The sequence below is a fragment of the Thermaerobacillus caldiproteolyticus genome, assembly GCF_015326725.1.
Lineage (GTDB): Bacteria > Bacillota > Bacilli > Bacillales > Anoxybacillaceae > Thermaerobacillus > Thermaerobacillus caldiproteolyticus.
The window spans coordinates 3,165,001-3,220,000 of sequence record NZ_CP064060.1 but is presented as its reverse complement, the minus strand read 5'-3'; the positions used below and the strand labels follow the sequence as shown (position 1 = coordinate 3,220,000).

57 protein-coding genes, 2 tRNA genes and 2 rRNA genes (2 of these 61 running past the window's edge) are annotated in these 55,000 nt (G+C 40.4%); 1 reads left to right on the top strand and 60 read right to left on the bottom strand.

Going from position 1 to position 55,000, the window contains the following annotated elements:
• The 46 genes from lysS to metG all read right to left on the bottom strand — a co-directional run.
• A protein-coding gene (gene lysS / locus ISX45_RS16085; protein ID WP_181557406.1) for a lysine--tRNA ligase crosses the window boundary here: on the bottom strand, window positions 1-988 show its 5' portion. It extends 497 nt beyond the left edge of the window; only the first 988 of its 1,485 coding nucleotides appear in the window; the start codon lies at window positions 986-988; its stop codon lies off the left edge, out of view.
• Window positions 989-1,073: 85 nt separating this feature from the next.
• Complete coding sequence (gene dusB / locus ISX45_RS16080) at window positions 1,074-2,075, bottom strand: tRNA dihydrouridine synthase DusB (protein WP_194519411.1); 1,002 nt, start codon at window positions 2,073-2,075, stop codon at window positions 1,074-1,076.
• Window positions 2,076-2,091: 16 nt separating this feature from the next.
• Window positions 2,092-2,313, bottom strand: coding sequence for a helix-turn-helix domain-containing protein (locus tag ISX45_RS16075; RefSeq protein ID WP_181557404.1), 222 nt, complete (start codon window positions 2,311-2,313; stop codon window positions 2,092-2,094).
• Window positions 2,265-2,792 (bottom strand): 2-amino-4-hydroxy-6-hydroxymethyldihydropteridine diphosphokinase, encoded by a 528-nt coding sequence (gene folK, locus ISX45_RS16070; protein WP_194519410.1) that lies wholly within the window; start codon window positions 2,790-2,792, stop codon window positions 2,265-2,267. The genes ISX45_RS16075 and folK overlap by 49 nt, the downstream gene beginning before the upstream one ends.
• Entirely contained in the window at window positions 2,793-3,182 is a 390-nt protein-coding gene (folB, locus tag ISX45_RS16065; RefSeq protein ID WP_181557402.1) for a dihydroneopterin aldolase, read from the bottom strand.
• Window positions 3,145-4,002 (bottom strand): dihydropteroate synthase, encoded by an 858-nt coding sequence (gene folP / locus ISX45_RS16060; RefSeq protein WP_407649656.1) that lies wholly within the window; start codon window positions 4,000-4,002, stop codon window positions 3,145-3,147. Before folP ends, folB begins: the two co-directional genes overlap by 38 nt.
• A complete protein-coding gene (pabC, locus tag ISX45_RS16055) occupies window positions 3,999-4,874 on the bottom strand; it encodes an aminodeoxychorismate lyase (protein ID WP_194519409.1) in 876 nt (291 codons plus the stop codon). Before pabC ends, folP begins: the two co-directional genes overlap by 4 nt.
• A gap of 3 nt (window positions 4,875-4,877) precedes the next feature.
• A complete protein-coding gene (pabA, locus tag ISX45_RS16050; RefSeq protein ID WP_181557400.1) occupies window positions 4,878-5,456 on the bottom strand; it encodes an aminodeoxychorismate/anthranilate synthase component II in 579 nt (192 codons plus the stop codon).
• A 5-nt stretch (window positions 5,457-5,461) separates the two neighbouring features.
• A complete protein-coding gene (gene trpE, locus ISX45_RS16045) occupies window positions 5,462-6,880 on the bottom strand; it encodes an anthranilate synthase component I (protein ID WP_194520735.1) in 1,419 nt (472 codons plus the stop codon).
• Window positions 6,881-7,007: 127 nt separating this feature from the next.
• Entirely contained in the window at window positions 7,008-7,934 is a 927-nt protein-coding gene (cysK, locus tag ISX45_RS16040; RefSeq protein WP_181557399.1) for a cysteine synthase A, read from the bottom strand.
• A 95-nt stretch (window positions 7,935-8,029) separates the two neighbouring features.
• Window positions 8,030-8,932, bottom strand: a complete 903-nt coding sequence (gene hslO / locus ISX45_RS16035; protein WP_181557398.1) for an Hsp33 family molecular chaperone HslO — start codon at window positions 8,930-8,932, stop codon at window positions 8,030-8,032.
• 16 nt (window positions 8,933-8,948) lie between these two features.
• Window positions 8,949-9,722 (bottom strand): type III pantothenate kinase, encoded by a 774-nt coding sequence (locus tag ISX45_RS16030; RefSeq protein ID WP_181557397.1) that lies wholly within the window; start codon window positions 9,720-9,722, stop codon window positions 8,949-8,951.
• 98 nt (window positions 9,723-9,820) lie between these two features.
• Window positions 9,821-11,704 carry an ATP-dependent zinc metalloprotease FtsH gene (ftsH, locus tag ISX45_RS16025; protein WP_194519408.1) on the bottom strand — a complete coding sequence of 628 codons (1,884 nt, stop codon included), beginning with the start codon at window positions 11,702-11,704 and terminating at the stop codon, window positions 9,821-9,823.
• A gap of 91 nt (window positions 11,705-11,795) precedes the next feature.
• Window positions 11,796-12,341 (bottom strand): hypoxanthine phosphoribosyltransferase, encoded by a 546-nt coding sequence (gene hpt / locus ISX45_RS16020; RefSeq protein WP_181557395.1) that lies wholly within the window; start codon window positions 12,339-12,341, stop codon window positions 11,796-11,798.
• 20 nt (window positions 12,342-12,361) lie between these two features.
• Entirely contained in the window at window positions 12,362-13,747 is a 1,386-nt protein-coding gene (gene tilS, locus ISX45_RS16015) for a tRNA lysidine(34) synthetase TilS (RefSeq protein WP_181557394.1), read from the bottom strand.
• Window positions 13,748-13,825: 78 nt separating this feature from the next.
• Window positions 13,826-14,791 (bottom strand): serine/threonine protein kinase, encoded by a 966-nt coding sequence (locus tag ISX45_RS16010; protein WP_323744677.1) that lies wholly within the window; start codon window positions 14,789-14,791, stop codon window positions 13,826-13,828.
• Window positions 14,760-15,497: a vWA domain-containing protein gene (locus ISX45_RS16005; protein ID WP_181557392.1), complete on the bottom strand. Its 738-nt coding sequence runs from the start codon at window positions 15,495-15,497 to the stop codon at window positions 14,760-14,762. Before ISX45_RS16005 ends, ISX45_RS16010 begins: the two co-directional genes overlap by 32 nt.
• Before the next feature lie 64 nt (window positions 15,498-15,561).
• On the bottom strand, window positions 15,562-18,036 hold the full coding sequence (gene spoIIE, locus ISX45_RS16000) for a stage II sporulation protein E (RefSeq protein WP_181557391.1): 2,475 nt from the start codon (window positions 18,034-18,036) through the stop codon (window positions 15,562-15,564).
• Window positions 18,037-18,315: 279 nt separating this feature from the next.
• Window positions 18,316-18,387: transfer RNA gene (locus ISX45_RS15995), tRNA-Glu, on the bottom strand.
• 13 nt (window positions 18,388-18,400) lie between these two features.
• Window positions 18,401-18,474: transfer RNA gene (locus ISX45_RS15990), tRNA-Met, on the bottom strand.
• A 243-nt stretch (window positions 18,475-18,717) separates the two neighbouring features.
• Window positions 18,718-19,116, bottom strand: coding sequence for a S1 domain-containing RNA-binding protein (locus tag ISX45_RS15985; protein WP_181557390.1), 399 nt, complete (start codon window positions 19,114-19,116; stop codon window positions 18,718-18,720).
• A 109-nt stretch (window positions 19,117-19,225) separates the two neighbouring features.
• Entirely contained in the window at window positions 19,226-19,597 is a 372-nt protein-coding gene (locus tag ISX45_RS15980) for an FtsB family cell division protein (RefSeq protein ID WP_181557389.1), read from the bottom strand.
• An 18-nt stretch (window positions 19,598-19,615) separates the two neighbouring features.
• Window positions 19,616-20,227: a spore cortex biosynthesis protein YabQ gene (yabQ, locus tag ISX45_RS15975; protein WP_194519406.1), complete on the bottom strand. Its 612-nt coding sequence runs from the start codon at window positions 20,225-20,227 to the stop codon at window positions 19,616-19,618.
• Window positions 20,224-20,529, bottom strand: coding sequence for a sporulation protein YabP (gene yabP, locus ISX45_RS15970; RefSeq protein WP_181557387.1), 306 nt, complete (start codon window positions 20,527-20,529; stop codon window positions 20,224-20,226). The genes yabQ and yabP overlap by 4 nt, the downstream gene beginning before the upstream one ends.
• A 109-nt stretch (window positions 20,530-20,638) precedes the next feature.
• Window positions 20,639-20,914 (bottom strand): RNA-binding S4 domain-containing protein, encoded by a 276-nt coding sequence (locus ISX45_RS15965; RefSeq protein WP_194519405.1) that lies wholly within the window; start codon window positions 20,912-20,914, stop codon window positions 20,639-20,641.
• Between the two features lie 12 nt (window positions 20,915-20,926).
• Window positions 20,927-22,390, bottom strand: coding sequence for a bifunctional methyltransferase/pyrophosphohydrolase YabN (gene yabN, locus ISX45_RS15960; protein WP_181557385.1), 1,464 nt, complete (start codon window positions 22,388-22,390; stop codon window positions 20,927-20,929).
• Window positions 22,391-22,396: 6 nt separating this feature from the next.
• Window positions 22,397-23,995 (bottom strand): putative polysaccharide biosynthesis protein, encoded by a 1,599-nt coding sequence (locus ISX45_RS15955; RefSeq protein WP_194519404.1) that lies wholly within the window; start codon window positions 23,993-23,995, stop codon window positions 22,397-22,399.
• A gap of 274 nt (window positions 23,996-24,269) precedes the next feature.
• Window positions 24,270-24,806, bottom strand: coding sequence for a stage V sporulation protein T (gene spoVT, locus ISX45_RS15950; RefSeq protein ID WP_181557383.1), 537 nt, complete (start codon window positions 24,804-24,806; stop codon window positions 24,270-24,272).
• Window positions 24,807-25,004: 198 nt separating this feature from the next.
• Entirely contained in the window at window positions 25,005-28,538 is a 3,534-nt protein-coding gene (mfd, locus tag ISX45_RS15945; RefSeq protein ID WP_194519403.1) for a transcription-repair coupling factor, read from the bottom strand.
• Between the two features lie 60 nt (window positions 28,539-28,598).
• The gene (locus ISX45_RS15940; protein WP_181557381.1) at window positions 28,599-28,829 is read right to left on the bottom strand and encodes an anti-sigma-F factor Fin; all 231 of its coding nucleotides are present in this window, start codon (window positions 28,827-28,829) and stop codon (window positions 28,599-28,601) included.
• A 62-nt stretch (window positions 28,830-28,891) separates the two neighbouring features.
• The gene (gene pth / locus ISX45_RS15935; RefSeq protein ID WP_181557380.1) at window positions 28,892-29,452 is read right to left on the bottom strand and encodes an aminoacyl-tRNA hydrolase; all 561 of its coding nucleotides are present in this window, start codon (window positions 29,450-29,452) and stop codon (window positions 28,892-28,894) included.
• Window positions 29,453-29,521: 69 nt separating this feature from the next.
• A complete protein-coding gene (locus tag ISX45_RS15930; RefSeq protein ID WP_194519402.1) occupies window positions 29,522-30,151 on the bottom strand; it encodes a 50S ribosomal protein L25/general stress protein Ctc in 630 nt (209 codons plus the stop codon).
• 75 nt (window positions 30,152-30,226) lie between these two features.
• Window positions 30,227-31,180 carry a ribose-phosphate diphosphokinase gene (locus ISX45_RS15925; RefSeq protein ID WP_181557410.1) on the bottom strand — a complete coding sequence of 318 codons (954 nt, stop codon included), beginning with the start codon at window positions 31,178-31,180 and terminating at the stop codon, window positions 30,227-30,229.
• A 16-nt stretch (window positions 31,181-31,196) separates the two neighbouring features.
• Window positions 31,197-32,576, bottom strand: a complete 1,380-nt coding sequence (gene glmU / locus ISX45_RS15920; protein ID WP_194519401.1) for a bifunctional UDP-N-acetylglucosamine diphosphorylase/glucosamine-1-phosphate N-acetyltransferase GlmU — start codon at window positions 32,574-32,576, stop codon at window positions 31,197-31,199.
• A gap of 442 nt (window positions 32,577-33,018) precedes the next feature.
• On the bottom strand, window positions 33,019-33,309 hold the full coding sequence (gene spoVG, locus ISX45_RS15915; RefSeq protein ID WP_181557377.1) for a septation regulator SpoVG: 291 nt from the start codon (window positions 33,307-33,309) through the stop codon (window positions 33,019-33,021).
• 190 nt (window positions 33,310-33,499) lie between these two features.
• Entirely contained in the window at window positions 33,500-33,874 is a 375-nt protein-coding gene (ridA, locus tag ISX45_RS15910) for a 2-iminobutanoate/2-iminopropanoate deaminase (protein WP_181557376.1), read from the bottom strand.
• A 32-nt stretch (window positions 33,875-33,906) separates the two neighbouring features.
• Complete coding sequence (purR, locus tag ISX45_RS15905; protein ID WP_181557375.1) at window positions 33,907-34,731, bottom strand: pur operon repressor; 825 nt, start codon at window positions 34,729-34,731, stop codon at window positions 33,907-33,909.
• A gap of 58 nt (window positions 34,732-34,789) precedes the next feature.
• Window positions 34,790-35,659, bottom strand: a complete 870-nt coding sequence (gene ispE, locus ISX45_RS15900; RefSeq protein WP_194519400.1) for a 4-(cytidine 5'-diphospho)-2-C-methyl-D-erythritol kinase — start codon at window positions 35,657-35,659, stop codon at window positions 34,790-34,792.
• A 142-nt stretch (window positions 35,660-35,801) separates the two neighbouring features.
• A complete protein-coding gene (locus ISX45_RS15895; protein WP_181557409.1) occupies window positions 35,802-35,981 on the bottom strand; it encodes a small, acid-soluble spore protein, alpha/beta type in 180 nt (59 codons plus the stop codon).
• Window positions 35,982-36,110: 129 nt separating this feature from the next.
• Window positions 36,111-36,374, bottom strand: a complete 264-nt coding sequence (veg, locus tag ISX45_RS15890; protein ID WP_181557373.1) for a biofilm formation stimulator Veg — start codon at window positions 36,372-36,374, stop codon at window positions 36,111-36,113.
• Between the two features lie 238 nt (window positions 36,375-36,612).
• Window positions 36,613-37,494 carry a sporulation peptidase YabG gene (gene yabG / locus ISX45_RS15885; protein ID WP_181557372.1) on the bottom strand — a complete coding sequence of 294 codons (882 nt, stop codon included), beginning with the start codon at window positions 37,492-37,494 and terminating at the stop codon, window positions 36,613-36,615.
• 109 nt (window positions 37,495-37,603) lie between these two features.
• A complete protein-coding gene (gene rsmA, locus ISX45_RS15880; RefSeq protein ID WP_181557371.1) occupies window positions 37,604-38,491 on the bottom strand; it encodes a 16S rRNA (adenine(1518)-N(6)/adenine(1519)-N(6))-dimethyltransferase RsmA in 888 nt (295 codons plus the stop codon).
• Complete coding sequence (rnmV, locus tag ISX45_RS15875; RefSeq protein WP_194519399.1) at window positions 38,484-39,050, bottom strand: ribonuclease M5; 567 nt, start codon at window positions 39,048-39,050, stop codon at window positions 38,484-38,486. The genes rsmA and rnmV overlap by 8 nt, the downstream gene beginning before the upstream one ends.
• Before the next feature lie 241 nt (window positions 39,051-39,291).
• Window positions 39,292-40,494, bottom strand: a complete 1,203-nt coding sequence (locus tag ISX45_RS15870; RefSeq protein ID WP_194519398.1) for a G5 and 3D domain-containing protein — start codon at window positions 40,492-40,494, stop codon at window positions 39,292-39,294.
• A gap of 205 nt (window positions 40,495-40,699) precedes the next feature.
• The gene (locus tag ISX45_RS15865) at window positions 40,700-41,470 is read right to left on the bottom strand and encodes a TatD family hydrolase (protein WP_181557369.1); all 771 of its coding nucleotides are present in this window, start codon (window positions 41,468-41,470) and stop codon (window positions 40,700-40,702) included.
• A 146-nt stretch (window positions 41,471-41,616) separates the two neighbouring features.
• A complete protein-coding gene (metG, locus tag ISX45_RS15860; RefSeq protein ID WP_181557368.1) occupies window positions 41,617-43,554 on the bottom strand; it encodes a methionine--tRNA ligase in 1,938 nt (645 codons plus the stop codon).
• A 417-nt stretch (window positions 43,555-43,971) separates the two neighbouring features.
• Between metG and ISX45_RS15855 the strand changes: the two genes are divergently transcribed.
• Complete coding sequence (locus ISX45_RS15855; protein WP_181557367.1) at window positions 43,972-44,256, top strand: transition state genes transcriptional regulator AbrB; 285 nt, start codon at window positions 43,972-43,974, stop codon at window positions 44,254-44,256.
• A 37-nt stretch (window positions 44,257-44,293) separates the two neighbouring features.
• Here the strand turns inward: ISX45_RS15855 and rsmI are convergent, their stop codons facing one another.
• The 14 genes from rsmI to ISX45_RS15785 form a co-directional block, all read right to left on the bottom strand.
• Window positions 44,294-45,163, bottom strand: a complete 870-nt coding sequence (rsmI, locus tag ISX45_RS15850) for a 16S rRNA (cytidine(1402)-2'-O)-methyltransferase (protein ID WP_194519397.1) — start codon at window positions 45,161-45,163, stop codon at window positions 44,294-44,296.
• 17 nt (window positions 45,164-45,180) lie between these two features.
• Window positions 45,181-45,927 carry a tRNA1(Val) (adenine(37)-N6)-methyltransferase gene (locus tag ISX45_RS15845; RefSeq protein ID WP_181557365.1) on the bottom strand — a complete coding sequence of 249 codons (747 nt, stop codon included), beginning with the start codon at window positions 45,925-45,927 and terminating at the stop codon, window positions 45,181-45,183.
• 69 nt (window positions 45,928-45,996) lie between these two features.
• A complete protein-coding gene (yabA, locus tag ISX45_RS15840) occupies window positions 45,997-46,359 on the bottom strand; it encodes a DNA replication initiation control protein YabA (RefSeq protein ID WP_181557364.1) in 363 nt (120 codons plus the stop codon).
• A 14-nt stretch (window positions 46,360-46,373) separates the two neighbouring features.
• Complete coding sequence (locus ISX45_RS15835; RefSeq protein ID WP_181557363.1) at window positions 46,374-47,201, bottom strand: PSP1 domain-containing protein; 828 nt, start codon at window positions 47,199-47,201, stop codon at window positions 46,374-46,376.
• A complete protein-coding gene (gene holB, locus ISX45_RS15830) occupies window positions 47,194-48,198 on the bottom strand; it encodes a DNA polymerase III subunit delta' (RefSeq protein WP_194519396.1) in 1,005 nt (334 codons plus the stop codon). The genes ISX45_RS15835 and holB overlap by 8 nt, the downstream gene beginning before the upstream one ends.
• 83 nt (window positions 48,199-48,281) lie before the next feature.
• Window positions 48,282-48,914 carry a dTMP kinase gene (gene tmk / locus ISX45_RS15825; RefSeq protein ID WP_181557361.1) on the bottom strand — a complete coding sequence of 211 codons (633 nt, stop codon included), beginning with the start codon at window positions 48,912-48,914 and terminating at the stop codon, window positions 48,282-48,284.
• A gap of 28 nt (window positions 48,915-48,942) precedes the next feature.
• Window positions 48,943-50,370 carry an aminotransferase class I/II-fold pyridoxal phosphate-dependent enzyme gene (locus tag ISX45_RS15820; protein ID WP_194519395.1) on the bottom strand — a complete coding sequence of 476 codons (1,428 nt, stop codon included), beginning with the start codon at window positions 50,368-50,370 and terminating at the stop codon, window positions 48,943-48,945.
• Between the two features lie 68 nt (window positions 50,371-50,438).
• Window positions 50,439-50,648, bottom strand: coding sequence for a sigma factor G inhibitor Gin (locus ISX45_RS19725; RefSeq protein ID WP_373367419.1), 210 nt, complete (start codon window positions 50,646-50,648; stop codon window positions 50,439-50,441).
• A gap of 157 nt (window positions 50,649-50,805) precedes the next feature.
• A complete protein-coding gene (locus ISX45_RS15810) occupies window positions 50,806-51,483 on the bottom strand; it encodes an amino acid ABC transporter permease (RefSeq protein ID WP_194519394.1) in 678 nt (225 codons plus the stop codon).
• A 13-nt stretch (window positions 51,484-51,496) separates the two neighbouring features.
• Window positions 51,497-52,150 carry an amino acid ABC transporter permease gene (locus tag ISX45_RS15805; protein WP_194519393.1) on the bottom strand — a complete coding sequence of 218 codons (654 nt, stop codon included), beginning with the start codon at window positions 52,148-52,150 and terminating at the stop codon, window positions 51,497-51,499.
• A gap of 58 nt (window positions 52,151-52,208) precedes the next feature.
• Complete coding sequence (locus tag ISX45_RS15800) at window positions 52,209-53,012, bottom strand: glutamate ABC transporter substrate-binding protein (RefSeq protein WP_194519392.1); 804 nt, start codon at window positions 53,010-53,012, stop codon at window positions 52,209-52,211.
• A 21-nt stretch (window positions 53,013-53,033) separates the two neighbouring features.
• A complete protein-coding gene (locus tag ISX45_RS15795; protein WP_181557356.1) occupies window positions 53,034-53,762 on the bottom strand; it encodes an amino acid ABC transporter ATP-binding protein in 729 nt (242 codons plus the stop codon).
• A gap of 349 nt (window positions 53,763-54,111) precedes the next feature.
• Window positions 54,112-54,228: ribosomal RNA gene (gene rrf / locus ISX45_RS15790) — 5S ribosomal RNA — on the bottom strand.
• A gap of 127 nt (window positions 54,229-54,355) precedes the next feature.
• Window positions 54,356-55,000, bottom strand: a 23S ribosomal RNA gene (locus ISX45_RS15785); it runs 2,282 nt beyond the window's last position.

The following is a 55,000-nucleotide window of genomic DNA, read 5'->3' as shown; positions in this document are numbered from 1 at the left end:
CCCCTACGTATTCTTTAATTGCATCAACCATGTGAAGTCGTTTCCATTGAGGTGTTAAGTCGACCGTATGTTCACCGTATTGGATTTTCGTTGTTCCTAGCACTTCTTGAGCGATATGCGCAATCATATTTTCCGTTAAGCTCATAATATCTTTATAGTCCGCATATGCTTCATATAACTCAAGCATTGTAAATTCAGGATTATGCCGCGTTGAGATTCCTTCATTACGGAAGACACGGCCAATTTCATACACCTTTTCCAATCCACCAACAATGAGGCGTTTTAAGTGTAATTCAATGGCAATACGCATATATAACGGAATATCTAACGCGTTATGATGAGTAATAAACGGACGAGCAGCGGCCCCGCCGGCAATCGAATGCATCATTGGTGTCTCTACCTCTAAATAACCATGGCTATCTAAATAACGGCGCATCGATTGAATAATTAAACTGCGTGTAATAAATGTGTTTTTACTTTCTGGATTCATGATTAAATCAAGGTAGCGTTGTCGATACCGTTGCTCGATATCTTTTAAACCATGGTATTTCTCAGGAAGAGGGCGTAATGACTTCGTTAAAAGTTCATAAGATGAAACTTTAATAGATAACTCGCCGACTTTTGTTTTAAACACTGTACCGTGAACGCCAACAATATCTCCTAAATCAGAAGTGTCAAACAGCTCGTATTGTTCTTCACCAACATCATCTTTACGGACATAGATTTGAATTTGCCCTGTTACATCTTGAATATGAGCAAATCCTGCTTTTCCCTTTCCGCGCTTTGTCATAATGCGCCCAGCAATTGCTACTTTGATTTGTTTCTCTTCTAATTCTTCTTTTGACAAATCTCCGTATAAGTCAAAAAGTTCTTGCGCTTTATTCGTACGTTCAAAACGCTTTCCAAATGGATCGATTCCTTTTTCTCTTAATTTATGTAATTTTTCTCGACGAACTCGCAATTGGTCATTTAATTCTTCATGACTCATATCATTCACTCCATTATTAAAGTTTTATGAAAAATACTGCCAGCCAAGGCTGGCAGTAAATAATACATACATTTATTTTCCTTATTTACACAGCCTGTGCATTGCTTTGTTGTTTGTTTTCGACTTCTTCTACAAAGTTCATTAACAGGGTAACAAGTTCTTCTCGTGTGTTACATTCGTTAATCTCATTGCGAATTTTTGCATTTCCGCGAATACCTTTTAAATACCAAGCAGCGTGTTTGCGCATTTCTTTTATGGCAATATGCTCGTTTTTCAAAGCAATTAAACGGTCTAAATGTAAAATACATACTTCGATCTTTTCTCTTACAGAAGGCTCCGGGATAAGCTCTCCTGTTTCCAAATAACGAACAGTACGATAAATCATCCATGGGTTTCCGAGAGCAGCTCTACCGATCATAACACCGTCTACGCCCGTTTCCTCTAACATTCTCTTCGCATCTTGAGGTGTTTGTACATCACCATTTCCAATGACAGGGATGTTGACCGCTTCTTTTACCTGCTTAATGATATTCCAATCCGCTTTTCCTTCATACATTTGCACTCTCGTTCTCCCATGAACAGCAACCGCCTTGCCACCAGCCCGCTCCACCGCTTGAGCGTTTTCGACTGCGTAAATATGGTTCTCATCCCAGCCGATTCGCATTTTTACTGTTACAGGCTTTTCTACTGCATCGACGATCGCAGCGACCACATCATAAATTTTGCTCGGGTCTAATAACCATTTTGCACCTGCATCACATTTTGTGATTTTTGGAACAGGACAACCCATATTAATATCAATAATATCCGCATTGGTATTTTTATCAACGAATTTAGCTGCTTCTACTAGCGTTTCCTTCTCTCCGCCAAAAATCTGTAGGCTTAATGGCTTTTCGCGCTCATCAATGTACAACATTCCTAGTGTCTTTTCATTATTAAACAAAATTCCTTTATCGCTGACCATCTCCGCACAAACAAGTCCCGCACCAAACTCTTTCACGGTTAGACGAAACGCAGAGTTACATACACCTGCCATCGGGGCAAGCACAACGGGATTTTTTATTTCAATATCACCAATTTTCAGCATCTCTCTACCTCCTTTTTCAATGATCGGAATCGGTCTTCGGTGGAGCAAGCTCATCTACCGTTATATTTAATAGCTTCGCCACCTTGTCTAAAAATTGCTCCGTTGGCAAACGATTCCCGCGCTCAATTTCACCTAAAACGGATACAGAGACTCCTAGATCTTTTGCTAAACTTTCTTGTGTATATCCTTTTAGTTTTCGAAAAGCGCGAATACGTCTTCCCCACTTTTCTGCTTCCATATGCGGACCCCTTCTCTATCTGGTAATTCATCTATGATTAATGCTATATGCTGCTTTACGTTCGGAATACGTATATGAGCATCAAGTTCAAATAACGGAACTAATACGAATGCTCGCTCTACCATTCGTGGATGTGGAATGGTAAGTTGCTCTGTTTCAATATTTTCACGATTATATAATAAAATGTCAAGGTCTAACGTACGTGGTCCCCAACGAATTCCCCTTTTTCTACCAAGTTCCTGTTCAATTTTTCGCGTCACTTCTAGCAAAGCAAATGGTGAAAGGGTGGTTTGAATTTTAATAACCATATTTAAAAATTTATCTTGCTCCACATAACCAACCGGGTCTGTTTCATAAATGGATGACGTGTCGATAACAGAAATTTGTTCATGTTCATCCAGCTTTCTTACAGCTTCCCGCAAATAGTAAAGACGGTTTCCTACATTAGAGCCAAGGGCAATATATGCATAACTTTCCATTTATCGACTCCTTACAATCTCTACCGCTACAGATTCATAGTGCCCCTTAATAGGCGGGTTAGGTTTGATTACTTTCACTGTACAACGATCAATGGTTGGAAAAGAGGATAAAATATTATGAGCGATGTTTTCTGCAACCGCCTCAATGAGGGCAAACTGTCTCTCTTCAACAACTTCCTTACAAATTTCATACAGCTTGGCGTAATTGACAGTGTCGTCTAGGCGATCACTGTTCCCTGCCTTTTGTAAATCTGTTTCGACAATGAGATCAACGAAAAAACGTTGCCCAAGCACATGCTCTTCAGGGAGTGCCCCATGGTACCCATAAAACTCCATCCGATTGACATAAATTTTATCGATGACGATCGCCCCCTTTTCCAAGCATGGCATCCATCATCTTAGCCATTCGCGCTATCGGTAACACATCATGAACACGAACAATATGAACTCCTTTTGCAATTCCAAGACAAATTGTTGCCCCTGTTCCTTCTACACGCTCGTCTACAGGTAGATCAAGAACGTGACCAATAAACGATTTCCGCGATGTTCCTAACAACACAGGGTAACCTAGCTTTGTAAATTCGTCTAAATGTCTCATCACTTCCAAATTATGTTCAAATGTTTTTGCAAAGCCAATGCCCGGGTCTAGAATGATATTTTCATCCTTTACCCCGGCATTTTTCACGAGTTTCACACTTTCAAATAAATCCGCGATCATATCGGAAATTAAATATTCATACTGAAGGTCATGCCGATTGTGCATTAAAATAATGGGAACATCATAATGAGCAGCGACTTCTGCCATTTTCTTATCCGCTTTCGCTCCCCATACATCGTTAATAATATGTGCTCCCGCTTCAATCGCTTGTCTAGCGACTTCCGCCTTATACGTATCAATAGAAATCGGAACATCGACTTCTTCGGCTACCGCTTTAATGACAGGAATGACTCGTCTCAACTCTTCTTCTAATGATACTTTTTCGGCACCAGGTCGTGTCGATTCTCCCCCGATATCAATGATATCCGCTCCATCAGCGACTAGTTTTTTCGCATGCTCGACCGCTTGATCTATAGCGTTAAATCGACCGCCATCAGAAAAAGAATCCGGTGTTACGTTTAAAATTCCCATCACCATAGTTTTACGTTGTAAATCTAATTCATAAGAGCCACAACGAATGACAAAAGATGTTAAGTTCGTTTCTATCATCATTTCATGTCGATCCTTTCCGTTAGTTCGTGTCTTGTCCATAGAAAAGAGGTAAAACGTTCATAATGCTTTTTCAGTAACTTAGTCAATGGACCGCTAGCTCCAAGATAAAAACAGTCATCTACTTGGCCAACAGGAACAATTTCTTGAATCGAATTCGTTACAAATACTTCGTCTGCCTCTTTTAACTCATCAAGAGAGTAGAATCCTTCTTGACAATCAATTTGCAACGCTGTAAGCATAGCGATCACAAATTGTCTTGTCACACCATTCAAAATTCCTGTACCAACAGCTGGGGTATACACCGTTCTATTTTTAACCCAAAAGATGTTAGAAACAATTCCTTCAGCAATGAACCCTTTTTCGTTCAGGAAAATGCCTTCCAATTTAGGGTCGTTCCCAATTTCCCATTTACCTAATACATTGTTAAGATAATGATGAGATTTTAACCGTTCTTTTCCCTCAGGGCTATTTCTTCTTGTTTTTAGAATTCTACATACCTTTTCAATGGAAGAAGACAACATAAGCGGCTTCATATAGACAATAACAGTTGGCTGGTTATATTCGCCTGTCTGCAAGCCGATGTCACCTACACCTGCTGACACATTTAAGCGAACATAGGCATTTTTTAATTGATTCGCCTCCAGCAGCTGATAAATAATTTGGGTAACCTCATTCCGATGAAGGGTTAAGGCAATATTCATTTCCCGTAAGCTGTCATGGAGTCGCGCAAGATGATCGTCTAAAAGAAACGGATGTCCATCATACGTGCGAAACGTCTCAAACACACCAAGCCCGTACATAAAGCCATGATCAAACGGTGAAATGCTCGCTTCGTCCTTATGAACAATATCACCATTTACATATAAATACATCGATTATCGAACCCTTTTATATGTTTCAATAAAGTTTTTTAATAGCTGCATGCCATGGCTTGTCATAATCGATTCTGGGTGAAATTGTACCCCTTCAATCGGCAATGTTTTATGACGAATCGCCATAATCTCGCCTTCTTCCGTCCATGCCGAGATGTCAAAACAACTTGGTAGCGTTTCTTTTTTGACAATCAGCGAATGATAACGCGTCGCCGTAAATGGATTAGGAACATTCGTAAAAATCGTCTTTCCGTCATGAAAGATTTGTGATGTTTTCCCATGCATTAACCGTTCTGCTCGAACAACCTCTCCACCAAATACTTGCGCGATTGACTGATGGCCTAAACACACGCCGAAAATCGGAATTTTCCCGGCAAAATGTTCGATGGCGCTCATACTTATTCCCGCTTCATCCGGGCTGCACGGACCAGGCGAAATCATTAGAAAATCAGGGTTCAGTTTCTCGATCTCTTCGATCGTAATTTCATCATTTCGCTTTACAATTAATTCTTCCCCTAATGCCCCTAAATATTGAACTAAGTTGTACGTAAATGAATCGTAATTATCAATCATAAAAATCATCTTTCTCACCTCATGCTCAAAAATGGTTGCTCTGCTTCGCTCAACTCTTTTGCTTTCCAAAGCGCTGCCGCTTTTTTCAAACATTCTTGATACTCATATTCAGGACGTGAGTCAATGACAATGCCTGCTCCTGCTTGTACGTGAGCCATCCCGTCTTTTGCGATCATCGTTCGAATTGCAATATTCAGTTCCATATCCCCATTAAAGCCTATCCAGCCAATGGAACCTGTGTATACACTGCGCCGTACTGGTTCGAGCTCCTCAATAATTTCCATCGTCCGCACTTTTGGTGCTCCCGTAATCGTTCCTCCTGGAAAGACCGCTTGAATGACGTCAAACGCATCTTTTCCATCCTGCAACTGTCCTGATACGTGGGAAACAATGTGCATGACATGAGAATACGCTTCAATCGTCATCCATTCGTCTACTTTTACTGTACCATATTGACATACTCTTCCTAAATCATTACGTTCTAAATCAACGAGCATCACATGCTCAGCTCTCTCTTTTTCATTTGCTAGTAGCTTTGCTGCAATTTGTTCATCTTCCCCTTTTGTTTTCCCGCGTGAACGCGTTCCAGCAATAGGTCTTGTACTAACTTTACTCCCCTTTTTCTTCACAAGCAGCTCCGGCGAACCGCTGACAATTTGAAACTCTGGAAAGTGAAGGTACGCCATGTACGGAGAAGGATTAAGCAAACGCAGCTGTTCATAAATATGAAACGGATACGTTAAAAGCGGCTTCGATTGACGGACAGATAAATTGACTTGAAATACGTCACCTTGAGCAATATATTGCCGTACTTTTTCGACTGCTTCCATAAATTCCACTTCTGTCATTGAGACAGTTTCTTTTTCCGCTGTTGGTACAAACGGCATCAGCTCTACTTCCGCACGCTCTTTTAACCATAATGCCTCATATTGAGCAAGTCTTTGCTCAGCCTCTTGCTGCTCCCCTTCTATATAATTTGTAATGAGATATAATGTTTGTTCATCATGATCGTAAACAAATACATCATCAAAAATAAGAAAATATAACTCAGGAAGCTGAAGATCATCTTTCGCTTTGGAAGGAAGGCGTTCAATATAACGAGCACAGTCATAACTAACGTATCCAATCGCTCCCCCCTGGAATTGCGGTCCCTCACTAAAAGAAACGGTTCCTGCTTGCACAAACCATTGCTTCATTAACAACAATGGATTACCGTGCCACCGCTCTTCTTGCCCTTTATACCGAACAACTAGCTCTGTTCCCTTTCCTTGTATAGTTCCAGCTGGATATAATCCGATAATGCTATAGCGTCCCGCCCGGCCGCTTTCTAACAAAACATGATATGGTTCGTTTTTCGCTAACGTTTTATATTGTTGAAACCAATCTCGTTGTTTATAAGGGATCTTTCGCTTCAGGATTTTTCGTGCTTGCATAAACGGTCGTTCCAACTCCCTCCTTACATTCGATACGTTTATTGTACAATGAATTGCAGCACATATCATTATGAAAAAAATTTCGACAGGGACTTGTCCCTGTCGAAAAAATGTTTTGAATGATTTCTTATTCTTCAAATTGGTACAATGCCGTGCTTAAATAACGTTCACCATTACTTGGAATAATCGCCAATACTTTTTTCCCTTTTCCAAGTTCTTTCGCCACTTTTAATGCCGCATGAATTGCAGCACCTGATGAAATACCGCCAAGTATCCCTTCTTCACGAGCGGCACGTCGAGCTGCTGCAAACGCTTCTTCTGTTGTTACGGCAATCACTTCATCATAAATGTTTGTATCTAAAATGTCTGGCACAAATCCTGCGCCGATGCCTTGAATTTTATGAGGCCCTGGTTTTCCTCCTGACAATACTGGGGAATCTGCCGGTTCCACCGCGTAAATTTTAATGTTTGGATATGCTTCGCGAAGCACTTGGCCAGCCCCTGTAATCGTTCCGCCAGTACCGATTCCTGCAACAAACGCATCCAATTGGTCGCCCATTTGTTCAACGATTTCTTTTCCTGTCGTTAAACGATGGATTTCTGGATTTGCTTCGTTTTTAAATTGTTGTGGCATAAAATAACCATGTTCACTCGCTAGCTCTTCCGCCTTGCGAATCGCTCCACGCATTCCTTCACTTCCTGGTGTTAACACTAGCTCTGCCCCGTAAGCACGCAATAAATTACGACGTTCTAAGCTCATTGTATCTGGCATGACAAGAATCGCCTTATATCCTTTTGCAGCTGCGACCATCGCTAAGCCGATTCCTGTGTTTCCGCTTGTTGGTTCGATAATCGTGTCACCAGGTTTTAATTTTCCTTCTTTTTCTGCCGCTTCGATCATCGCTAAGGCAATACGGTCTTTCACGCTGCTTCCAGGGTTCATAAATTCCAATTTCACATACACGTCTGCACTGTCTTCGTCAACGATGCGATTTAATTTCACCGCTGGAGTGTCACCGATTAATTCTGTAATGGAGTTTACTGCACGAGCCATTTTTCTTCACCCCTAATCCCGATTAATTTTATCGAATTTGTTTCAAATGTATCAGCTATTGTCTCAATTGTCAATCATTTAAATTTTTTAACTTTTTATTCAGATGAAGTTTGGGATGAAGTTTGGGCAAGATGTTTTAGCTCTTCTAACTCCTCTTTTGTAAAATGATAAGTTTCATTACAAAAATGACAGGATGCTTCCGCATGACCTTCTTCATCTATAATTTCTTGAATTTCTTCAGGCCCTAAGCTCATAATAGCATCGGCAATCCGCTCCCTCGAACATCTGCATACGAACGCAACAGGAAGCGTTTCAAGAATGTTAACATTTCCTTTTCCTAATACCTCTTCTAACACTTCTTCTGGCGTTAATCCTTTTTCAATCATTCTCGAAACAGGTGGAATGGATTGAAGTCGCTGTTCGATCTCCTCGATCGTTTTCTCGTTTGTACCAGGCATTAGCTGAAGAATAAACCCTCCAGCTGCTAATATCGTGTTATCTGGATTGACTAAGACACCTACGCCAACAGATGAAGGAATTTGCTCGGAAGACGCAAAATAGTAGGTAAAATCTTCTCCTAATTCTCCAGAAACAATCGGTACTTGTCCAGTAAAGAAGTCTCGCAGTCCTAAATCTTTGACCACGGTTAACGTTCCGTTTGTTCCTACGGCTCGTGCCACATCTAATTTGCCGTATTGGTTTAAGTCAAAATGAACATGGGGATTCGTCACATATCCGCGTACTTCTCCTTTTGCATTACTGTCTACGAGAATTGTACCAACGGGTCCGCCACCTTCAATTTTAATCGTTAATTTACTATCCCCTTTTAGCATTGCTCCCATCATAACTCCTGCTGTCATAGCGCGCCCAAGCGCAGCCGAGGCGGTAGGCCATGTCTGATGACGTCGTTGCGCCTCGCTCACCGTTTCTGTGGTACGTACCGCATACGCCCTTACTTGTCCATCATATGCTAATGCCTTTACTAAGTAGTCTGACATAAAACTCAACCTTTCGTTATTTTTTATCGACGTTTTTCTCGTATAAAAGTTGCAGTCCTTTTAGAGTTAAAAATGGATCAACAATATCAATGACGTTCGATTCATTCGCAATCAGAGAAGCGAGCCCGCCTGTTGCAATGACTTTAGGTGGAAGAGCACTTTTTTCTTTCATTCGTGATACGATTCCTTCCACTTGTCCAACATATCCATATAAAATCCCCGCTTGCATCGCGCTTACGGTATTTTTACCAATAATGTCATCCGGACGGGCGATTTCAATGCGAGGTAATTTCGCTGCCCGAGAGTAAAGCGCCTCCGTAGAAATGGTAATTCCGGGCGCAATCGCTCCCCCCATATATTGTTTATGTTCATTGATATAACAATACGTCGTTGCCGTACCAAAATCGACAATAATCAGCGGACTTCCATACAAATGAATGCCGGCTACCGCATTAACAATTCGGTCTGCCCCTACTTCCCTTGGGTTATCATATTTAATATTTAATCCTGTTTTAATACCAGGACCAACGATTAAAGGTTTTATATGGAAATATTTGAAACACATCCGTTCAAGGGCAAACATAATCGGTGGCACAACAGAAGAAATAATAATACCGTCAATATCAGAAAAATCGAGACCGACATGATTCAGTAGTGCCTTAATCGTCATGCCGTATTCATCTTCTGTTTTTCCACGGCTTGTTTCGATGCGCCAATGATGTTTTAATTCCTCTCCGTCATACACCCCGAGAACCGTATTTGTATTGCCAACATCTAACACAAAAATCATCGCTTCATCCCCACTTTTCACAAGTTCTTACTTTTTTCATCATATCATAACTCCTTGTTCTTACGGTAAAAAAAGATGTCCCTGTAAAAAGAGACATCTTATTCTTCCTTCTTCGTATGAATGTTCACTTTGACATCATCGTTTTGATTCTCATTGCGATTCGGAAGCGTTCCATGCTCAAACAAATGTTTAATTTGTTCAGCATCCAATGTTTCCACTTCAAGCAATGTTTTTGCAATCAATTCCAGCTTATCACGGTTTTCCGTTAAAATTTTCTTCGCTTTTTCGTAACATTCTTTAATGATTCTTTGAATTTCAAGGTCGATTTCATAAGCGATTTGGTCACTATAATTTTGTTCATTATGCAAGTCACGACCTAAAAACACTTGCCCATGAGATTGGCCAAACTGCATTGGCCCTAACTTATCACTCATTCCAAACTCAGTGACCATTCGACGAGCAATGTTCGTTGCACGTTGGAAGTCGTTGTGCGCTCCTGTGCTTACCTCGTTAAAGACAATTTCTTCAGCGACTCTACCGCCTAATAAGCCAGTGATTCTATCTAATAATTCTGGTTTTGTCATAAAATAACGATCTTCCTTCGGCAACATGACAGCATAACCACCAGCTTGACCACGCGGAACAATCGTAACTTTATGAACCATCTCAGCATCGGCTAATACCATACCAATGACCGTATGGCCTGCCTCATGGTAAGCGACAATGTTTCGCTCTTTTTCAGAGATGACGCGACTTTTTTTCGCCGGTCCAGCAATGACACGGTCTGTCGCTTCGTCGATGTCGCTCATATCAATTTTCTTTTTGTTTTGTCGGGCTGCTACAAGTGCTGCCTCGTTCAGCAAGTTTTCTAAATCGGCACCAGAGAACCCCGGTGTGCGCATTGCAATCGTCTTCAAGTCCACTGATTCATCCAACGGCTTATTGCGAGCATGCACTCTTAACACTGCTTCACGGCCTTTCACATCCGGACGATCCACTGTAATTTGACGGTCAAAACGACCCGGACGCAATAAAGCTGGGTCCAAAATATCCGGACGGTTCGTTGCCGCAATGATAATAATTCCTTCGTTACCGCTAAATCCATCCATCTCAACAAGCAACTGGTTAAGCGTCTGTTCACGCTCGTCATGTCCGCCGCCAAGACCTGCACCGCGTTGACGACCAACTGCATCAATTTCGTCGATAAAAATAATGCATGGCGCGTTCTTTTTCGCTGTTTCAAATAAGTCACGCACACGTGAAGCACCGACACCGACGAACATCTCCACGAAATCAGAACCACTTATGGAGAAAAATGGTACACCAGCTTCACCAGCAACAGCGCGCGCTAATAATGTTTTCCCGGTTCCCGGCGGGCCAACGAGAAGCACTCCTTTTGGAATGCGGGCACCAAGCTCCACGAACTTTCTTGGATCCTTTAAAAACTCAACGATTTCGACAAGCTCTTGCTTCTCTTCATCCGCTCCAGCAACATCTCGAAAACGGACCTTTTTCTTGTCTTCACTATATAGTTTCGCACGGCTTTTCCCGAAATTCATCACCCGACTACCGCCGCCTTGCGCTTGGTTCAGCAAGAAGAAAAACAGAATGAAAATAATGACAAACGGAATGATCGAGGTGAAGAATGTCACCCAACCGCTCGTTTCGTCTGCCGGCATGACTTCTACTCTAGTCCGCTTTGCTGCGGCATCGATACGATTCAGCACCGTATCACTATTCATGACGTAAGTCGAAAAGTATTGACCTTCATCGTAGGTTTTTAATTGCCCCCTTATTTCATACACACCGCGCTCGGGCTTCATCGAAAACGATTTGACATCACCATTTTCCAGGTGCGTAATAAAGGCGTCATACGTCATCGGCTCCGTCCGTTGGTTACTTCCGTTAAAGAAGCTGACAACACCAATGACAACAAGAAAAATCAATAAATAAAATATCGTATTACGGAAGATCCGATTCATTTCTTGCCTCCTCCCATATCAAACACACTATAGTCAATAGTATCATAGAAAATCATGTCAATACAACAAATTAGCCGGCTACGATAAAGACTTACTTGCTATATACTTCCGGTTTCAATACACCGATATAAGGAAGGTTGCGGTATTTTTCACAATAGTCTAATCCATAACCGACAACAAATTCATCTGGAACAATAAATCCTACATAGTCTGCTTCAATATTTGCTTTACGCCCTGAAGGCTTATCTAAAAGCGTGACAATTTTAATTGATTTTGCCTTTCGATAGCGGAATAAGTCAACTAAATAACTTAACGTTAAACCACTGTCAATAATGTCCTCGATAATTAAAATATCGCGTCCTTCAACAGAAGTATTTAAGTCTTTTAAAATTTTTACTTCTCCAGATGATACAGTTGCATTCCCATAACTAGATACATCCATAAAATCCATTTCTAAATATGTATCGATGTTTTTCAATAAATCCGCCATAAACGGCATAGCTCCTTTTAATACACCGACAGCGAGCGGAAAGCGCCCTTCATATTCTTTTGTCAACAATTCCCCTAATTCTTTCACTTTTTCCTGTATTTGCTCTTCTGTAATTAAAACTTTTTGAATATCTTGGTTCATCCCCATTTTCTTTTCCTCCTAGATGTTCATTGCTCTTTATAGTGTAATACAAGATAGTGCGTTTTTGTAACATCAGTTGCTTCAAAAGCAGATTTTTTTAGCTTTGGAAGCCATAAAATGTTTCCTTGTCCATCTTCAACAATCGGCCAACTTTCTCTCTCGTGCAAAGGGATTTTTTCTTCTATGAAAATTTCCTTAATTTTCTTTGTCCCTTTTGTCCCTTTTAATGTCATCCGGTCACCGGCGCGTCTTGTTCGAACTCGCAAAGGAAACGTAATCGCTTCAGGGTCAACAATAAATGTGTCATTCCCTTTTTGCTCTCGCGGATAGTGTTCCCAAAATTCACTAATGATTGCATATCCATTTGGAAGATGCAGCACGGAAGGAACATCGAGCTCAAATGTATACGTATAAGATTCCTGTTCGTGAAAGGTAAAAACGCAACTTTGATACGAGCGAATGACTTTTAAACCGTTGGGAAAATCCAACCTACCAGAAGGGTGGTTATTGTGCAAAAGCGCCAATACATGGTTAATATGTATCGAAGATAAAGAAGATGGAACTCCGTTATAAAGATAGTTCAATATTAGTTGAATCCCTCTTCTTTGTAAAGGCTTGGGCAACGTCTGAAACGGCTTAATGTGCAATATGACCGCTCCATGCTGTTTTTCCATTACCTTATTCATCGCTTCGCTCGTTAATTCCTCTAAAAACGTTTCATCTTCTGCAACCATTTCACTATAATGTTGAAACCGCTCATGAACATGCGGATTTTCTTTTTTTAAAAACGGAACCACGTAACGGCGAAACCGATTTCGGGTGTAACTATCTTTTTCATTGCTTGCATCATAGCGCGGTTTAAGGGCGTGTTCTCGGCAATACTCTTCGATGTCATCGCGGCTGACAGCTAAAAAAGGGCGAATGATCTGCCCAAAATAGAAAGGGCGCTTCGCAGGAATGCCGGCATACCCTCTACCGTTACTTCCACGAACAAGCCTCATTAAAATCGTTTCGATTTGATCATCCCCATGATGTGCTAACGCTAAATAGGTAGCGGAATGCTTTTCCATTACTTCTTTAAAAAAGCGATAGCGGCATTCCCGTGCTGCTTCTTGGGCGCTGATCTTCCATTGGCGTTGGAAGGAGGGTACATTGATTTGTTTCGTCTCACATATAATACCGAATTTCTCGCAAACATGTTTCACAAAATTCATATCTTCTGCCGACTCTTTGCCACGAAACATATGGTCAACATGAGCAGCGATGACAGTTAAGTTCCAGTCATGTTGAATCGTACAAAAAAAATGAAGTAAAGCAAGCGAATCAGGACCACCTGACACCCCAACGACAACCGTTGAATTCGGCGTAAGCAATTGATGCTTTTTTATAAATGAGTGAACTTTCTCAAGCATACAATAAAAACCTCTTTATTCATTTTCTATACTCTTAATGTATCATTAATGAAACATTTTCTCAAAAAAGAATGTCTCTTATTGAAGCACTTTCCCGTATATATACAATACATAAATAAATAGCAGAGCCATAACAATCATTGTCGTTTCTACTAAGCCACTTCGTTTCTTTCTTTTTTTATGCCGTCCTGCCGTTCTTGTCCGTTCGTTTGTCTTTTGACGAGGCATGTAGGAATCATGATGAATGGCAGCAATCAAATCACGCTTCATCTCTGCTACTTGCTTATATTCCCCATTAATCGCTTTGATTAATATAGACTGATATTTCCGAAGCGTGGCATCTGCCTGAATCATACTCATTAACTGCCGGCGACCATCTCCTTTCTTTTCAAACCGCGTCGGATAACAGGCGTGAATCATAATCATAGCCACCGCAAACAAATCATAAGAAGGCTCTGCTTTGCGCGAACCTAGTCCCCAATAGCCTCGGTCGTAAAACTCTGTAAATTCCTTAATTGCCCTACCTTGTAAAGTAGTCCCCCCCACATCGAGAAGACGAATCGTTGGTGCCGGTCCTGCTACTAATAAATTTTCCGGTTTTAAATCCCCAAACACCCACCCTTCTTTATGAAGTTTTTCTAATGCAGATAAAAGTTGTAAAACAAGAATGACAATCCATTCTTTTCCTCTCTTTCGGATAAACGTAAAAAACTCGTCACCTTTTATATATTCCATAACATAAAAAGGAATAACTTGATTAGTATAAGGATCACGCCAATCGTCTACATCTAGCAAAGAAGGCCCAAGGGCAACTCCCTGGACCTTGGAAAACCGTCGTAATACGTTCACTTCTGATGTAATGGCTGTACTATTATCACTTAGTTTTAACGCTACAAGTTCTTTGGTACTCTCCGCTAAATAAACAACCCCGTTCGCTCCTTTACCAAGTCGTTTGATAATTTTATAACCATGCTTATGCCATTTTCCCGTAATAACCGTTCCTGCTCGAAGGTTACATAGATGATTCTTCAAAGTATGATTCATCACCAGATATCAATCTCCTTAGGGAACGCTTTTGGTTAAAATATGTCATTGCTTCGCGCAGCGCTGGACCGGTTGGAGTAAGTCCGCCTGAAGTAAGCTTAGGAAAAATGGTAGATAGCGCTTCCAGCTTTGGTGTCCAGTCAAGTACTTTTTCGACATCGCTATGTTTCCCCGGAAATACAAACACAGCAAAGCGATTATCGCCGATACGAGCATTTAAACTAAGTGATAAATCAAATAGAGCCTCCTTTACCGTCGGCAGTTTTGTTTTCATACTTCCGCTTGTATCTATCAATATTAAAACTTCCAGTTCGACCGTCTCTCCAAGCTCGTCCACCACTTCCATCACTTCGCCACGTTTTTCCGGCGGTAAATCTTCTAATGATACATCCGAACCTAAAATTTGCTTTAATTCCCGGTTTACAACACCTTGCAATGTTTGGGTCATTGCCTTTCTTGTGACCATCTGTACTGTTTGCGATAGTTGTTTCGCGTAGACAACCTGACTTACTCCACCTCCCGACATCGCAATCCCTTCAATTTCGCGCAACCCGTTTTCATCAATGGTATCTTGGTCAAGTACACCGATGACATTGACTGTAATCCCTTGTTCCCTTGCTAAAGCAGCCATCGCAATTGGATCTTCACCATGATTTGAACAACCATCTGTAATCAATAAAATTTGGCGTAATGCTCCTTTACGCACCTTCCATTCCCCTCCTCAACTTGATGTATTACCATCATCGCCGGAATGGAAGAATTTTATACTTTTATTGTGCCTTTTTCGCATACATATAAGCAGGAATCGTTGCCCATTTTGGGGTATTATGTTTGATTTTTGCGACGACGACTGTCATGTCATCTTCAATTCTTCCAGAGCGAGTCCGAATGACTTCTTCCATAATTAAATCGGCTACTTCTTGTGGATCATTCGTCTGTAATTCTTTGATTTTTCGCTTCATCCATAATTCATGGTTTTCTACATGAGAAGGCCCCTCAAACACACCGTCGCTCATCATAATTAGTAAGTCTCCCGCTTTTAACTGTTCCGTCACAATTTCAAATTCGAATTCTTTCAAAATTCCCATCGGTAAATTACTTGCCTCAATTTTAATCACTTTATCCCCGCGCTTTACAAAACTTGGAGTCGATCCAATTTTCAAAAACTTCGTCGAAGCATCTTGCAAATCTATCATCGCTAAATCGAGCGTAGAAAAAATCTCGTCGGTCGTTCGCAAAGAAAGAATGGAATTGATAGACTTAATAGCAATCGATTCATCAATGCCAGTTTGCAAAATTTTTTGCAATAGCTGCAGCGTTTCATTGCTTTCGCTATGTGCCCTCTCGCCATTTCCCATCCCATCGCTAATGGCAATCGCATATTTTCCTGTCGCTAACTCAATCATCGAATAACTATCTCCGGAAACAAGCCCACCGCCTTTAGCAGCATAAGCTACGCCTGTGTCCACCGTAAAAGTTTTTGTAGAACCAAAGGCAACACGGCAATAATCATTTGGATATACAGCACACTCCTCCCTTTTCACAACAATCGTTTCTCCTAAAATATCCGAAAGCATTGGAGCAATTAACTTTTCGCACTCACCATGGCCTTCGCAATACGGGATGCTCATTTCAATATCGATATTGCCTTTTTCTAGACTGTAAATATCGACATATCCAACTTCAATTCCAAACTCTTGTAACGCATGAAAAATTTGTTCTTCCTGCAAATAATGATTTTCCCGCTCCCGCTGAATTTCTGTCGCAAAATCTTCCATGACTTGGGAAACACCTATCAGTTGTTCAGCGACTAGCTTTCTACTTTCATTCACTTGTTTTCGTAGTTTTTTGTTTGCCTGATAGAGGGCGACCTCTTTTTCGATCATTTCGACCACTTTATTTGCTTTCACGCAATGCCGATCCCATTCGCGTAACAACTTATGATTGCTTACTAAATCTCCATTATCCGCCTCTAACATAATTCGTTTCATATATCCATACGTTGTATCAAAATGATAGGACCAACATTGTTCTTTTTTAAAGCAAGTTTGACACGTTTTTTCTGTTACACCACTTAAAAAGTAGTCAATTTCTTTCTCATCATATTCCTCTGAAGAAAATCCATACGTGGAAAAGCTATTCGCCAATGCTTGAAACACATGAGAAAACTGAGCAACCCGCTGTGCGGTGACGTCGCGAATTTTCCGAACATATTGCTGTTGTTCATTTGCATATTCTACTGTTCCTGGAATATATTTAGAAATTTTTTTCGTTAATGAACTTGGAGTGCACCAAAATAACACAATTGCCAGACAAGATTCCATGACCGTCGGCACAATATCCGCTTTTCCATTTCCATATAGGCCGATCAGCAATGTAGCAATGAACAGCCCAAAAGCCACACCGATTTTTCTTCCTTCTTTTAGCAATCCTCCCAAAAGGCCAGCAAACGCTAATAAACTCATTTCGTATAGATTTTCAACATTTGCCAAACTTAAAATAAGCCCTGTAACGACTCCTACTGTCGAACCAATTGTAGTTCCGGCCACAAAAGCGAGTAATAATACGAGATAACGAGACATAATATGTTCTAGTGATAAGCCGTAAAATGACCAACCAATCATTCCAGTCAACATCGAAGCAAGTAAAATAATCAGCGAAATAACTTCTTCTGCCCGCAATGCTTGCTTATGTTTGCGAACCGTTAGCAAGGGAATACTCTGAATGAAAATGAGCGTCAACACAAAGCCGAGACCTGCCTCAACAAAAGCCATTACTGCTTCGTACATCGTTTTGTTTTCTAATAAAAAGTATGTAATGACTAATTTTGTAGAAGCCGATAGACAAAATACAACAAAAGGTATCATTTTTAGGGAATCACTAAAAAACTTTTTAACGAGTCCATAAAAAACGAGAAAACTAAACATCGCAGTAAACACAAATAATGTTGTTTCAAATGATAAGGTAAGCGAACCCGCCATTAACGCTACAAATGCTAATCCAGCTTTATCACGACGCATCGTATAAACAGCGGCAAAGAACGGTAACGCAAAAGGAGTCAATTTCGATAAAATTAACGCTCGTCCAAGTAAAAAACCGATTACTAGTAAAAGAAATCCTTTATGAATAAATAAATGTCCAATTCGTAATTTCAAATGACGAATCCAACGTGAAAAGACAGCTTGCGTCTGGTTTAAAGACACCTCTGAAATTTGGTTTATCCAACTTCTTTCGATTCTTTCCATTCCGACCACTCCTTTGCTTTTCTCTTGACTCTATTATATCTTCTTAATTGTCAAAAAAATGTCAAAAAAGGAAAGTGGTATAAAAAAACCCTTCGACGTATTTCTTGCTAACATGTCATTATCCATACCTAAATTTGTTATAAACAACGAAAAAGGAGATATATATGAGAGACAACATTGACAGAAGCGTTTCTCTGTAGATGATAACTGGAGAGGGACATTTTCATACAAAAAAGACGAAAGGGATGTTTCCAGAAGGAAACATCCCTTTCGTTTCAGTGACCCGTACGGGATTCGAACCCGTGTTACCGCCGTGAAAGGGCGGTGTCTTAACCACTTGACCAACGGGCCATAATTGTTTTTATAGCGGCGGAGGGAATCGAACCCCCGACCTCACGGGTATGAACCGTACGCTCTAGCCAGCTGAGCTACGCCGCCACGCAACGACATTTATAATAATAATTGCATCTTTCATGTTTGTCAATATCTTTTTTTGCTTAATTAGCACATTCTATACATAAATTATCCTAAGGATATTTGAGTTGTTCAACGGAACCGACCATGTTCTGCAACGAAAGCATCTAACAACCTTCATCCACAGAAAAAGCATCCATGTATATGGATGCTTATCATTCCTTTATTCACTATCCTGCTTATGACCATCATCCGTTCAGCAGCAAGTTAACCGCGTCGTGCACCACGACCTCCTCGCTTCGATTCCGTGTGACGTTTGAGAGAGGCTAAACGATCTTCACTTTCCTTTAAAAAACGGCTAATTTTTTGTTCAAAGCTCTCTTTTGCGGCACGATCGTTTGCTTTATTGCGCGGGCGCTGTGAAGGCTGTGATTCTTTCGCTTTTTTTATGGATAAGCCGATTTTTCCGTCTCTTTCCACATTAATGACCTTGACATCAACGACATCTCCAACCTTTAAGTGATCGTTGATATCTTTTACATAGTTATCAGCTACTTCACTAATATGAACTAATCCTGTTACGCCTTCTGGCAGCTCCACAAACGCTCCGAATTTCGTAATCCCCGTTACCTTGCCTTGTAACTTGCTGCCTACTTCAATTGACATAAAAAAAGTGCTCCTCCTTAAAAAATCTTAAAAATCATTTTCTTTATTATAACGAATGCCAAAAACAAGTGTCAATAAGCTCAACGCCCATGTCACTAGCAAGCATCGATTATTTTTCTGGAACGGTAAAAATAATTTCTCCTTCTTTAGAAAGAAAGTATTTTTTTCGTGCTAACTCGGCAATATAATCGTCATCATGTAACCTTTTAATTTCTTCCTCTAATCGCTTTTGCTGTTTTTCTAATTTGCCTAATTGCTGTTCTAGCTTCTTTTTGTCTTCGATTTTCGCTTCAATGTCAGCGGATTGAGAGTGGAGAGCATATAAAAATACGGACGACAGCGCCACTAAAATCATACTAACGAGCATAAAACGAATCATGACGATAGGTCGTCTTCTTGAGGCTCTTTTTTCTTTTTCTTCTTGCTCTAAAGCATACTGGGACTGAAGCTTCGTTACATTGTTTTTCTGTAAAACACTCACCGCTATAAACCTCCACTCTTATTTCCGGAATTTAGAGATCCATGCCATTATTATATTCTTTGCTTTTTTCATAACTCCTGCCAGATTGTCGAAAAAATCCTCGATCCGCCATCTCCATTTGTTCGGAACTGCTTTCCAAATGAGATAGCCAATCCAACGAATTGGAGCTAATAATAGCTTTATACAGCGATACAGCAAGTTCAAGATAAGAAGGAACAATTTCCATAAAAGCAGTGCCATGGCAAGTAGCGCTTGAAAAAGCCATTGAATCGGCCGAACAATGACATAATAGCATGTCCTTACAAAAAAACGATATAACGCGGTAACAAAGCGAATGGTCCATTCAAGCATTTTCAAATAAATGCGGCGAAACAAGCTTTGATAAGCAGCATAACCGCATAAAATCGCTAAAAAAATATAAAATCGCAGCTCTCCTTCATTAACGAGCAACAAAACGTAGAAAATAATGAGACCGTGGACGCCCCAAAACAGAATATCATTCATAAATACAACCCAATGGGCCCGCTTTGGCCGCTGTAAAAAGCGACTGTACGTGTCAAGCGCTGCGCCAATCCAGCTCCCCATTCCAATCATCGCGAGCATGGTGGCCAGCTGAGTTGTTAAACTCATTTGAACAACTTGCTAAAGAACCCTTTAGCTTTCTCCTGATGATGGTCATCCAAGTAGACAAGATCAAAAATTCTCCCTTTAATAGAAACGACTCCCTTATCCACGTCTAAATTTTTCATCTGCAAATTTTGACCGCGGATCGATAAAAACCCCATCACTGTTTCCAATAAAAATTCTTCACTATCAAAGCTCTCCACTTGTTTAACTCCTGTAATATCGAGAAGCTTTCTTCCACGCATAATGACATCATGTTCTTGGCTCGGACCTTTATTATTGTTTGGAAAGTCATAATGTTGGCTCATATTCATCCCCCGCATTCACGTTAAAATCAAATCAGAGGGCTTATCCCTCTCTTGTTTGTACCATATGTATGAATGCAAGGGGACTTTTAGAACATGCGAACAACAGCAACTAACGTTCTAAAGACTCTGTTTCTATTCGTTCTTCTTTAATTACTTCATAAAGATTTGTCGCTTCTTCTTTCCTTGTCGTTTCTTTTAAATCAGTAATTTTCACTGTCACCTTTTTTTGTCCAAACTGAATGGTCAGTTCATCGCCGACTTTTACATTGGAACTTGCTTTTGCGATGGTACCGTTAATGGTAATACGTCCTTGCTCTGCTACTTCTTTCGCCAGCGTACGGCGCTTGATAAGGCGTGATACTTTTAAAAATTTATCTAAACGCATGTGCACCTCTCCTTACAATCCTTTTTCTTTTGCTTCTTCCCACCATCGATCAAGCTGTTCTAGCGACAGTGATTCGATATTCAGACCGCTCTTTTTCACTTGTTCTTCAATGTAGGAAAAACGTTGGTAAAATTTCCTGTTGGTTGCTTGTAATGCTTCTTCCGGATTAATTTTGTAATAGCGCGCAATATTCACAAGGGCAAACAATAGATCACCAAATTCATGGATAAGTTTTTCGCTATGTTGTTCTGCTTTGGAAACTTCCTGTTTAAATTCCGCTATTTCCTCTTCGACCTTTTCCCACATTGGCTTTACATCATCCCAATCAAAGCCGACCTTTGCTGCCTTTGTTTGAAATTCATATGCTTTTAATAAATTCGGTAAACTTTTTGTTACTTCATCGAGCAGCGAAGCCGGACGAGATTGCTTTTCTTTCGCTTTAATCTGTTGCCAATTTTGCACAACCTCATCCGCATTTTCGACCGTTACATCTCCGAAGACATGAGGATGACGGCGAATCATTTTTTCGGTAATGCCGCGAATGACATCATCAATTGAAAACATGCCTTCGTCTTCCCCGATTTGAGCATGAAGCATCACTTGTAAAAGCACATCGCCCAGCTCTTCAATCATATGATCATCATCGTTTTCATCAATCGCATCGAACAGCTCGTATGTTTCTTCAAGTAAATATTTTTTGAGCGATTCGTGAGTTTGTTTCCGATCCCATGGACAACCGTTCGGGCCTCTCAATGTTGCAATAACGCGCCGCAACGTTTCAAATCGATGATACAATATCGCTTCGTCTTTCACCGGCGGGACATATACGCTTGTTAAATTATTTAGCGCAGCAACACGGTCTAGCTCATATAAAGGAATTTCGTTCACCTTTTCTTCGCTGCTGCCCGCCGCTGTGACGACATACACTTTATAATCGTGAGGCAGTTGCTCCATGAGCGCAAGTTTTACGTTGGAAGCAATAAACGAATCATATACTTGGCAAAAAACAACATGCTGAGTAGGTTGCCATTCATCTTCACGAAACGAGGTCGCATCAATCAGCTGAAATCCTTCAATCGGGTCGATTTGCAAAGCGGTGAACATAGCGTCTAAAAAGCTTTGACCACCTTCGATCACAATGCGGCATTTTTGTCCCCGCTCTGCTTCTAATAAAAGCTGTACGGTTTTTTCGGCAACAAGCGGATGACCGGGAACGGCATAAAACACATCGTGCATCTGTGCTTCTCCCACTAAAATGTCAGCAATTTCCTTATATACATCGTCAAACCGCTCATGTTTTTCATAAATATCGTCAAATGTAGTAAAAGAAATTCCCTCTGCTTTTAGAGTATCGACAACTGGATGCTCCTTCGTTCGTAAAAAAAGTGGTGAAGCGTTTTTTAATTTACGATAAATCCCAAGCGGTAATTGTTCGATATCACCAGCACCTAAACCGAAAACAAAAATCGTATTCATCATTGATCACCTGTTTTTCTGAAGAAATAAACGTAACTTGTCTCCGAAAGGAAGTAAAGATAGTTCCTGTTTTGAGAAAAGATTTCCTTTTAACAACATTATAATATAAACAAAACCCCCGAGCATCACTCCGAATAACGCTTGACTGGCAGCAAATAAGCGGCTGTCACCAAATCGGCTAGTTACCCATATGTATAACTGTAATACAGCCACCATTGCCAAAGCAGCGTTGACGACCGGGTACATATATTGTTTTTTTATGAAATGAGTGTTCATCTTTTTTTGTAACTTAAAATACAAAAATAATGCCATCACTGCATACGACAATAAAGTCGCTAATGCAGCCCCGACTGTTCCAAACACTTGCACAAGCCATATATTGCATAGCCATTTCGTAACGACTGCTATTGCTCCCCCCGCTACAGCTATCCATTCTTCACCAATCCCTTGCAATAAGGAAGCTAAGGTCAAAGACATTGTCGTAAACAAAATGGAAGCGGATAAAATTGCAAGCGGCAAGGAACCACGGTCATTTTCAAACAGCATTACATTTGTCGGGCGAATGAGACATACAAGCCCTAATGCTGCGCCCATCCCGATAGAGAACGCAACCCGAATGGATAAATCTATTTTTTCACGAATGAAAACCTCATCCCCTCGCTTTTTTGCACCAGAAATAAGGGGGACAAGCGTCAATGAAAAGGAAGTTGCAATCACCGTTCCAAGCTGGATAAGCGGCTGTCCACGATCATAAATTCCTTTTAATAATTTAGCTGCATGGCTGTCTTCTACACCCTTTTCCATCAGCAATGACAATAAAGAGAACGCATCCACAAGCTGAATGAGGGTTAAGACCATGTTTGTTATACAAATTGTCACACCTTGGAGAAACAGATAACATATAATCGTTTTCGCATCTGCGTTCCCCTTTATGATATACATATTCCCTCTACGATCTCTTCTCATCCAATAAGCCATCAGCAATAGAAGTGCCGTGAATCCTCCTGCCAATGAACCAAAAAGCGCTCCAGCACTCGCTTCATAAGCCGTTTCACCACTTCTGAATAATACGTAAGATAACAATACTATGGTCAATACACGTACAGATTGTTCGCCGACTTGAGATACAGCGGTCGGAGTCATCCGATTGTTTCCTTGGAAATAACCTCGCAATACAGAGATAAATGGAAGGAGCAGAAACGAAAAAGAAATGAGCCGAATAAGAGGAACAAGCTCACTATCTCCCATCCACTTAGCAATGCGTCCTGCCCCCATATATAATAAGCTAAAGCAGCTAAGTCCAACGAACAGTAAAACATACAGCGATAATCGTAAAATATATGTAACCCCTTTTTCATCTTTTTCCGCAATCCGTTCCGCCACAAGTTTTGAGATGACAACCGGATAGCCATAAGTCGCTAACGAAACGGCAATGGCGTAAATGGGATACACTTGTTGATAAATATAAAAGCCAAGATCTCCAACAATATTTTGATACGGTATACGGTAAAAGGCGCTTAATATTTTCGTAATGAGGGCCGCTACCGTTAATACCATCGTTCCTTTCCATATTTTCCTTTCCGGTGATTCTGTGTCTAAAGCCATTGTGCTTCACCTGCCATGATAATGCTAGCCTTTGCTATTATAGCGCAAAAGAAAAAGGTAGCATAGCAGCTACCTTTCGTCACAGGATAAAGAACGTATAAATTTCTAATCGATGTCTAGCTCTCTTCTGCCAAATAACCTTCTCCCCCAAGGCGGCAAGCACCTCTGAGTACGAAGAACATTTGGCTTCTAGGGAACTAGGAGAGTGACATTTCTCCGTTTGCCCACAGGACGTGGACAGTATTTAGGCAAAACTGAACCTCTTCTGCTTTTCTTATTGTTCCATTTGTCGCGCTAAAAAGCCAGCAGCCGTCTCGACCGCTTTTTGCTCCACTTCACCAAGCACTTTCTCTTTTGATAAAATCACGACTGCACCAATCGGATCCCCATTGGCAACAATTGGACCAATCGTATAAGATCTCAGTTTTTCCGTATGTCCTTCAACAAGTTCAACTTCGCCTTCCTCAGTCTGAAGCACAGAGTGACGTTCTTCCATTACTTTTTCCACTAACGAACTAACGCTTTTATTGAGGAATTCTTTTTTGGAAACACCGGCGACCGCAATAAACACATCCCGATCGCAAATTAACACTGGTTGACCTAAGCTATCAAATAATGCCTCTGCATATTCTTTTGCAAAATCACCCAGCTCACTAATTGGTGAATACTTCTTTAAAATGACTTCTCCGTCACGGTCAACAAATATTTCGAGTGGGTCTCCTTCACGGATACGCAACGTTCTTCGAATTTCTTTCGGAATAACAACCCTTCCTAAATCATCAATTCGACGAACAATACCAGTTGCTTTCATCTACAGATGCCCTCACTTTCATCTAAGGATTGAAGAATACATCGGTGAATGCTTCAATGAAGAATTCACCATTGCTGTGATTAGTATCCTTCACAATCCAAGTTCTATACGTGATGAAAGTGTTTTTTTCAATTTTAGATAAAATTCCCCATCATTCATGATCGCCCATCTTCTTCAAATATAAACACCGTTTTTGAATTAAGCCGTGATCGATTTTTCAGCATTGATATGCGTAAGTTCTTTGACTGTCTCATATAAAATCATGAGCCACTCTTGCGGTTTAAGACCTTTGATATAAAGAACGATTTTTAATTTCGGTCCTTCCATGCCAAAGCCAAACACGCGGCCGTACCGGTCTCCGATTTTCGATAGCCGCTGAATTTGTACTTCTTTAGAAGCTTTTTCATTAAATAATAAATCAATTTGTTGTTTATGCTGTTTAATAAGCTCAATACCGCTTTGTTTGCTATACACTTTAATCTCAGCAATTTGGAATAAATAATCGACCTCATCCGGATATTCACCAAACCGATCAATCATTTCATCGCGAAGTTCTTCGAGGTCTTCGATAGTTTCAATGGCTTTAAAGCGTTTGTACATATCAATCTTTTGCAATCCATCCGAAACATACGTATCTGGAATATAGGCATCGACTTCCAAGTCGATTTCCACATCCAACGGTTTTTCTTCTTGTTTAATTCCTTTTCGTTTCTCAATCGCTTCTTTGAGCATTTGCGAATACAAATCAAAACCGACGGAATCAATAAATCCGTGTTGTTCCGCTCCCAACAAGTTTCCAGCACCGCGAATTGACAAGTCGCGCATGGCAATTTTAAATCCGGAGCCAAGCTCTGTAAATTCTTTAATCGCTTGTAATCGTTTCTCTGCGACTTCGTTTAATACTTTATCTTTACGGTACGTAAAATAAGCATAGGCTACTCGATTTGAACGCCCGACACGCCCTCTTAACTGATACAATTGAGAAAGTCCCATGCGGTCAGCATCATGCACAATTAATGTATTTACATTTGGAATATCAACACCCGTTTCAATGATCGTTGTCGTCACCAACACATCATATTGTCCTTCTAAAAACGCAAGCATTACCGATTCCAATTCGTTTTCTGACATTCTTCCATGAGCGTATGTGACACGCGCATCCGGTACAAGCATAGAAATTTCTTCTGCTTTTACATCAATATCTTCAATGCGATTATAAAGGAAAAATACTTGTCCATCCCGTGCCAGCTCCCGTTCAATTGCTTCGCGCACGAGTTCAGGAGTGTATTCCATCACATATGTCTGAACAGGAAAGCGATTTTCCGGCGGTGTTTCAATAATCGATAAATCACGCACTCCAATCATAGACATATGCAATGTTCGTGGAATCGGCGTTGCCGTCAGTGTTAATACGTCTATATTTGTTTTCAACTGCTTAATTTTTTCCTTATGGCTGACACCGAAACGCTGTTCTTCATCAATAATAAGCAACCCTAAATCCTTAAACGTCACATCTTTTGATAACAAGCGATGGGTACCGATGACCATATCAATTGTTCCGTCTTTTAACCCTTTAATCGTTTCTGCTTGTTGCTTCTTCGTGCGGAAACGATTAAGCACCTCAACCTTAATTGGATAGCCTTGAAAACGTTCTCGAACCGTTTCATAATGTTGCTGTGCTAAAATCGTCGTCGGTACAAGAAGCGCTACTTGTTTTCCGTCCATAATCGCTTTGAACGCAGCCCGAAGTGCAACTTCTGTTTTTCCGTATCCAACATCACCGCAAAGAAGACGATCCATCGGTCTTTCACTTTCCATGTCACGTTTAATTTCTTCGATAGAGCGAAGCTGGTCTTCGGTTTCTTGGTACGGAAATGCTGCCTCAAATTCACGTTGCATTTCCGTATCCGGTGAAAATGCATAGCCTTTACTCGCCTCGCGCTCGGCATAAAGTTTGATTAAATCTTCCGCAATATCTTGAACAGACGATTCGACCTTCTTTTTCACCTTTTTCCATTCGGTGCCGCCAAGTTTATAAATTTTTGGCTCTTTCCCTTCAGAGCCAACATATTTTTGCACTTGGTCAATTTGATCTACGGGCACATACAAAGTATCGCTACCTTGGTATTGAATATGAATATAGTCTTTATGAATTCCATTGATTTCTAATGTTTCAATTCCTAAATATTTTCCGATTCCGTGATTGACGTGCACTACATAATCGCCGACTTGCAGTTCGGAATAGCTTTTAATTCGTTCTGCGTTGGATAGTTTTTGCCGACGAATCGGTTTTTTTACACGCTTTTTAAATAATTCTTCCTCAGTAATGACGGCCAATTTTTGCATTGGAAGTTCAAAACCCGTATTCAAATCTCCTAAAACTATCTGACATTTTCCGTGCATTAACATCGCATGATCGCCTAGCGGAACTACATCGATTTCGTAATCCTCTAAAGTGGATTGTAATTTTTTCATTCGTTCCGCATCCGGAGCCAAAAAGGCAACGGCATATTTTGCCCTTTTCCATCGTTCTACTTCCGATTTTAGTAAAGACATTTGGCCATGGAAGTTTTGCATCTGTTTACAAGAAATATTGACGATATTTTGCGGATGCGTATGCGGAACATGACGTAAAAACAGCGATAAATAAATACGAGGTGCTTTTTGTTTTTGCAATAATTCAGATAAAGAATGGGAAATCGGCACACCATGAATAATTTTTCCTTCCGCCAGCAAACTTGTGTACCATTCTGCCTCTTCTTTATCTAAACTTTCTGTCATTTCTTGTAATCTGCTCATCTCATCTAACAATAGTAGACCGTTGTCCGGCATATAGTCTAGCAAACTAGCAGGTTCATCATAAAAGAGGGCTGAATATTTATATTGTTGCTCAATTTCTTGCCCTTGTTTTAACTGTTCCAGTTCAAATGAAATATGTTCAAGTAGCAATTGCTTTGCTTTCTCATCTTTTAATGTCTTTAAACTTTCCGATAATCCCGCTTCAATTCTCTCAATTCCCCGCTTCAGTGAATCACCATATACAATGATTTCGTCAGCAGGACCAATGGTTATTTTTTGTACCTCTTCACGAGAACGCTGATCATCGATTGTAAACGTACGAATTGACTCTACTTCCGTATCAAATAATTCAATTCGATAAGGGAATTCCGCTGTAAGCGGATAAATGTCAAGGATGCCTCCGCGAATGCTGAATTCCCCTGGAGTCGACACCATTGAAACACGCTTATATCCCATTTGTACTAAGCGCTTTTTATAATGGTCAACATCGATGTCACTATTGACTTCAATGGTTAGTATATTGTCTTTCCATAGCGATTTCGGTGGCAATAAACGTCGCAACCCAGCAATAGGAGAGATGACAATTCCCTTTTGCTGTTCCGTCCAATAGTTCATCACCTCTAGACGTTGCGCTTTTAACTCAGGACTAGCAATCGCCATCTCTGCAGCGATCATTTCATTGACCGGATAAAGAAACACTTCTTCTGTACTTAATAATTGAATAAGATCATCATATATTTTTTGCGCTTGAAACAAATTATGAGTAACGATTAATAATGGTCTGGCTGTTGCTTTATAAAGCGATGACAAGAACACAGACCGGGCTGACCCCGATAGTCCTGCGACTAGCTGCTCTTTGAGTCCTGCTTCCACACCTTTGATAATCGACTGAATATCTTGATTTTCAACAAAATAACGATGCAAGGATAGCACCTCTATCCCCCTCCTCTCATAGCAATAAATACAAAAATGCTTTGGTCTTCCCAAAGCTTGCTATTGTATAAATTTCTCATATTGATGAAGTTCTGGATTCCGTTCAAGCGCCTCTTGACAATCTTCACAAATTGTTTTGACATTGATATCCCCGTTCGGAAGATACGAAATCATGTCTAAACGTTCTTCCTCTGTAAGGTGATGGAATCCTAACTGTTCGCTATATATGGAAACTCTATCAATCGTGCCTACTTTTACTCCGCAATGTCGGCAATAGTAATGCAATGCCATGTAAGTAACCTCCTAATGGTCGTATCCACACATTCATTGTGTACCATTTAGGAGGAAAATATTCATGCGTTAAACTCGTTCATTACCTGCAAAAATGGAGCATTTACCGCTTTTTCACAAGCGGTCGCCGAACGCTTAATTGCTTCTTGAATTTCACTAGATTCCTCTGCAGTAAATCGACCTAATACATAATCGGTTACTTTTTGTCCATGCTCAGGACGGCCAATACCGATACGAATCCGCTTAAATTGTTGCGTTCCTAAATGATGAATGAGCGATTTTATTCCATTATGTCCACCGGCACTTCCTTTTGTCCGCAAACGGATTTTTCCTACAGGAAGATCTAAATCATCATAGATAACAACTAAATCTTCAATATTAATCTTATAATAATCCATTAGCGGGCGAATACATTCCCCTGATAAATTCATATATGTTAAAGGTTTACACAATATCACTTTTTCTCCAGAGACAATGTGAGATGCAAATATTCCGTTAAATTTCGCTTGATTGAGTGAAAGATTCCACCGTCTCATTAATTCATCAATGACCATAAATCCAACATTATGCCGCGTTTGTTCATATTCCTTGCCCGGGTTTCCTAGGCCGACAAATAATTTCAATGCTTGGTCCCCTCCCTTTGTCGTTATACATACTACAAAAGACGTAACCAAATATGGTTACGTCTATAATTATGACTCTGGAGTTGTTTCTCTTCCTTCTTCGGATTCAGGTTGTCCAGACTCTTGCTGTTCGCCGCTATGAATTTCTTCTTCTTGCTGCGGTGGTAAAATCGTTGCAATGACTTCAGTAGGTTCATGATTGATTTCATACTTGCCGTTTGTATCAATATCGCCTACTGTAATCGTTTCGCCTACTTGTAAATGAGAAATGTCAATATCGATGGAAGAAGGGATATTAGCCGGTAGCGCTCGGATCGATAATTGGTGTAATGTTTGTTGCAACACGCCACCATCTTTGACACCAGCTGCTTCTCCCACGAGATGAACATTGACGTCAATATCGACTTCTGTAGACATGTCTACCGCTTGAAAGTCAACGTGAATAATTTCGTTACGAATCGGATCTTTTTGAATGTCGCGAAGGAGTACCGAATGGTTTTCACCGTTTACCGTCATCGTGACAAGACCATTTCGTCCCACTTCGCGAATGGTTTTGATAAAATCAGCAGCATTCACAAAAATCGCTTTATTTTTAACGTTTTTTCCGTATAATACACCTGGAATATTTCCTTGCAATCGAATATTTCGAATTGCAGAATGTGTTTTCTTTGTGCGTTCTTTTGCTTCTAATACAGCCATGAATCATCACCCTCCTGTTTTAGAATCTATGAATTACTTTATCCTAAAACAAGAAGATTTAAACATGTGGCCCCATTAATCAAATAGAGCGCTAATAGACTGCATTTCATGAACGCGAATAATCGCCTCACCAATAAGCGGCGCAACTGATAATTCTACAATTTTATCAATTTTCTTTTCCGCTGGAAGGGCAATAGAATTCGTAACGACAAGTTCTTTGATTTTGGAATTTTCGATGCGTTCGATAGCCGGGCCTGATAATACTGGGTGCGTACAACATGCATACACCTCGGTGGCTCCATTTTCGATTAACGCGTTGGCAGCCAGTGTAATTGTTCCGGCTGTATCGATAATGTCATCAATTAGAATAGCAGTTTTCCCCTCAACTTGTCCAACGATATTCATGACTTCCGCTACATTTGGTTTTGGTCGACGTTTATCGATAATAGCAATCGGCGCCTTTAAGCGATCCGCTAGTCTTCGCGCACGCGTCACCCCACCATGATCCGGAGACACAATCACAATATCGTTAAGATTTTTGCTTCTAAAATAATCCGCTAAAATTGGAACGCCCATTAAATGGTCGATTGGAATATCGAAAAAGCCTTGAATTTGTGGAGCATGCAAATCAAGGGTAATGACGCGGGAAGCACCCGCTGTTTCTAAAAGATTCGCGACTAATTTTGCCGTAATCGGTTCGCGAGAGCGCGCCTTCCGATCCTGACGAGCATAACCGTAATATGGCATCACGATATTAATCGTTTTAGCGGAAGCGCGTTTTAGCGCATCAATCATAATGAGAAGCTCCATTAAATGTTCATTCACCGGAGCACTTGTGGACTGAATCACGAATACATCGCCGCCGCGAATGCTCTCTTCAATGTTAATTTGAATTTCTCCATCGCTAAAGCGTGATACAGAGCATTTTCCTAATTCTACACCGATGACTTGGGCAATTTCTTCCGCCAATTTCATATTCGAATTTAACGCAAATAACTTTAAGTTACCATCAAGATATTGAGACATGATTACCCTCCATTAAGAATTAAGAATTTTTCTTTACATGAAGACGCTCGACGTAGTTTTCTTTATTCACTTGACGAGCACGGGCAATGGATAACGCATTTCCTGGAACATCATCTGTGATCGTAGAACCGGCGGCGACATAAGCACCTTTTCCAATTGTAACAGGAGCAATTAAGTTCGCATTACATCCGATAAACGCACCATCTTCGATTTTGGTCATATATTTATTTTTACCATCATAGTTTACCGTAATCGAGCCACAGCCAAGATTTACATTCGCTCCTACCTCTGCGTCACCGATATAACTTAAATGAGATGCCTTGCTGCCTTTTCCAAAGGTAGATTTTTTAATTTCAACAAAGTTTCCAATCCGAACTTCATCGCTAATTTTCGATGACGGGCGAATATGAGCAAACGGTCCAATGGTTACATCATTTCCAATTTCACTATCATGAGCAACAGAATGACGAATCGTTGTACCATTTCCAACAGAACAATTTTTAATTTCCGAATGAGGACCGATGATACAGTCTTCACCAATCACCGTTTTTCCTTCAATGATCGTGCCGGGATAAATAACGGTATCGCGCCCGATTTCTGCTTCTAGCGATATATACGTATGTTCCGGATCAATAATGGTCACGCCATTGATCATATGTTTACGATTAATTCGCTCACGCATGATTTTTTCTGCTCGGGAAAGAGCAATGCGGTCATTCACTCCGATTGTTTCCTCGAATGAATGAGCTTGGTAGGCAGAAACGATTTCTCCTTTTGTTTTTAAAATTTCAATGACATCTGTAAGATAATATTCACCTTGAACATTATTGTTCGATACGTTTCTAAGCGCCTCAAATAAAGACTTATTATCAAAGCAATACGTTCCTGTATTAATTTCCTTGATAGCCCGCTCTTCCTCTGTTGCATCTTTATGTTCGACAATTTTTTCAACATGTCCATCACGATTACGAATAATACGACCATATCCATTAGGATCTTCCGTAACTGCTGTTAAAATCGTCGCCTTAGCATTTGTGGCAAGATGATGTTCTAACAGCGCTTTCATTGTCTCAGCTGTAATCAATGGAGTATCTCCACAAACAACAAGCGTCACCCCATCCTCGTCTTGTAAATAATGGGATGCTTGCATAACTGCATGAGCCGTTCCTAGCTGCTCTTGCTGAAAAGCAAATTCGCTTTTATCACCAATTTGTGCTTTTACTTGTTCCGCACCAAAACCAACAACAGTGACAAGTTTTTCAAGACCAAGCTGTAATACTTGGTCGACTACATGCTGAACCATTGGCTTACCGCAAACAGGGTGTAAAACTTTATATTGTTTCGATTTCATCCGTGTCCCCTGTCCGGCTGCCAATATTACCGCATATCGTTTAACCATAAACAAGGCCTCCAATACCTTTTTATCCATATTGAATATATCTCAATTAACTATGTATTTCAAGGAAACATTCTATTTTACCAAAAAAAACAAAAAAAGCGGAGAAAAATGAAGAAAAGTGTTCTTCCAGAGAGAAATGATTGCATTTCGACGGTGAAAAGTGATTTTTCATTAGGCATTGCAAGCCAAGCAGACAGTAAGAAATGCGGGGGTGGCGCAAATCGCTCTCGAAGTCAAATGTTCTGCACACATAAACGTGCTTGACACAGAAGGTCTGAACAAATTGCTTTTAAATGTCTATCTCTTACCCAACACAAGATATAAATGTCTAAATGCGTCCATTTTTGAATAGAACTGATTTGAAACAAGAGAACTGCTCCAGAAAATACGATATCTTTACAAAGTGAAAGAGCCTGTCCGATGAGGGACAGACTCCTTATATTTATGAAGCACCAGCTTCTTCAAACTCTTCCTCAAGCTCACCTAGACGGTGATACTCAGCTAATACTGCCTCCTGGATTTTCCCGCGGGTTGTAGAATTAATCGGATGTGCAATGTCACGAAATTCCCCGTCAGGAGTACGCTTGCTTGGCATAGCGACAAACAAGCCATTATTGCCGTCGATTACGCGGATATCATGAACAACAAACTCGTTGTCCAACGTAATGGAGGCAATCGCTCTCATACGTCCTTCGGTATTCACGCGGCGTAATCTTACGTCAGTTACTTCCATCCTGCTCACCACCTTTTCCCTATATAAGAACTTGGTTAATTTTATTCCACATTTCTTCCACATTTCCTTCTTTTTTGTCTAAATTTTTTTATAAAAAATGGCTAAAAAGACCTGTTTCTGTCAAATGATTGACAAAATCTCATCCCAAACGAAGGAAAATAATAGGGAACGGTGGGAAGCAGTGATGTACTTACTTCACTAAAGCAACTACTTCAATTTCAACGAGCGCATCTTTCGGCAATCTTGCCACCTCGACGCAAGAACGTGCCGGCTTATGTTCACGAAAATATTGCCCATATACTTCGTTCACTGCAGCAAAATCATCCATATTTTTCAAAAAAACTGTTGTTTTTACTACTGTTTCGAGTGAAGCCCCAGCTGCTTCAAGAACTGCCTGTAAGTTTTTAAACACTTGGTGAGTTTGCTCTTTAACATCACCTTGAACCATTTCTCCTTCAGGTGTAAGCGCAATTTGCCCTGAGCTATAAAACATATTATTTACAATGATCCCCTGTGAATAAGGACCGATAGCTTGCGGGGCTTTTTTTGTTTCAACTTTTCTCATTATTTTCTCTCTCCTTTCATAATTCCAACCGATTATTCCATAAAGCTGATGTAATTTCCTTCTCGGACAGTAATTTGTTTTTCTTTTATATTAACAGAAGACAGCTTTACTAAGGAAATATATTCATCAACAAGCCGTTCACTCGTTTCCTCGGATTCAACAAGGACACCGATGCCAGCGAGCTGTGCATTAAATTCATTGAGTAAGCTAATCATTCCGTTAATCGTTCCACCAGCTTTCATAAAATCATCAACAATCAGCACGTTCGTTCCCTCAGCTAAACTCCGTTTGGCCAACACCATTGTTTGAATGCGTTTCGAAGAACCAGAAACGTAGTTAATGCTGACCATAGAGCCCTCCGTCACTTTATTATCATGGCGTACGATGACAACGGGAACATTAAGAAAGTGGGCGACAGCATAAGCGAGCGGAATACCTTTTGTCGCAATGGTCATGACGACATCAATGTCTCGCTCAGCAAAAAGGGATGCATATAATCGACCAATTTTGTTTATAATACGAGGATCCCCAAGAATATCTGTCATATATAAATATCCACCGGGTAATAACCGTTCTGGATTGGCAAGCTGTTCACATAAATAATCCACGGTCATTTTTGCTTCCTCAGCAGACATTTTTGGAATATATTGCACACCGCCAGCCGCTCCTGAAAGTGTTTTTAATGTTCCGATTCCTCGCTGTTCAAATGTTTGCTTAATAATCGCTAAGTCCTCGCTAATTGATGATTTCGCAGATTGATAACGCTCTGCAAAAAAAGTAAGCGGCACCAACTGATGCGGATGTTCCAGGAGATAATGTGTCATATCGACTAAGCGGCTACTGCGCCTTAATTTCATAAATGGACCTCCCAAAAAACCGAATATTTTAATGTAAATATAACATTAATGTACGTGTTTAATCAAGCGAATTCCGTTCACCTAATAAGCGAACCGCAAATACTTGGTCGCAAAACCCTCGCAAACCGTTATAAATTCGGTGTAGACGTGAATCATGTTGGACTAATCCAAACACAGTCGGTCCGCTACCGCTCATCAATACTGCATCTGCTCCAAATCGCTTCATCTGCTCTTTAATATGCGCAACTTCTGGATACATCTTCATCGTTACTTCTTCTAATACATTGCCAACGAGCGAACAAATGCGTTCATAATCTTGATTATGAATAGCTTGCACCATGCCGTCAACATCAGGATGTCGAATGGCATTAACATTTAAATTCCGGTACACTTCAGCCGTCGAAACTCCGATCGTCGGCTTTGCTAAAATCACCCAACATGGCGGTGGCGATGGAATCGATTCGATTTTTTCTCCTCTTCCTGTCGCAAGCGCCGTTCCTCCATATACACAAAACGATACGTCAGAACCAATTTTTGCCCCTAGTGCCGCCAACTCATCGAGAGTAAGCCCTAACTTCCAAAGTTTATTTAAGCCGCGTAACGTTGCAGCTGCATCGCTACTTCCTCCCGCTAAACCGGCCGCGACGGGAATCGTTTTTGTAATTGATATCGCTACTCCCTCTCGAATACCGAACGTCTCCTTTAATAAGTTCGCTGCTTGATAAGCAAGGTTACGGTGGTCGTCGGGAACAAACCGGTTATGCGACACAATTTTTATCGTATCGGACGGCAACGGCATGAGTTCAATCCAATCAGCAAGGTCAATTGTTGTCATGACCATCTTGACTTCATGATATCCATCCGGTCGCTTATGTAACACATCTAGGGATAAATTGATTTTTGCCGGAGCTTTTACTAATAATCTCAAACTTTCCACCTACTTTAACGACTTCAAACTTATACGAACATTTTACCATAAAACTAATGAGTCATTGCGCGATATTTCGACACATACGTAAGAAAAACCGAAGCGGTATCGCTTCGGCTGTCGCGGCTGTCTTTTTTGTTAGTTACTTCGTCTTTTCAGCTAAATGCCGTTCGGCCATTTCGATCGCTAACTTTACCATATTTCCCGCATCTCTTGCGCGAATTGCGCCCCAACCTTCTTTTTGAACGACATCATAAAAACCCAACTCTTTCGCAAGCTCCTCTTTAAAGCGTTGCGACATAATTCCTCGGCGTCGACCCAGCGTCAGCAACCCCTTTCAGAAACCGCGACAGTTTTATTATTAAAATAAAGGCGTTTCTTTATGTTCTCCTCATGTTAGAAAAAACGTTAAAAGCTACTAATGCCAAAATAAAAAGCAGCAAACAAACGTCTACTGCCCACCCACTGCCATATGATCATCATCTAAAAACGTTAATTTTACCGTCTCAGTAAGCACATCTGCATAACTATAGGATACCCGTTCAAAAGCATTTTCCTCTTGATCAAGCTCAATCACAAACACAGATGGATATGTTTCCGCCAAAATTCCACATCGTTCAATCGTTTTTCTTCGTCCACCGTTTGCTCTTAATGTCAAACGTTTGCCGACATTAGAGTCCAACGCCTTTTTAATATCGGATAAAGTTTTCGCCATTCGCTATCCACCTCACTGTTATAATTATACCAAACGATAACCATGAAGTCAAAAATAAAAATTATATCAATACTTTTTCATATATGTCAATGCGTATTTTTCTACATTTTTCTCATTTCCATGTATATTATGCACTAATGACATGAAAATTATGTATAACATCAATTTTATTGCAGCATGTGTGATGGATAGAGATTAAAAGACCGCCCTCTATGTTTCGCTATGGCGGCCTTTTTTATCAATCAAGCTCATCGACTAAACGAAAAGGCATTCCTGTACGCAATACCCCTTTTGTTTCTACTCCACCAAGCCCTTTTTCACCGGTAAGTGTGTTTCGCAATACATCCCATACATTGACAGTTTCAATAAACGGGGTAAAACTAATTCTTGAAACGATATAAACGGGATCAAGAGCGTGAATATTTACACGAGCCGGCGAACTGGCAAAATTGGCACCAGCGCGAATCAGTGATTCAAAATGCGATTGACATGCCCCCGCAAAAATAACAAGTTGATCCAGATGAGGGACTTTTCTGCGTGCTTCCTTCACTGTCTGAACAAAATATTTCGAATGGCGGTACGCCTTCAGATCAGTCACTTTCCCTTTCGATTTAGAATATGAATCATGACCTGTAATTACTAAAATATCCGGACGAATTTGTTCAATAAGTCCGCCTACTTTTTCCGGCATATCTTTTTCTTCGCAATAAATCCCATACACCGGAACACCAATTCGCTCGTATAAATCTAAGCATTTGCGCAAATATAAAGGGTCACCATCCAAATGAAGGACGCGCCCTGGAACTTGAAAAAAATCTTTTTCTGTTTTATATCCTCCCGTTGCTCGATACTCCATTTTTTGCTTCATGACGTGATAATCTTGACGAAATAATTTATAGGATTGTTCAATGAGCTCTTTTTCTTTTTTTCTTCTCGCCTGTTGTTCTCGTTCATCAATCGCCACTAAATCGCTGAATGGAGCATCTGCGATTAATCTGACATCTTCACCATGCAGGATGGCTTCTTTTTCCTCATTTTTTTCCTTCACATCAATCACACGAAATAACAAATCGCATCCATACGACTTTCTTGCGACAATATCCCCGACTTTAATATCCATGACGATTCACTCCAAAACTATGCAGTCGTTTACTAAGTAACATATGCATAGCGGAGGAAGGAGGTGATTCGTTTTTGCTTTTCTCGTAGCTACAAAAAAAGGCCCGCAATTAGGCCTTTTGTGCAAATATGGTCCACAATTGATTACTAAGCGAGGCAAATTCATCAATCGAGAGCGTTTCCCCGCGACGGCGCGGATCAATATGAAGTTCTGCCAACACAGTTTCAATCTCTTTTTTTAGGGATTTTCCGTTTGGCAAGTTGCTCATCAAATTGTTTAAAATCGTTTTGCGACGTTGCCCAAAGCTCGCGCGAACAACTTGAAAGAAAAATAACTCATTTTCCACGTTCACGAGCGGTTTTTCTCGTTTTGTGAGTCGGATCACAGCAGAATCGACATTTGGCTGCGGAATAAACACAGTTCTCGGAACGGTCATGACCGTTTCGGCTTTTGTATAATATTGAATCGCAATCGACAGCGAACCGTAATCTTTTGTTCCCGGCTGGGCAGAAATGCGATCAGCAACTTCTTTTTGCAGCATAACAACCATACCGCGAATTGGCAGACGGTCCGTAAGCAGCTTCATAATAATTGGAGTCGTCACATAATAAGGCAAATTCGCAACAACCATAATGTCTCTTATTCCAATTAATTCGTTATCAATCACATGCTGAATATCCGCCTTTAACACATCTTGGTGAATAATGTGTACATTCGAATACGAAGATAATGTATCCTCCAAAATCGGCAGCAACCGCTGGTCAATTTCAAAAGCAACAACTTTTTTCGCACGGCGGGCAAGTTGCTCCGTTAACGCCCCGATTCCCGGTCCGATTTCGATGACGCCCGTTTCACTTGAAAGCTCGGCAAAGTCGACAATTCGCCGCAAAATATTTGTGTCGATTAGAAAATTTTGTCCGAGACTTTTCTTAAAAGAAAAGCCATACTTGTGTAAAATCTCACGAGTACGCATCGGTGTCGCAATATCTTTATTCATGTTGCTTTTCCTCCTGAAGTACTTGCTCTAAGGCAGTGCAAAATGCTTCTTTCGAAATTTGAAACATCTGTAGCCGCTTATGAAGCTGTTTGCCGTTTGTATACCCTATTTTTAACAACTGTCCTAGACGTTGTCGGCGCGCTTTTGCTAAAGCACCACCGATTAAACCAGCTGTCACTAAATCGTCAAATGTAATTTCTTCTTTTAATTCCAACGTTTCCTCATATACATGTTGTAACGCTTGACGAATCGCTGCAACAGATGCATATTCCACTCCAACGCCCCTTCCTTTTTTTGAACGAGCTTCTTCTTTTGGCAAAAAGGCATGTTTACAACCGGGAACATGTTCAGCAATCGTTTTCCGAATTTTTTCTCCCGGAAAGTCCGGATCGGTAAAGATAATAACACCCCTTTTTTCTTTCGCCAATTTAATGCGTTCTAACGTTTCTTCATTAATGGCTGAACCATTCGTCTCAATCGTATCTGCTTCAACGGCGCGCTGAATAGCAACCGTATCGTCTCTTCCTTCGACAACAATAATCTCTTTAATTTTCACCATTTACGCGCAGAATTTCCCATTTAATACATCAGGAATAAGCCATTTTTCCTATTCCCTGCGCTTCCTCCTTTCTTGTAAAATAATCAGTGATGAAACCATTTTTAATCTGAAAAAAATTTGTAATCATCGCAAAAAATTTGAAACTTTTTTTCCTATTGTCTCGTCTAATATGAATAGAAAATCTCCCTCCATTATAACGAAAAAACAGAGGGCAAAAAACCCTCTGCATCTTTTGTGTTAGTTATTGAAGGACTCTTACTTTAACACGCTTTACTCCCCAGCGAAAAGCAGTCGATTTTTCTGGGAAAAATACATCGATTTTATAACCGTTAATTGCCGATCCTGTATCGGCAGCAATCGCATACCCATATCCTTCCACATACACTTTTGAACCAAGTGGAATAATACGCGGATCAACCGCAATGACTTTCATATGAGGATTAGCACGTAAGTTAATGCCAGTTCGTGTTCTTCCTGAACAACCTTCACAATAAGCCGTATAAGCAGTAGCTGTAACGTAAAGTTCTCGCGCTACTTCTTGATTGCCGCGTGATACGACATGAGTAGAGCGGTATTGAGGTGCTTTTGTTCCAATTGCCACAATGCGATCTTTACTTTGTTTGATTGTCTCTGTTTTGATTAGTTTTCTTGACACTTCTTTACCATTTTCCAAAACAACTTCGTATTGTTTTGATACGAGTCCCTTTTCTCCAGGACTAATAATTCGTTGTTCTCCTCTAGGTAGCTTTGCGTCTTTTCGAGTGACGACTGCAAAATTCACTGGTTCTTCCACTACATCGGTGACTTTTTGAACTTTAATGACCTTCACGATCATATTTTCTTTCACTTTTTCGTGCAGCGATGGTTCTACACGATCAAGCTCACCCAATTGAATTTTATGCTGCTTTAAAAAGTCAGCGACCGTAGTCGAAGTTGCCCACACTTGTTGTTGTTTACCACCGACGTTCAGTTTAACCGGGAACGCTTTTTCAAACATCACCTGCATCCCTTTTCTAATCTTCGCATCAAGTGAAGGGGATACTTTATCTTGCTGTTTTACAGTAATATTTTGGGCAGCCAATAAATCTTTTACCGTTTTTGCAGTCGTCCATATTTCTTTTTGTTTTCCGTTCACTGTTAGCGTGACCTGCCTACTTGCTTCCCATACAATGTTCAAATCATCCGTTACCGGGGTGTCCATCGAAGGATATACATAATCCTCGGGACGAGGTTGAATGTGCTGTTCTTTCAATACTTCCTTTACTGTTTTCGCATGCGTGCGAAGCTCCTGCTTTTTTCCATTAGCAGTCAGCGTCACATCCTCTTTCGTGATTTGGTATCCTGCAAATCCCGTTGTTGCAGAAAAAGCTATTAAACTACTAGCTGTGACGGTTAAATTCCTCTTTAATGAACCAGAAAACAACTGTTTTACGTTGGCTAACACGGTGCAAAACGCCTCCTTCTTTCGCCAATAATTTCCCCTCTCCCTTTAACATGTACGCGTAAACACACTCTATTATGCAAAAAATTACGTTAAAAGGGAAGGAAGACTTGTCGACATGTCTATTCTATGCTTTGCTCTAAATTTGTAGAACTGTTTTCTATTTACTTTTTTTTAGACAAGTCTCCCGACAAAGTGACAAATTTTATTAGCGATTGATGCCGAACAATTTTTTCGCGTTATCCGCTGTTTTCTCTGCTACTTCCTCAAATGAAATTCCTTTTAGCTCTGCAATTGCTTCTGCCACATACTTGACATAGCTCGGTTCGTTTCGTTTTCCACGAAACGGATGGGGCGTCAAATACGGGCAATCTGTCTCGATTAATAAATGCTCTAGCGGGATCTCTTTTGCTACTTCCTTTGGTTTTTTCGCATTTTTGAACGTAACAGGACCGCCGAAGGAAATATAAAAGTTCATATCAATACATTGTTTCGCTACTTCGAGACTTCCTGTAAAACAATGCATAATTCCGCCCACTTCTGCAGCTTGTTCCTCTTGTAGAATCTGTAAAACATCTGCTGTCGCTTCACGATTGTGTATAATAATAGGTAATTTTACTTTTTTTGCTAGATCGATTTGCTTACGAAAAACTTCCTTTTGTACTTCTTTTGGAGATTTATCCCAGTAGTAATCGAGTCCCATTTCTCCCAATGCCACAACTTTTGGATGGGCGGTTAGCTCCTCAATCATTTTTAAATCGTCTTCGGTCATATCAATGGCATCAACTGGATGCCAACCGACCGCGGCATAAATAAAATCATATTGTTCTGCCAGTTCGATCGCTCGTGAAATCGTAGGTCGATCAAACCCGACAACAACAATATGAGAAACGCCTTCATCTGTAGCGCGACGAATGACATCTTCTAAATCTTCGCTATATTGAATGGCGTTTAAGTGTGCATGCGTATCAAACAACATGAGAATAACCCCTTTTCTAACCTGATGTTAAGTGTATCATACAAAGCGATTACATATATCACATCTTGTTAACATTTATATTACAAAATGACAACAAAGAGGTGTCATGCGTCCAATTCCAACGCTCCACCTCTTTGAACAAATGATTATTTTATTTTTGCTCCATTTGGAAGGGTTTCATCAACCGTAGCTAAAGAAAGTACCCCATTTTCTTCTCCAGCTAAAATCATGCCCTGAGATAGTTCCCCACGCAATTTGACTGGTTTTAAATTCGTCACACAAATCACTTTTTTCCCAATAAGCTCCTCTGGTTGATAAAATTGAGCAATTCCTGAAACAACTTGTCGTTTCTCATAGCCAAGATCGAGTTGTAGTTTCAGAAGTTTATCGGAGTTTTTCACCTGTTCTGCGTGTAACACTTGGGCCACTCGTAAATCGACTTTCAGAAAATCATCAATGGTAATCTCTGGTGCGGTTTCTTTTGGCTTTTCTTTAGTTGATTGATCACCTTTCATTTGAGCCTTAATATACGCTACTTCCTCTTCTATTTCTAAACGAGGGAAGAGCGGTTCCCCTTTCGCTACCTTTGTGCCTTCTTTTAGGAGACCGAACTGATATAAACTGTCCCATTGTTTTAATTCTTCTTCAGTAATACCGAGTTGGGCAAAAATTTTCTCCGGCGTACGAGTTAAAAACGGCTGTAGCAAAATCGCAATATGACGAAGCGACTCAGCTAAATGAGCCATAACAGAAGCTAATTTTTCCTTGTTCGCCTCATCTTTTGCTAGCACCCAAGGTTGCGTTTCATCGATATATTTGTTCGTGCGACTAATTAACTGCCATACAACTGTCAAAGCGATAGAAAATTCCATTTTCTCCATAGCTTCTTCATACTGTTTCACCGTTTCTTTCGACATTTCGACAAGAGCATTGTCGAATTCCGTCTTTGCGCCACGATACGGCGGAACAACGCCATCAAAATATTTTTCAATCATCGCAACGGTACGGTTTAATAAGTTACCTAAATCATTCGCTAAGTCATAATTAATGCGTTCGACAAATCCTTCTGGCGTGAATACTCCGTCTGAGCCAAATGGCACTTCGCGAAGTAAATAATAGCGCAACGCATCTAATCCATATCGATCGATTAAAGTGACAGGATCTACAACATTTCCTTTTGACTTAGACATTTTTCCATCTTTCATCAAAAGCCAACCGTGCGCAAACACTTTTTTCGGGAGCGGCAAATCTAGCGCCATCAATATAATCGGCCAATAAATAGTATGGAAACGCACGATTTCTTTTCCAACCAAATGTACATCTGCTGGCCAATATTTTAAAAACTTCTCATCGTTCTCTGTTCCGTAGCCTAATGCCGTAATATAGTTAGTTAACGCATCAATCCATACATAAATCACATGTTTTGGATCTCCTGGAACTTTAATGCCCCAATCAAACGTTGTACGTGAAACAGCCAAGTCCTCAAGCCCCGGCTTAATAAAGTTATTAATCATCTCATTTTTTCGCGACTCCGGTTGGATGAACTCTGGATTTTCTTCATAATATTGAAGCAAGCGATCAACATATTTGCTCATTTTAAAGAAATACGATTCTTCTTTTACTTTTTCTACTGGCCCCCCGCAATCTGGACAATTGCCTTCGACAAGCTGCCGTTCTGTATAAAACGATTCACATGGCGTACAATACCATCCTTCATACTCGTCCAAATAAATATCTCCTTGCTCAACAAGACGAGCAAAAATTTTCTCAACAACTTCCTTATGACGTGTTTCCGTCGTGCGAATAAAATCGTTATAGGAAATATCAAGCTTTTTCCATAACTCTTGAATCCCTGCTACAATTTCATCAACATACTCCTGAGGAGTAACTCCTTTTTCCTCGGCCTTCCGTTGAATTTTTTGTCCGTGTTCGTCCGTACCTGTTAAATACATGACATCATAACCGCGAAGACGCTTGTAGCGAGCCATTGCGTCACCCGCTACGGTTGTATACGCATGGCCAATATGTAACTTTCCATTCGGATAATAGATTGGGGTGGTAAGATAAAACGTTTTCTTCTCCATCCTTAATACCTCCTTACCTGTTAGAAGAAAAGCCCTCGCCCAAAGGACGAGAGCGATCAACTACTTTATATTTTACACGATTTTTTACATTCTACAAAAACATCTATTTCTCCTATCTCAGCAAAATATACATAAAAATTTTCATTTCTGTCAATACAATCTTCTGGAAAGGTCATATAAAGCAGAAAATTGTCGAATTACTATTATAGAAATAAACATTTTTTCTTTTTTATCTCTATTCTTACAAAGACCTGCATTTTGTAGAAAAATAATATACATTTTTTTTTAATTTTACATATAAAAGGATTGACTCATAATGGAAACATTGATATGATTATGCTGTAGGAAATTTGTCGAATATTGACGAATAAAATCCTAACAAAATAGAAAACTATTTAATAGAGAGGAGAGCATTCAATGAAATCTACAGGTATTGTGCGTAAAGTGGATGAATTAGGCCGTGTCGTAATTCCGATTGAATTGCGTCGTACATTAGATATTGCTGAAAAGGATGCGTTAGAAATCTACGTTGACGATGAACGCATCGTCTTGAAAAAATATAAACCAAACATGACATGTGTTGTTACTGGCGAAGTTTCTGATGACAACTTCAAGCTTGCTGGTGGCAAAATCATTTTAAGCCGCGAAGGTGCTGAAATTCTTCTTAAAGAAATCCAAGAACATTTACAAATGACAAAATAAAAAAAAGTTTCTCTAGATTTTTTCTAGAGAAACTTTTTTATTGATGATACTCTTGATATACTTCCCGTTTCGGCATATTACGATCTTTTGCCACCTGTTTGACCGCTTCTTTCGAACTGAACTTCTTCTCGTGAATATAGTAATCGACATGTTCGATAATAGAAAGCGACTGCCACCATTCATCCTTCACGACTCCTGTTTCTTTTGCTCCTTCAACAATAATACAAAATTCGCCACGAATATCGTTGCTTTTGACCCAATCAACGACTTCGCTCATCGTGCCGCGAATAAACTCTTCAAATCGCTTCGTCAGCTCGCGGCATAACACAATGGTACGTTCACCAAACACGTCATACATCATGGTTACGGTTTCCTCTAATCGATGCGGGGCTTCATAAAAAATGATCGTATCCTGAATATTCTTTAATGCTTCTAGCTGCTTTTTCTTTTCTTTTTTTCCCCGTTCAAGAAACCCGAAAAAATAAAAATGATTCGTCGGTAATCCTGACGCGACCAACGCTGTTACGGCAGCATTCGCTCCCGGCAACGGAACGACGGTGCATTTTTCTTCGATGGCCGCTAAAACAAGATCATACCCAGGATCAGAAATCCCCGGTGTTCCGGCGTCACTTACTAAAGCAACCGTTTTTCCTTCCCGCAACCATTCGACAATCTTTTTACCGCTGGTGTATTTATTGTGCTCGTGATAGCTAATCACGGGTGTGGAAATGTCAAAGTGGTTCAGCAATTTTTTCGTTTGTCTTGTGTCTTCTGCGGCAATGACATCTACTTCTTTTAACACACGCAACGCTCGAAACGTCATATCCTCAAGGTTGCCAATCGGTGTAGGGACAATATACAAAATCCCGCCTTCATCCTTTACAAAACTTTTTTGTTGCCAAAGCATATCTCTTCTTTACTCCTTTACGATGAAGTTCCATACAAGATTTGCTTCACTTCATCTGTGTACTCATTATGATCATTATATACAATAAGAGGCGGTAAAATTTTTAAATCAGGACTTCCATCTTTGATACCTTCAATTAAAATCGTATTCGCCTCTTTCGCCATTTTCGGATAAACAAAGCGCAATCGTTTCGGCTCTAACCGATATTGTCTCATTAACGTCACAATATCTAACAAGCGCCCTGGCCGATGAACAAATGCCGCTTTTCCTCCTTGTTTCAACAATTGGCTGCTTACTTTAATGACATCCTCTAATGTGCAGTAAATTTCGTGACGGGCAATCGCAAAGTGCCGATTTTTATTCATCTCATCAGCACTAATGGTCGGAAAATATGGAGGATTGCACGTCACTACATCATACTTGCTATACCCTAGTTGACGCGGCATATCCTTAATATCCCCATGAATAATTTCAATTTGCTCTTCTAATTGATTATATTGGACGCTTCGCCTCGCCATGTCATAAAGGCGTTCTTGAATTTCAACACCAATAATTTTCCCTTTCGTTCTTTTACTTAATAATAGAGGAATGACACCATTGCCCGTACATAAATCAACAATTTGCCCTTTTTGAATCGGCATATACGCAAATTTCGCCAACAACACAGCGTCTAAAGAAAACGCAAAAACAGACGGGCTTTGAATAATCCTCATGTCTTCATTTAAAAGATAATCCAGTCTTTCATCATCATATAGCTCAATCACTTGCCATACCCTCTTTCACCATCTTCAAGAAAAGAGCCTCTCCTTATTTGGAAAGGCTTTATCGCTTCCTTATTTTTTATTTAAAAAAGATAAGCAAAACAGACAATCTCCTTCTCGAACACTTCCATAATGAACGTTGCAAATATGAAACCCTTCCTGATAGAGCCGCGCTAAGTTATCATATCCTTCGCCGATATCAATTAACTTTCTTTCCTGCTTATGTTTGTTGGATTTTCCTTTTCTTTCTATCACCATTGTTTCCTCAGTTATTTGCTCAAGTCGCTGGCGCAAATGTTCATTTTCCATGTGTAAACGTTGGTTCTCCTCAAGCAGTTGAGCAAGATGTTCTTTCAGTTCAACAAGTTGACGGTACAAATGGCTAATTTGTTCTTCCATACTTGTTACCGATTGAAATATCTCTTTCTTATCCACGTAAATCCACCTCATTAATCTGTGGCTTGAATCGATAAGGCTCCTTCTTTGATTAATTCATCGATTGTATATTCTACCACTCGCTCATGCTCCGGTAACTCCACTTGTAGCACTCTTTCTAAAATATTTAACCCGATCACCTTTCCAAGACCGTGAGGAGTTTCAATGTACTCTCCTAAATCAGGAAGTTGTTCCTTCGCTGTTTCGTATTCATCATTTTCATACTTTAAGCAACACATTAACCGGCCACAAAGACCGGAAATTTTCGTCGGATTCAATGATAAATTTTGGTCTTTGGCCATTTTGATGGACACAGGGTCAAAATCTCCTAAAAAAGTAGAGCAACAAAGCATTCTTCCGCATGGCCCGATTCCCCCAAGCATTTTCGCTTCATCCCGCACTCCGATTTGCCGCAATTCAATACGCGTACGGAAAATCGCAGCCAAATCCTTGACAAGCTCGCGAAAATCGACTCGTCCGTCGGCTGTAAAATAAAAAATGACTTTATTGCGATCAAATGTATATTCCACGTCCACAAGTTTCATCTCAAGACCGTGCTCTTCTACTTTTTTCAAACAAATGTGATACGCCTCTTGTGCCGCTTTTTTATTTTCTTCGACAACAAGCTTATCTTTCGCATCAGCAATGCGAATCACTTTCTTTAAAGGTAGCACAATATCGTTCTCGCCCACTTGTTTGTTACTAATAACAACCTTGCCAAACTCAATACCGCGAACGGTTTCCACGATGACAAATTCTCCGTTTGGAATCGTTAATTCCCCTGGATCAAAATAATAAATTTTCCCGGCTTTTTTAAAACGAACACCGACTACATTATACAAATGCCCTTCCCTCCTTTAAATTGAGGATAAGTTGCTCCATTAACAAATGCACATTCATATTTGTATTTAAACGCGCTTTCGCCTGCAAAATGATCGACATATTTTCAATGATCCTTTTTTGTGAACAGGCCATTGCCCATTGCTGTAAATCGTTCATCCGGTCACGGTAAATCACTTTTTCTGGCTCGCCTAATTGGATATACATCATATCCTTATATATATACAATAATAAATCCAATCCTAAATCCGCTTGCTGTTTCTCTTGAAAGTGCGGAATCCACTGTTGTTGTATGATAAAAAGAGCTCGTAAATCGCTCTTGTTGAGCGCTTCATATAATTGTAACACTATTTTTCGCGCTTGCGCAAACCAATCATCTCGACTTAGTTCGAGCGCTTCCTCCCGATTGTTCGTGACATGGGCGGCAAGAAAGGCGAGGTGAGGTGGAATTTGTTGTTCTTGTAAATACGTAGCGAGGACTGTCGGTGGTAATGGTTGAAACGATAACACTTGACATCGAGAAATAATCGTTGATAACATGCGGTGATATTGTTCCGTCAATAAAATAGCAGTCGTTCCCGGGTGCGGCTCCTCCAAAAACTTCAATAAACTATTGGCTGCATTGGTCGTCATTTTATCAGCGTGCTCAACAATGTAGAGCTTTTGATTGGATTCGACACCCGTTTTTGAAAATTCCTCTTGCAGTGCTTCGATTTGCCCTTTTTTAATCGACTGCCCATCCGGCTCAATAACATGAACATCTGGATGGTTTCCGGAATCGATTCTTCGACAATTTCTACATTCATGACAAGGTTGGTATCCTTTTCGATTCAGACAAAATAAACTTTTCGCAAATAAGAGGCTTACTTCTTTTTTTCCCGTTCCCCGTTGCCCTTCAAACAAATATGCGTGAGCCACCCGTCCTTTTTCAATGCTTTTGGCGAGCATTTTCATAACTGTAGGCTGATATTGTTCAAGCTGTTCCCATACAACAGCCACGTTCATCACTCTCTTATCTTTTTATTGTTATTCTAACATGTCTTGATGATTTCATCATGTTCTGTTTCATGAAAGAACCGCTTTTATCTTCTTGAAATTTTTTCCATCACGATCGTTACTGTCATGTCAAACACTTCGTCTATCGACTTCGAAGCATCAATTGTAACAATCCGGTCGGAAAATCGTTCCGCCAACTGCAAATATCCTTGTCGTACTTTATTGTGAAACGACAAACTTTCCATATCAAGACGATTGATCTCTCTCGATTGATTTTTCTCAATTCGTTCTAAACCAATCTGAGGGTCTAAATCAAAATACACCGTAAGCGAAGGAAAATACTTGTCAATCGCAAATTGATTAATGCTTAATACTTCATCGACCCCTAATCCTCTCGCAAATCCTTGATAAGCTAGGGAGCTATCAATAAAGCGGTCACATAACACGATTTTTCCGCTTTCTAGAGCCGGAATAATCTTCTCCACAAGATGCTGTCTTCTTGCGGCCGCATAAAGCAGTGCCTCAGTGCGCCCATCCATTTTCGTATGTAGCGGATTTAAAATGATCGCGCGAATTTCCTCAGCGATCTCAATCCCCCCTGGTTCCCTTGTCGAGACAACATCGAACCCTTTTTCTTTTAAAAATGCTGTCAGCTTTGTTATAACTGTTGTTTTTCCTGCTCCTTCTGGTCCTTCAAATGAAAAAAAATGTCCTGGCATCGTTGTCATCCTTTCTCATACAAAACTTTTATCGTTCAAATACCTCAATTTGATACGAAGATAAAAATTTTCCACCTTGAAAATGGGAACGATGTTGTTGCAATTCAATAAGACGCTCGATATGTTCCTTATGAATGACTTCTCCCATAAGCAGTAAAGGAACACCTGGGGGATACGGAATGATTGTTTCTGCTGCCACAAACCCTTCCGCTTTTTCTAAATCGATCACTTTTTTAGCTACATTTCGTAAATGCTTATAGGAGATAGAAGAAGTCGTTGGAAATGAAAATGGACGAAACTCTCGTTCATGATGACGTAAACCTTGGAATGCATTTTTTATTTTCCTTACAACCTCATGCACATTCTCTAGCAATCCAAGCGGATACACAAATAAAACATTCAACGGATCCGCCAATTCGGTAAAGATTCCTTCGTTCTCTAATCGTCCTTGCAGCTCATAACCGGATAAGGAACTTCTTGTTTGCACTGTAATTTTCAATAAGTCGGTCGTAACCAATGGATCCGTTGATTCTGCGACGGTTACCCCTTCTATTTCCTTCAACAACTCTTTAAACAAACGAATTTGCTGGACAATTTCATTAATATCGTCCTGCGATAGACTAGCTAAATAACTTCTTGCTACATCCAGCGACGCCATAATGGGATAAGAAGGGCTGCTCGACTGAAATACTTGTAAAAAATATTTCAGTTTTTCTTTATCAACGAATGAACTATTGACATGTAAATACGAACCCATCGTCATCGCCGGCAACGTTTTATGAGCCGATTGAACGACGACATCTGCCCCGCACGCGATAGCCGTTTTCGGAAACGGGCTGCCTAGTATAAAATGGGCCCCGTGCGCCTCATCAACGAGCACAGGAATTTCATAAGAATGGGCTATGTTTACGATTTCGGTCATATCGATCGCCATACCGTAATAGTTGGGGTTCGTCAAAATTAACGCTTTCGCATCTTGATGAAGTTCAATGACCTCTTTTACCGTTTCATATGCAACGTAAGAAGCAACACAAACATCTTGATCAAATTCCGGTGGAAGAAAAATAGGAGTCGCCCCCACTAACTGAAGAGCATGAATGATGGATTTATGACAATTCCGCTGAACAATCACCTTTTTCTCTTCTTCACATGTCGCAAAAATCATCGCCAAATTACCAACCGTTGAGCCGTTGACTAAAAAAAATGTTTCATCCACCCCATAAAATTCAGCCGTCAACCTCTGTGCTTCGGCAATGACGGATTCCGGGTGGTGCAAATCATCTAGTCCTCTCAACTCGGTCACATCAATTTGTAATAAACGCTCAAAGTCCCCCCGTGCCGCTTTTGGAAATACGGCTCCATACTTATGGCCAGGAACATGAAAAGATAAAGGATTTGCTGCAGTATGTCGCTTTAAAGCGGTATATAAAGGTGTTTTTTGCTGATTATCACTCACGTTTGATCACATTCCTTTTTTCTTCTTCAATAAATATATTAAAATAAAACAGGCCCCATTAATAGGACCTATGAATATATTTCTCGATTTGTGATTTTTTTTAATTGTTGTAGATAAAAACGATATTTCGGATCATCTGTTTCTGTTTGAATGATTTCTTTTTCACAGTCTAAGCAAAGAAACTGTGTATAAATGCGAATCCCTTTTTCTTTTCGCTGTTCGCAAACAATGCATATTTCCCCCACAGAATGATTGGCTGTCGACGACACCTTCTCCACCTCCCACCCTTCATCCTTCCCTTTTTTATAAGTTTCTATACTTACAAGATATGTGTTTTTCGCTAATTTGTTGTAGAAAATCAATAAATCACGCAATGATTTTATATTCATTTTGGTCAAAAAAATAAAAGCAAGAGCTATGCTTGCTTTTTATAGACTATGAGGCTATTTTTATTTTACCATCTCTGTCAAGTCGACGTTCAAGTGCAAGGGAAAGTAAAGACAACATGTAGTTCACCACGAAATACATTAGAGCCGTCAGCAACAAAATCGGCGTTACGTAATTGACATTTCCGTTGTAAATGACTTTCGCATTATGCAACAATTCCGGAAGAGAAATAACAATTGCTAACGATGTATCTTTTAACAAAGAAATGAACTGGCTCACTAGCGGGGGAATCATTCTTTTCAAACCTTGCGGCAAAATAATATGCCATAGGGTCTGTATATAAGTCAATCCTGAGGCTCTTGCTGCCTCAATTTGTCCCTTTGGAATGGAAGATAAGCCGCTCCGAACAATTTCCGAAATCATCGCTGACTCAAACACCGTCAATGCAGCGATGGCAGCGAGCGATATGCTTAATTGGATCCCTACTTCTGGCAAGGCAAAATAGGTGAAAAAAATAATGAGTAAAAGTGGTAAATTACGAATCGTTTCCACACCGACAGCCATTATTTTTGATAGTACGGGAATGTCGGCATACCGCAATGTACCAACAAGGCTTCCGATAATAAAACTGAATATGATAGATATAAAGGCAACTTCTAGCGTCACGATAAAACCTTTTCCTAAATAAATGAGATGATCTGCAGAATAAGCGCCGGAAAAATCCATGCAAATCCCCCTTTCAGTAACCTCTTGCTAATCTCCGTTCAAGATATCTAACAAAAGAGCTTAATGGTATCGTTAAAAGTAAATAAAAGGCTCCAACGAAGATGTATGTATCAAAGGTGACATACGTTTTTTCATGAATCATATCACCAAAATACATAAGGTCAAAGCCTGCAAAAACACCTAAAATGGACGAGTTCTTCACAAGGTTTAAAAACTGGTTACCAACGGGCGGAATGACAATTTTAATCGCTTGCGGCAAAATGACATATTTCATTGCTTGGATATACGTAAGCCCTGACGAACGAGCCGCCTCCATTTGCCCTCTGTCGACTGATTGAATGCCGGCCCTTATTGCTTCCGCTATAAACGCAGCTGTATAAATGGACAACCCAATCGTTCCGGCAGTGAATCCGCTTAAATTAATATGAAAAGCACTTAAACCGTTATAAAAAAAGAAAGCAATTAATATAAGCGGAATATTCCGAATAAATTCAACATAACAAGCTCCGATCCAGTTGACTATTCGTACAGGAGCAATTCTCATCACAGCAATGATGGTTCCTAAAACAAAGCTTCCCCCAAGCCCTATTAAACTAATCTTGATCGTATTCAACAATCCCTGTAAATAAAGGTCAAAATAATCGGTCAAAATGGAAAAATCAAGCATATACTTCCCCCTTACTTTACATATAAGGATGGGCTATTCGCCCATCCCTAACGCTCATCTATTCTTTAATCCATTTATTTTTAATCTTGTCATATTCTCCGCTATCCTTTAATTTTTTCAAAAATTCATTAATGCGCTGAACAAATTCTTTTTCTCCTTTTTTTACAGCAATTCCATATGGCTCCTCCGTAAATGTCCCTCCAACTACTTCATAATTTTGATCTTGTGCGGCCATCCCGTACAAAATCGCATTATCCGTCGTAAGTGCATCGCCTTTTCCAGACTTCAAAGCGGTGAATGCTTCAGCGTAGTTTTCAAATTCTAACACTTCCACTTCCGGAGCCACTTTTTTGATATTATCTACAGACGTGGCCCCTTTGACCGCCAACACTTTTGTTCCCTTTTTTAAGTCCTTTACGCTTTTAATCGTACTTCCTTTTTTCACCAGCAATGATTGTCCAGCATCAAAGTATACATCCGAGAAATCTACTTCTTTCTTCCGTTCTTCGGTAATCGTCATCGTAGCAATAATCGCGTCAATTTCCCCGTTTTTCAGCATTGGAATGCGAGTTTTAGACGTTACTTCTTTAAACTCTACTTTATTCTCATCTCCAAGAATATCTTTGGCTAACGCCTTCGCAATATCGATATCAAATCCTTCTACTTTCCCTGTTTTCGGATCTTTATAGCCGAATAAGTACGTATCATTTTTTACACCGACAATTAATTTTCCGCGTTTTTTTATTTTTTCTAATGCATTCACATTGGTATTTTCATCTGTCGACTTACTACACCCGCCTACAAAGGCAACGGCTAAACAAAAAAGAAAACTAATGCATACCCATTTGATAAGTTTTTTCACTTGACATCCCCCTTACTTTGGTTAATGATTTAACACTTTTCCTAAAAATTCTCTCGTTCTTTCTTCCTTCGGATTAGCAAAAAACTGCGTCGGCTCTCCTTCTTCAATAATTCTCCCTTCATCCATGAAAACGATTCGATTTGCCACTTCGCGAGCAAATCCCATTTCATGTGTCACTACGACCATCGTCATTCCTTCTCTCGCTAGAGATTTCATGACATCTAACACTTCACCGATCATTTCAGGATCAAGAGCTGAAGTAGGTTCATCAAATAACATAATGCTCGGTTTCATTGCCAATCCTCTTGCAATAGCCACTCTTTGTTGCTGTCCGCCCGATAGTTGTGAAGGGTACGCATGAGCTTTATCAGGAATTCCTACCTTTTCTAAATAGTAGATTGCTGTTTTTTCCGCCTCTTCTTTCGACTGTCCAAGAACTTTAATCGGAGCTAGCGTAATATTTTGCAAAACGGTTTTATGAGGATACAGATTAAAGTGTTGAAAGACCATACCGATATTTCTTCGCAATTCATTAACATTCGTATGTTTATCATGGACTTTTACACCATTAACAAGCAATTCGCCACTTGTAATGGCTTCAAGACGATTAATACACCGTAACATTGTACTCTTCCCTGAACCAGAAGGACCGATAATAACCACGACTTCTCCCTTATTCACTTCAAGGTTAATATCTTTCAACACATGAAAAGTACCGTAGTATTTATTGACGTTCCGAAATACGATCATATCTTCCCTCCTTCTCAAATGATTGTCCTTCATTTCATGTTTATTTCACTTGTCGCAGGAGAAGTCCTATTTTTGCAAGTTTTTTTTAAAAAATATCTGGTTTGAAGTAGGAATGTCAAACAAGTTGTTAATATCTTTTACAAATTTTCAAATTTATTTATAATCATAAAAAAATAGGAAAATAGCAGATTGAGTTGAACATGAGATAAAAAACGATGAGATGGAATAGAACGTAGAGAGCAAATTTAAACACAAAATGACAAGACTAGACTGCTAGTAGTTTGTTTGCCTAAAGAAAAAAGGACCGATTAAGTGAATCACTTAATCGGTCCTTTTACCTCTCACTATTGCCTAGCGACGACCTACTCTCGCAGGGGCGCTGGCCCCAACTACCATCGGCGCTGGAGAGCTTAACTTCCGTGTTCGGGATGGGAACGGGTGTGACCTCTCCGCCATTGTCACTAGGCAAGATATCGAATTGGACAAATATGATTATAACGAACCTATCGGTTCTGTCAAGAACTTTTTTGTTCTCTCAAAACTAGATAACCGATATCCATGCAAAGAAGCGAACGCTCGGCTTCACCTTTTTCTTGGTTAAGTCCTCGATCGATTAGTATCCGTCAGCTCCACGTGTCGCCACGCTTCCACCTCGGACCTATCAACCTCGTCATCTTCGAGGGATCTTACTCGCTTGACGCGATGGGAAATCTCATCTTGAGGGGGGCTTCACGCTTAGATGCTTTCAGCGCTTATCCCTTCCGCACATAGCTACCCAGCGGTGCCCCTGGCGGGACAACTGGTACACCAGCGGTGCGTCCATCCCGGTCCTCTCGTACTAAGGACAGCTCCTCTCAAATTTCCTACGCCCGCGACGGATAGGGACCGAACTGTCTCACGACGTTCTGAACCCAGCTCGCGTACCGCTTTAATGGGCGAACAGCCCAACCCTTGGGACCGACTACAGCCCCAGGATGCGATGAGCCGACATCGAGGTGCCAAACCTCCCCGTCGATGTGGACTCTTGGGGGAGATAAGCCTGTTATCCCCGGGGTAGCTTTTATCCGTTGAGCGATGGCCCTTCCATGCGGAACCACCGGATCACTAAGCCCGACTTTCGTCCCTGCTCGACTTGTAGGTCTCGCAGTCAAGCTCCCTTCTGCCTTTGCACTCTACGAATGATTTCCAACCATTCTGAGGGAACCTTTGGGCGCCTCCGTTACTCTTTGGGAGGCGAC

Excerpts from the sequence above, each read along its gene's own strand:
- ISX45_RS15930 (WP_194519402.1), bottom strand. The coding sequence starts at position 30,151 with ATGGCTGTATTAGAAGCAAAAGAACGCACAAAGAAAACACATTCTGCA.
- spoVT (WP_181557383.1), bottom strand. The coding sequence starts at position 24,806 with ATGAAAGCAACTGGTATTGTTCGTCGAATTGATGATTTAGGAAGGGTT.
- hslO (WP_181557398.1), bottom strand. The coding sequence starts at position 8,932 with ATGTCAGACTACTTAGTAAAGGCATTAGCATATGATGGACAAGTAAGG.
- ISX45_RS15855 (WP_181557367.1), top strand. The coding sequence starts at position 43,972 with ATGAAATCTACAGGTATTGTGCGTAAAGTGGATGAATTAGGCCGTGTC.
- veg (WP_181557373.1), bottom strand. The coding sequence starts at position 36,374 with ATGGCGAAAACTTTATCCGATATTAAAAAGGCGTTGGACTCTAATGTC.
- ISX45_RS15940 (WP_181557381.1), bottom strand. The coding sequence starts at position 28,829 with ATGGCATTGCATTACTATTGCCGACATTGCGGAGTAAAAGTAGGCACG.
- rsmI (WP_194519397.1), bottom strand. The coding sequence starts at position 45,163 with ATGCTTTGGCAACAAAAAAGTTTTGTAAAGGATGAAGGCGGGATTTTG.
- yabQ (WP_194519406.1), bottom strand. The coding sequence starts at position 20,227 with ATGAGTTTAACAACTCAGCTGGCCACCATGCTCGCGATGATTGGAATG.
- rnmV (WP_194519399.1), bottom strand. The coding sequence starts at position 39,050 with ATGGTGAAAATTAAAGAGATTATTGTTGTCGAAGGAAGAGACGATACG.
- tilS (WP_181557394.1), bottom strand. The coding sequence starts at position 13,747 with ATGCTTGAGAAAGTTCACTCATTTATAAAAAAGCATCAATTGCTTACG.
- ISX45_RS15865 (WP_181557369.1), bottom strand. The coding sequence starts at position 41,470 with ATGTTGTTTGATACGCATGCACACTTAAACGCCATTCAATATAGCGAA.
- yabG (WP_181557372.1), bottom strand. The coding sequence starts at position 37,494 with ATGGATATTAAAGTCGGGGATATTGTCGCAAGAAAGTCGTATGGATGC.
- cysK (WP_181557399.1), bottom strand. The coding sequence starts at position 7,934 with ATGGCTCGTGCAGTAAACTCCATTACAGAATTAATCGGTGACACTCCA.
- pabA (WP_181557400.1), bottom strand. The coding sequence starts at position 5,456 with ATGATTTTTATGATTGATAATTACGATTCATTTACGTACAACTTAGTT.
- ISX45_RS16030 (WP_181557397.1), bottom strand. The coding sequence starts at position 9,722 with ATGATTTTTGTGTTAGATGTTGGCAATACAAATACGGTTCTCGGGGTG.
- folK (WP_194519410.1), bottom strand. The coding sequence starts at position 2,792 with ATGGAAAGTTATGCATATATTGCCCTTGGCTCTAATGTAGGAAACCGT.
- rsmA (WP_181557371.1), bottom strand. The coding sequence starts at position 38,491 with ATGAATAAAGATATTGCGACACCGATGCGTACTCGTGAGATTTTACAC.
- ISX45_RS16075 (WP_181557404.1), bottom strand. The coding sequence starts at position 2,313 with ATGGAAGCAGAAAAGTGGGGAAGACGTATTCGCGCTTTTCGAAAACTA.
- hpt (WP_181557395.1), bottom strand. The coding sequence starts at position 12,341 with ATGGGGATGAACCAAGATATTCAAAAAGTTTTAATTACAGAAGAGCAA.
- spoVG (WP_181557377.1), bottom strand. The coding sequence starts at position 33,309 with ATGGAAGTAACTGACGTAAGATTACGCCGCGTGAATACCGAAGGACGT.
- yabP (WP_181557387.1), bottom strand. The coding sequence starts at position 20,529 with ATGAGCCAACATTATGACTTTCCAAACAATAATAAAGGTCCGAGCCAA.
- ISX45_RS16010 (WP_323744677.1), bottom strand. The coding sequence starts at position 14,791 with ATGAATCATACTTTGAAGAATCATCTATGTAACCTTCGAGCAGGAACG.
- glmU (WP_194519401.1), bottom strand. The coding sequence starts at position 32,576 with ATGGTTAAACGATATGCGGTAATATTGGCAGCCGGACAGGGGACACGG.
- ISX45_RS15955 (WP_194519404.1), bottom strand. The coding sequence starts at position 23,995 with ATGGCTTTAGACACAGAATCACCGGAAAGGAAAATATGGAAAGGAACG.
- ftsH (WP_194519408.1), bottom strand. The coding sequence starts at position 11,704 with ATGAATCGGATCTTCCGTAATACGATATTTTATTTATTGATTTTTCTT.
- tmk (WP_181557361.1), bottom strand. The coding sequence starts at position 48,914 with ATGCCAGGACATTTTTTTTCATTTGAAGGACCAGAAGGAGCAGGAAAA.
- ISX45_RS15985 (WP_181557390.1), bottom strand. The coding sequence starts at position 19,116 with ATGTCAATTGAAGTAGGCAGCAAGTTACAAGGCAAGGTAACGGGGATT.
- ISX45_RS15795 (WP_181557356.1), bottom strand. The coding sequence starts at position 53,762 with ATGATCGTATTTCGGAACGTCAATAAATACTACGGTACTTTTCATGTG.
- ridA (WP_181557376.1), bottom strand. The coding sequence starts at position 33,874 with ATGAGAAAAGTTGAAACAAAAAAAGCCCCGCAAGCTATCGGTCCTTAT.
- yabN (WP_181557385.1), bottom strand. The coding sequence starts at position 22,390 with ATGAATACGATTTTTGTTTTCGGTTTAGGTGCTGGTGATATCGAACAA.
- ISX45_RS15805 (WP_194519393.1), bottom strand. The coding sequence starts at position 52,150 with ATGCTTGATTTTTCCATTTTGACCGATTATTTTGACCTTTATTTACAG.
- metG (WP_181557368.1), bottom strand. The coding sequence starts at position 43,554 with ATGGAGAAGAAAACGTTTTATCTTACCACCCCAATCTATTATCCGAAT.
- spoIIE (WP_181557391.1), bottom strand. The coding sequence starts at position 18,036 with ATGGAAAGAATCGAAAGAAGTTGGATAAACCAAATTTCAGAGGTGTCT.
- ISX45_RS15965 (WP_194519405.1), bottom strand. The coding sequence starts at position 20,914 with ATGCGTTTAGATAAATTTTTAAAAGTATCACGCCTTATCAAGCGCCGT.
- pabC (WP_194519409.1), bottom strand. The coding sequence starts at position 4,874 with ATGTATTTATATGTAAATGGTGATATTGTTCATAAGGACGAAGCGAGC.
- purR (WP_181557375.1), bottom strand. The coding sequence starts at position 34,731 with ATGAAATTAAGGCGCAGTAGCCGCTTAGTCGATATGACACATTATCTC.
- trpE (WP_194520735.1), bottom strand. The coding sequence starts at position 6,880 with ATGCAAGCACGAAAAATCCTGAAGCGAAAGATCCCTTATAAACAACGA.
- ISX45_RS15810 (WP_194519394.1), bottom strand. The coding sequence starts at position 51,483 with ATGGATTTTTCCGGCGCTTATTCTGCAGATCATCTCATTTATTTAGGA.
- folB (WP_181557402.1), bottom strand. The coding sequence starts at position 3,182 with ATGCCATGCTTGGAAAAGGGGGCGATCGTCATCGATAAAATTTATGTC.
- folP (WP_407649656.1), bottom strand. The coding sequence starts at position 4,002 with ATGATGATAGAAACGAACTTAACATCTTTTGTCATTCGTTGTGGCTCT.
- dusB (WP_194519411.1), bottom strand. The coding sequence starts at position 2,075 with ATGCTGAAAATTGGTGATATTGAAATAAAAAATCCCGTTGTGCTTGCC.